Here is a 56,922-nt window from a genome sequence, read left to right as displayed (position 1 = left end):
CTGCTGGCCCGGCTGCGCGAGCTGCTGCCCGACGAGCCGGCCGAGCGACCGAACGGAGCAATGGCGTGATCGGTATCCATGGGGTCGACCGACCGAACGGAGTTCTGGCGTGAAGCGGCCTCGTCTCGATCCCCGGCTGGGCGCCGGATTGCTCCTCCTCGTCGCCCTGTGGCTGGCCGCGGCGGTGCCGGCGGTGCTCGACGCGGCCGGCCGGGTGCGCGAGCGCAACACCGCCGACCGGCTCGGGCGCGCGGTCGACACGGCGGTCGTGGCGTTGCAGGACGAGCGCCGGGCGTCACTGGTCCGTCTGGCGGGCGGCGACGCGACCGCGCTGACCGCGGCCCGGGAGCGCACCGACCGCGCCCGCGACGAGCTGCGATCGCTCGACGGCCGGTGGGCCTACACCGAGTCGGCCGGCGCGCTGGTGTCGAGTTTGGACGCGCTCGACGTCGTCCGCTCGCAGCTGGACCACGGCGAGATGGAAAGCGCCGCCGTGTTCGGCGCGTACGGCTCGGTCATCCGGGACGGCCTCGGCCTGTCCTGGCTGCCGGCCGGACCGCTCGGCCGCGCCCGGGAGGCACTGTCCCAAGAGGACGCGATGCTGCGGACGGCACTGGGCACGACGGCCGGGGCCGGCGAGGCCGACCGGCTCCGCGTCGGCGAGCTGGCCGGCGAGCGCCGCGCCTGGCTGGCCGCCGCGGGTGCCAGTGCCGAGGCCGGGTCCGCCGCCGACCCCGGGTCCTCCGCCGGTCCCGGGGCCGTGGCCAGTGCCGACGGTCAACGGCTGGCCGCGATCGAGGACCGGCTGATCCTGGACAAGGGGCAGCGGGTCACGCCGGCCGAGTGGGCGGCGGCGGCCGACCCGGTCAACGCCGCCCTGCGCGCGGCCGAGACGAGCGCGGCCCGCGCCGCCGTCGAGGACGCCACCCCGGCGGCGATCGGCGCGACCGTCTACGCCGCCCTGGTCGCCGGGGTCGGCCTGGTGGCCCTGCTCGGCGTCGTCGCCCTGGTCCGCCGGTTCCGGCCGACGTACCCGCCGGTCGCCGCGGCCCCCGCCGAGGCGGACGGCGCCGGTCTCCAGGATCTCCTGCTCGACCTGCACCGGCGCAGCCAGCGACTCGTGCATCGCCTGCTGCGCCTGCTCGACGGCCTCGAACGCCGCCAGTCCGACGAGGAGATGCTCGGCCAGCTGTACCGCGCCGACCACCTCGCCACCCGGGTGCGCCGCAACACCGAGAAGGCGATCACGCTGGCCGGCGGGGCGCCCGGCCGGCAGTGGCGCCGGCCGATGCCGCTGGGCGAGGTGGTGCGCGGCGCCGCCGCCGAGGTGGACGGGTACGTACGCGTCTCCACCTCGCAGATCGAGCCGGCCGCCCTGGCCGGCGACGCGGTCCTCGAGATCACCCACCTGCTGGCCGAGCTGATCGACAACGCGGTCAGCTACTCGCCGGCCGAGACCCGGGTGCGCACCGGCGGCCGCTGGGCGGACGGCGGCTACACGGTGACCGTCGCCGACGCCGGACCCGGCATGAGCGACCTCGACCTGGACCGCGCCCGCGAGGTGATGGCCGACCCGCGCCCGCCCACCGGCGGGCTCTGGCAGGGCTTCTACGCGGTGGGCCGGTTCGCCGCCCGGCGCGGCGTCGGGGTACGGCTGCTGCGCGGGCCGGCCGGCGGCCTGGTGGCCGAGGTGGCGTTGCCGGCCGGCCTGGTGTCGCACCCGGAGGCGGCCGAGCACCGGCCGGGCGGCCCGCCGATCAACCGGGTGGACCGGATGCGGGCGCGACTGAGCGAAGTGGACACCACATCCGTAGATCTTTCCAACGTGGGCCATGGCGCGGCGAGCGAGGCGGAGGCGCAGTGAACGACTGGATCATCAGTGCGACGGGTGCGGGTCCGCTCCTCGACCAGTTGCACCATCAGCTGCCCGGCACCGAGGGCGTGGTCCTGCTGTCCGCGGACGGCCTGGAGCTGGCGATGTCCGCCGGCACCCGGCCGGACAAGGCGACCCAGCTGTCCGCGGTCGCGGCCGGCCTGCACGCGATCGCCGACGCCGCCAACCGCAACAACGGCGGCCGCCGGGTCGACCAGTCGGTGGTCGAGATGGACTACCGCATGCTGGTGATCGTTCCGGTGACCGGGGAGTTGCTGCTCGCCGTGGTGTTCGACGCGGTCACCGACCTGTCCGGCACCCGCGAGCGGATCGCCACCTTCGCCGGCCGGCTCGGGCTGCGGCTCTCGTCGGTCGACATGCGGCCCACCGAGCCCGATCTGCTGCCGATCTCATGATCGACGAAGACATCTGGTACGACGAGGACGCCGGCCCCCTCGTCCGCCTCTACGCGATCACCGGGGGCCGGGCCGAGGCGCCGGCCGGCGACTTCACGCTCAGCACCATCGTGCAGCGGGTGCCCGGCGCGGAGCCCGGCCACGACCTGTCGCTCGCCGAGTCGACCATCGTCGAGCTCACCGAGCGGCCGGTGTCGGTCTCCGAGATCGCGGCCCGGCTCGGCCTGCCGCTCGGCCCGGTCCGGGTCATCCTCGGCGACCTGCGCGACGCCGGCCTGGTCGCCGTTCCCCGCACCCGCAACGCCGCCGATCGCCCGTCGATGAGCCTGCTCGAGCAGGTGCTCAGCGGCCTGAACGCCCTGTGACGGCGGAGGTCCGTACGATGAGCCACCCGCACCCGCACCCGCAGCCCCGGCGCTCGCCCTCGGTGGTGCTGCTGGACGCGCTGCTCCGCCTGGTCACCGCCGTGCAGACGGGCAACCTGCCCGGCCGCCGCCGGGCCGGCCTGATCTGGCTGGCCGCCGGCGTGCTCGTGGTGGCCGGCGCCACCACGATCCTGATCGGGGCGCTGGTGCGCGCGCCGGCCGGCCGCACCGGCCTGACCCCGCCCGGTCAGGCCGCGCCCCCGCCGCCGGCCCCGGTCACCAGCATCGCCGCGCCGGCCACCACCACGGCCACGCGGCGGGTGTCGGCCGCCGCGTCGCCGTCGGCCTCCGTCCCGCCGGTGTCGTCCCGCCCGGCGGCGAAGGCCCCGGCCGGCACCGCGACGACCGGCGCGGACAGCCACCTGACCGCCGCCTACACCGCGGCCAACGGCAGCGGCCTGCTCGGCTACCGGGCCACCGTCACGCTGGCCGCCCAGGGTCCGGGCCCGTCCACCGACTGGCGGCTGACCGTCACGCTGCCCCGCCCGACCCTCCAGATCGCCGCCGTCGACGGCGCCACCGTCGAGCGCGACGGCGCGGCCTGGACCTTCACGCCCGACGACACCACCCGGCAGATCGCCGCCGGAGCGTCCGCGGTGATCTCCTTCGAGGTCCGCGGCGCCACGCTGGTCGACGCCCAGCCCACGGACTGCCGGGTCGGCGACGAGGTCTGCACCGGCCTGCCGGGATGAGGCCGCGCCGCGGGATCCGCCACGTGGCCGGGCTCACTCCCGGACCTCACACCGGATTCACAACCACGATCACTACCCTGCCCGGGTGTCCTCTTGGTTCCGCCCGCGCGATCACCATGTCCTCACCAACGCGACCTCGCTGCTGATCTGCGGGTTGCTGGCCGGGGTGGTGGTCGCCGCCGCGGCCTTCCCGGCGCTGGCCATGTCCGGGCTCACCATCGAGGCCGGCGGCAAGGCCTTCGCCGCGCTGCCCAGCCGGCTCAAGGCCTTCAGCTCCCCGCAGATCACCCGGGTCTACGCCGCCGACAACAAGACGCAGATCGCGCTCATGTACGACGAGTTCCGCAGCGACGTGCCGCTGAAGGAGATCTCGGTCAACATGCAGAACGCGATCATCGCGGCCGAGGACCGGGGCTTCTACAAGCACGGCGGCGTCGACCTCAAGGGCACCGTCCGCGCGTTCGTCAACGACACGAACGGCGGCGACCGGCAGGGCGCCTCCACCCTCGCCATGCAGTACGTGCGCATGGCGCTGGCCTACTCGGCGACCAACCCGCAGGACGTCGTGGCTGCGACCGAGGACACCCCGAAGCGCAAGGTCACCGAGATGAAGTACGCGATCCAGCTCGAGAAGGAGCTGAGCAAGCAGCAGGTCCTCGAGCGATACCTGAACATCGCCCCGTTCGGCAACGGCGCCTACGGCATCTACGCCGCCAGCCAGATCTACTTCCAGAAGCTGCCCAAGGACCTCGACATCGCGCAGGCGGCCCTGCTGGCCGGCATGGTCAAGGCCCCGACGACCAACAACCCGTCCACCCCCTCCGGGTATCCGAGGGCGGTCGACCGGCGCCACTACGTGCTCGACGGCATGGTGGCCACCGGCGCGATCACCGCGGCCCAGGAACAGGCCGCGCTCAAGGAGCCGGTCCCGCATCAGGTCAAGCGCGCCGGCAACGGCTGCGTCTCGGTGCACAAGAACGAGTGGGGCTTCTTCTGCGACTACTTCACCCGCTGGTGGAACAGTCAGCAGGCGTTCGGGGCCAGCACGTTCGACCGTGAGCAGCGCCTCGAGGACGGCGGGTACCGGATCGTCACGTCGATGGATCTCAAGGCCACCGAGGCGGCGTACCAGCGGATCCACCAGCAGATCAAGAACAACAACAAGGACGCCCTGATGCTGGCGGCGGTGCAGCCCGGCACCGGCCAGGTGCTCGCGCTCGCCGCGAACCGCACGTTCAAGCTGGACGACTCGAAGAACCACATCTCGTCGAACCCGGCCAAGGCGGCCCGGAAGCTCAAGGGCACGTACCCGAACACCACCAACCCGATCATCAGCGGGGGCGGCGACGTCGACGGCTATCAGGCGGGCTCGACGTTCAAGCTGTTCACCATGGTGGCCGCGCTCAAGGCCGGCATCCCGCTGACCCGGACGATGAACGCCGGGGTGGTGGCCAAGACGCACTACATCGTGGAACCGGGCAGCAAGGCCGCCTGCCCCGGCACGCACTTCTACTGCCCGGGCAACGCGGGCGAGAGCGAGGCCGGCGTCTACAACATGTGGTCGGCGTTCGGGCATTCGGTGAACACCTTCTTCGTGCCGCTCGAGGAGGAGGTCGGCGCCGAGAACGTCGTCCAGACGGCGAAGGACTTCGGCATCCAGTTCCGCGCCTCGAACGACGCCAGGCTGGCCGCGCCCGGCAACGCCGAGCAGTGGGGCGCGTTCACGCTGGGCGTCTCGGCGTCGACGCCGCTGGACCTGGCCAACGCGTACGCGACGCTGGCGGCCGACGGCCGGTACTGCGCGCCGACCCCGGTCAAGGAGATCGTCGACCGGAACAACGAGAAGATCGACGTCGGCAGCCCGGACTGCAAGCGGGTCGTCAGCGCCGACGTGGCCCGCGCCGCCCTCGACGCGGCCCGCTGCCCGGTCGGCGACTCGGCCCAGCTCGGCAGCTGCGGCGGCGCGGGCACGGCCCCGCACACCCACGACGCAGTCGGCCACCCGGTGTTCGGCAAGACCGGCACCACCGACAGCTCCAAGACCGCCGCGCTGATCGTCGGCACCACGTCGATCGTGGTGGCCGGTTACCTCGCCGACCCGGACTGGCCGCAGACCTCCCAGCACATGGACCACGGCACGGTGAACCCGGCGGTGTGGAACACGGTCGCCGACTACATGAAGGGCAAGCCGAAGGTCCAGTTCCCGAAGCCCGGCGACACCAAGGTGGCGATCGGCGACCTGGTCCCGGTCCCGTCGGTGAGCTGCACGACCGTCGGCGACGCGACCGCCGAGCTGAAGGGCGCCGGCTTCCTGCCGACGACCGGCGGCCAGGTCACCTCGCCCTGCCCGGCCGGCACGGTGGCCGACACCCGCCCGAGCGGACGGGCGGCGAAGGGCAGCCAGATCGTCCTGGAGATCAGCAAGGGAGCCGGCGGGGCCGCGCCCCCGCCCGGGAACGGAACCGGCCCGGGCCAGAAGGGCAACGGAAAGAAGCGCGGACGCTGACGCCCCTGGGTCCCCGCGCCCGCGGCTGGGCCGGCGCCCGTGGCTGGGTCGGCGCCCGCGGCTCGGGCCGGCGCCCGCGGCTCGGGCTGGCGGCCGCGGCTCGGGTGGCGGCCGGTCAGGCGATCTGCCCCGAGCTGAGGCGGACCACGGTGTCGGCGATGTCGATGACGCGCTGATCGTGGGTCGCCACCACGGCGAGGCTGCCGGCGTCGACCGCGGCGCGCACGGCGGTCAGGACCAGCTCGACATGCTCATCGTCCTGGTGCGCGGTCGGCTCGTCCAGGACGGCGACGGCGGGGGTGAGGACCAGCGCACGGGCCAGGGCCGTGCGCTGCTGCTCGCCGAGCGACGTGTCCCGGGCCGGGCGGGCGGCGATGCCGGCGAGACCGAGCCGCTCGAGCAGGCCCCGGTCGGTGGACGCGCCGCGCACGCCCGCCGGGAGCAGGACGTTCTCGGCCACCGACAGCTCCGGCTCGAGCGCGAGGCGCTGCGGTAACAGCGACACGGTGGCCCAGTCGACCGCGCGGTGTGCGGGCTTGCCGCCCACCAGCACCTCACCGGAGGACGGGCGCATGACGCCGGCGATCAGGTGGCACAGCGTCGACTTGCCGGAACCGGAACGGCCCGCCAGCACGGCCAGCGTCGCGGGCGGCAACGAGAGCGAGACGTCACGGAGGACGCCGTTCGCATGGCCGACCGACCGCACCTCCACCAGCGACCCGGTCATTCGGCCCGCCTCAGCTCGACGTGCCCGTCGACGACGGTGACCGCCACCCGGCGGCCCGGGAAAAGTGGCAGCGCCTCCGGCGGGAGCTGCAGGCGCCCCTGGCCGTCGATGGTGACGGTGTGGTCGCGGCCGGCCTCCTGCGAGCCGGACAGGACGCCGTGCCGGAAGCGCAGCACGGTGTCGGCGGCGGCGATCGCCCGCGCGTCGTGCGTGGCCAGGACGACCGCGCTGCCCCGCCCGGCCCGGTCGCGCAGCAGGCGCAGGACCAGTGCCGCCGAGTCGTCGTCGAGCTCGGCGGTGGGCTCGTCGGCCACCAGCAGCGCGGGCGGGCCTACCGCGGCCGCGGCCACCGCGAGGCGCTGCTGCTCGCCGCCCGACAGCACCTCGGGCCGCTTGCGGGCCAGCGGGGTCAGCGCGACCTCGTCGAGGGCGGCGAGCGGGTCGCAGTCCACGCCGCGCAGCCGGGCCATCTGCTCGATCTGGCCGAGCGCGTCCAGCTGAGGGAACAGGCTGTGGGTGGGCCGCTGGGCGACCCAGCCGACCTCGCGCCGGCGCAGGCGCCGCAGCTGGCGGCGGGACAGGCCGGCGACCAGCCGGCCCCGATGCCGCAGCTCGCCGCCGGCCGGGCGCTCCCGCAACGCGAGCAGGGCCAGCAGCGTCGACTTGCCGCTGCCGGAGGGGCCGGTGACCGCGCTGATCCGGCCGCCGCGCACGGTGACATCGACCCCGCGCAGCGCCTGGGTGGGCCCGGTCGGCGCGGCGTACAGCTGAAGCAGATCGTGCCCCTCGAGCACGGGCGCGAAGTCAGTCGTCACGGTAGGCGACCTCCTCGACGGCCGGGCGGGTCGCGGTCAGCGCCACGGCCAGCGCCGTGGCCACCGCGGCGGCGCCGGCGGTGACCGCCACGCCGAGCGGGGAGAGGTGGAAGACGTAGCGGGGCAGCAGGGCGGGCTGGTCGTCGAGCAGCCGGCCGCCGAGCGGGGACAGCGCGGCCACGCCGGCCGCCGCGGCGGCGAGGGCGACCGCGGCCAGCAACACGAACTCCAGCGCGCCGGCCCGGACGACGCGGCCGCGGCCGAGGCCCACCCGGGCCAGCATGAGGTCGGCCGGGCGGCGCAGGGCGGCGGTGCGCTGGGCGTAGATGCCCAGGGTCAGCACGGCCAGCAGCGCCAGGTAGCCGGCGATCGCGACCTGGTAGCCGCGGGCGCGGGCGGTTCCGACGTACGTGGCGCTGGACCGCAACGCGTCGGCGGTGTCGACGCGCTCGGGACGCGCGCCTTTCGCGGTGGTGACGGCCTCGACGCCGGCCGCGCCGCCGGAGCTCCACAGCGCGGCCTGCGCAACCTGGACGCCGACCGGCATCGCGGTCGCCGGGGCGAGGCGCGGGTCGTCGACGCCGAGGTTGCCGAGCACCGGGTCGGCGGCGGCCACGTACATCGGGCGGCCGCGCATGCCGGGGAACGCGGCCACCCGGGCGGCGACGGTGAAATCCTGGAAGTCGAAGCCGACCTTCAGCGGGAACGAGTCCACCTTCGCCGACGCGGGATCGGCGACGGCGATGATGCGTACGGAACGGTCGGCCGCCTCCGGCCGGGCCGCGAGCTCCGCGACCGCCGCCCGCGCCGCGGCCAGATCGGGGCCGCGGCCCCACAGGGCGACCTCCCGGAACCGGGCCGGGTCGATGATCAACAGGTCCTTCTGCTCGGCGTCGACCGGGCTGAGCACGTCGGTGTGCCAGACCACCGTGTGGCCCGGCGGCAGCGGCGGCACCCGCACGCCGGGCACCGGGCCGGTGGGCCGCGGGGCGAACGGATCCTTCTGCGGCGGCGGCGACGGGGCGTCCTTGTCGAGCAGGTACGACCCCTCGAGCGGCGCGACGGCCTCGGCCCCGGCCGCCACCGCGATCCGGTCCTCGACCGAGTCGGCGGTCGACTCCACCGCGGACAGCGCGAACAGCAGCATGCCCAGGCCGGCCGTGACCACCACGACGGCCAGCCGGCGCTCGGCGCCGCCCGCGCCCAGCCGCCGGCGCGCCAGCCACCCGACCGCGCGTCGTGGCGAGGCCGGGAGCGCGGTGCGGCGGCGGGCCGCGAGCCGGCTCGGCAGCCAGCCGGCCACCACCCCGGCGGCCGCCAGGACCAGCAGCGTGCCGCGCAGGTCGATGTCGCCGGCCGGGCCACCGGCGCCGGCCAGACCGGCGGCGGCGACGAGGGCGGCTACCACGACGAGGGCCGGCCAGGGGAGCTGCTTTCGCGTGGTGGTGGGCGCCATCGGCCGTACGCGTCGGGCTGTCGCCGCAGTGGCCACCCCCGCGACCGTGACCAAACCGGCCGCCGTGACCGATGCGGCCATCCAGGCCGCCGGGATCTTCGACTCCTCGATGGCGCCGGGCGGACCCAGCCGGGCCACGAGTTGCCACGCGACCAACCAGCCCAGCGCCGCGCCGAGGACGGCCGGGAGCAGGCTCTCGAGGAGCCACAGCCCGCCCACCCGCGCCGGAGCGAGGCCAACCCCGACGGCGTGCCGCAGTTCGCGCTCGCGACGCCGGGCCGACAGCAGCGCCACGGCGAGCACCGACGCGAGGCCCACGCCGACTGCCGCCCACTCCACCGGCCGGGTGCGCTGCCGGACCGTCTCGGTCGTCTCTCGCGCGGTGGCGACGATCCGCCCGATGCCGCTCGCGAACCGGAACGCCAGCGGGCTGTCGGCGCCCTCCGGCGGCTGGCGGGTCGCATACTCGCGACGCAGATTCTCGACGGCGGCAGCGGTCCGGCTGGCCTCGGCCAGCGTCGTGCCCGGCGCCAGCGCGGCCTCCACCGACCAGAAGATCTTGTCGTGCAGCGCCTTCGCCAGCGGCTCGATCGTCGCGGCGTCGCCCACCAGCAGGTATGCCGGGAGGGTCTCGTACTCCGTATCGCCCGGCGTGTCCCCGCGCCGCAACGCCCACGTCGGACCGGCCGGCAGGCGCCCCTCGCCGTCGACGGCGTAGACCCCGGCGACCGTGCTGGTGGCCTGGTGCCGCTCGCCCCGGGTGCCCACGACGACGGTGAGGGTGAGGCGGTCGCCGGGGCGCGCGCCGAGCGTGTCGGCCATCGGCCGCGGCAGCCAGAGACCCTCCTGCCCAGTGCCGGTGCCGGTGTCGGTGCCGGTGTCGGTGCCCTCCAGCTCCGCGGCGGGATCGGCGACGGCGAACAGGCGGCCGCGCTCCTTCCGGGCGCCGTTGTTGACCGTCAGCTCCCAGAAGCGCGGCGCGATCAGCTCGGCGCCGATCGAGCCACCGGTCAGGTCGGGCTCGGTGAGGTGCGGGATCGCCCGCATGTCGTCGATGACGGCCTGCTGGTCGGCGCTCGTCGACCCGACGGCCGCCGAGAGGCGCACCACAGCCGCGTCGCTCTGCCGGGCGGTCGCCGGGATCTGATCGCGGCGCAGCTGGAAGGTGGCGTTGTCGGAGGCCTCGGCGAACATGGGCGCGGCGGCGCCGGCGGCGGCCAGGACGAGGAACGCCGAGAGCGTCAGCAGCGACCAGGCCCGCCGGCGGAGACCGCCGAGGACCGCGGTCGTGGTGAGCCGGTCGCGCACGTCGGCGGCCTCCTTCGTCCCCGGGCCCCGAAGTTACAACAGTTTTTTACCCGTCGTGGTCCCGCGCCAGGTGGGTGTGCGGCGACAGATAGAGCTGGGCGGCGCGTCCCGGTTGGTGGCGCCTGCGGCGATGACGCGTACGACGTCGAGCTCCGCCCCGGTGAGGCTCGCCCAGCCGCTGCGGGCCCGGCGCAAGCAATCCCTGATCGCGGTGGCGCCGTACGCGTCATGGCCCAGGCAGTGCAGCAGCGCGGCCGTCTGCAGGTCGCCGCGGGCATACGAGTCTTGGTGCTCCCCGCGGAGCAGAGCCTCCGATCGGCCGAAGCGATGTCGCCGGCACCCCGGGCGATGTGGGTGGCGGTCAGCGGCGCGTCGTCGTCGCCGAGCGGGACGCCGGTCTCGGCCATCGAGGCGATCCCCACCGCGTCCGGCGGCGCGGATCCGTCCAGGACGCGTCCGAGCAGGGCGTGCAGGGTGGCGCGGAGGTCGCCGGGCTCCGGGGTCGGCGCGCTCGCCGCCGCGCGCACCCGAGGCGCCGCCTCGCCCAGCTCCGCCAGGACGACCTTGGTGTTGGTGGTCCCGAGGTCGATGCCAAGGCCGAGCGGCATGGCCCCACCCTAGCGAGGTGCCGGGATCGAGGCCCTGTTCCGCGGTCTGAGCTGGGTGTTCGCCACGCTTTGCTCTGCTCACCCACAGGAAGCGCCCAGGCCAGGCGACCCGGCCGCGCGCCGACGTCCGCGAAGGCCGCTACGTCCAGATCGACCCGAAGCGACCGAAGCTGTGCTTACTACCGGTGGGCAGAGCAAAGGCGGCGCTTACCGCAGGTGAGCAGAGCAAAGGCGGCGCGGACAAGCGGGGCGAAGCTGCGGCCGGGCAACGCGTGGCGGAGCGGAACCACCACCGCGAAAGATGCCTGGATTGCCGGGCCCGGCCGCCGCTCGATGCGCGCCGTCGGCGAGCTGCGCCCGGGTGTGCAGCAGCTGGACGTCGAGAACGGCGACCGGGCCAGGCGCGCGGCCGGCTCGCAGTCCCGCCGCAGGGAGGCCTCCGACTCGGGTGGTGCCCGAACGCCTCGGGGTGGTGCCCGAAGGCGGCCTCGACGGCCTGGCGCTGCGGCGCCGGTAGGGCCGGCGCCCGGGGCAGCAGATCGCGGACGAGCCGGTGCAGGCCCGCCAACGGGGCGTCAGGCGGGGCGCAGGCCGGCGAGGGTCGTCTCGATGACCCGATTCGCGTACTCCGGGGTGGGCGGCGACTGCATGAGCAGCAACCGGAACCACAGCGGGCCGAAGAGCAGGTCCGCCACCAGGTCGGGGTCGATGTCGCGCAACTCGCCGGCCCGCTGCGCCCGGTGGATGCGGTCGAGGGTGCCCTCCCGGTTGGGGCGATACACCTTCTCGTGGAAGTCCTTGGCCAGGGCCGGGTCGTGCTGCGCCGCGGCCACCAGGTCGGCGAGCATGCGGCCGTAGCGGGGGTCGCTCAGCAGCGCCGCCGTCCGCTGCAGGAGCTCGGGCAGCCCGGCCAGCGGTAGGTCGGCCGCCGGGGGAGTGGCTAGGCGGGGGTCGAGGTGGTCGCGGAAGGCATCCAGCACCAGCAGGCCCTTCGACGGCCACCACCGGTAGATGCTCTGCTTGCCCACGCCGGCCCGGGCGGCCACGCCCTCGATCGTCACCGCGGCGTACCCGCGCTCGTGGCACAGCTCGAACGCCGCCGCCAGGATGGCGTCCCGGGTCTGCGGATTCCGGCGCTGCGGAGCGGTCATGATCCGACGCTAGCACGAGACGAGACGGACCGTCTTGACCGTGGCCGCACCGGCGCCTACGCTCGTGCAAGACGGTCCGTCTCGTCTCGTCTCATCCGGAGGTGCATCGTGATCGACCATCCGAACACCGGCGCCGCGCCGGCCGACGTCTCCTGGATGTCGTGGACCGCGGCCGGCCTGGCCGGCATTGTGGGCGCGGCCATTCTGATCTCGGTCTTCGCGCCCGACATGATCACCGGAAGTCAGCAGGAGCATCTCGCGGTCGCGGCCTTCGGCACGTGGCTGTGGGGGCTGATCGGGAGCGCGGCGTTCCTGACCGGCATGGGCCGGCTGCGCGGCTCGGCGGCCCGGCAGTTCATCTGGACCGGGCTGGCGGCGGCGACGCTGGCGATCTGGCTGCTCGCCGCGGTGGTCGCCATCGCCGCGCCGCGGGCCGTCACGGGCACCGACCCGACCCAGATCCCGGTCGCGGCGATGGTGGCTCCGGTCGCCGCCACCGTGCTCACCTGGCTGGCGGGCACCGCGGCCAAGGTGTTCGCCACGCCGCCGGGCTGAGATCGCTGCCGGACAGGCGGTGGAAGCACTCAGCCGGCCGACGGGGGCGGCTGAGCGCTCACCGGACACCACGACGAAGGCGAACAGCGTGCCCAGGACGTCCTCGATGGGTTTGGTCCGCATCACCGTCATGCGTCGCCGGATACCCCTCAGTTCTGCGGCGGAACATCCTTCGGCCCGCTGCCCCAGGTGCGGCTCGGGGCCGTGCCGAGGGCGTACCGGAGATGGCCGCCCTCGGTCACCGCGCGGGCCGGCAGCCACGCCTTCGTGGTCGGGCGGCCGTCGACCGTCAGCCCCTGGACGTAGTGGGCCGTCTCGGTGCCGGGCGCGTCGATGGTCAGCTTCTTGCCGCTGCCCAGCCGCACCTCGGCGTGCGGGAACAGCGGGGTGGTCAGGGCCAGCTCGGCGCGGGTGGGGACGGTGGGGTAGAGACCGAGCGCGGACAGGACGTACCAGGCGCTCATCGTGCCGGCGTCGTCGTTGCCCGGGATGCCGCCGGTGCCGGCACCCCACTTGGTGTCGATGATCGCTTTGACGGTCTCCTGCGTCTTGTACGCGGCGCCGAAGTAGTTGTAGAGGTACGGCGTCTGGATATCGGGCTCGTTGGTCGCGTCGAAGCGGGTCAGCTTCTTCGCGCTCAGGTCGAAGGTGCCGTCCGGGTTGCGGAAGAACGCGTCCAGCCGCTCGATCGCGGCTTCGTTGCCGCCCATGCTCTGCGCCAGCGTGACCACGTCGGAATAGACCATCCACGTGTACTGGGCGCTGCTGCCCTCGACGAAACCGGTCTGGGTGGACGGGCTGAAGCCCTCGGCCCAGGTGCCGTCGCGGTATCGATCGCGCATCCAGCCGACGTACGGGCTGTCGATCGGCGCCGGGGTCGGCACGGCCGGGTCGGCGAGTTCCAGCTCACCCAGCTGCACGATGTCGGCCCCGCCGTTCTTGGTCACGTCGAGGCGGTAGTACGAGTACGGCGCGGGGCTCGCGATCGCGTACCCCCGGGTCTGTCCGCGTTTTTCGAAAGTCTGCCCGGTCTGCCGGTCGATGGTGATCCACGTGCTGCCGTCGGCCGAGCCTTGCAGCTGCCAGTCGGCGGGATCGCGCTCGCGGACGTCGTTGCCGGAGGTCAGAGCGTAGTTGGTGACGGTCAGCGGGGTGTCGAGTCGCGCGGCGACCCAGCCGGTGGTCGCGAAGGTCAGCCACTTGGTGCCCTTGTCGCCGTCGAAGGCCTGCGCCTTCCCCTCGCCCGGCGCATTCTCGCCACTGGCGGTGATGGCGGTGATGTGCTCGCGGATGTTGTGCTCGAGGCCGGGATCGGCCTTCGCGCCGGGGTCGTAGACGTTGCGCCAGTTGTGCGAGCGGGCCAGGAAAGTTTTGTACGTCTTTCGCTCGCCGAGCGCGAGAGCCAGCCGCGCGATGCCGTAGTCGGCGGCGGCGTCCTCGAGGGTCTCCGCGGCGCCGCCCCAGCAGTGGCAGTCGTCGGCCGGGACCCAGCCGTTCCGGACGTACTCGTTGAGCGACGGCCGCTGGCCGACACATTCGACGTTGCAACCACGGTCGCTGTAGTCGTTCTCGGTGGCGGCCGTCGCGGCGTGCACCAGGGAGTCGAGCGCGCCGCGGGCGTCGAAGTCGCGGGCGCCGAACGCGTACATGGCGGCGATCGCGGCCGCCGCCGGGTCGCCGGACATCACCGCGGTCTTGCCGTGCTGCAACAGCCACCGGTCCCATTCGCCGCCGCGCTGGGTGGCGTAGTTGAGCAGCGACTGCGCATAGTCACTGGCCTGCCGCCAGTCGAGCATCGCGAGCAGCTGCACCTGGGCGCGATAGACGTCCCACCCGGAGAAAGTTCCGTACTGCGCTTTCTGCGGCTTGCGGACGTGATGGATCCGGTCGTCGGCGCCGTAGTAGCGGCCGTCCACGTCGCTGGTCAGCGTCGGCTCCAGCGACGAGTGGTAGAGCGCCGTGTAGAACGTGGTGAGCTGGCCGGCGGCGCCGCCGCCGACGCGAATTTTCCGCAGCCGGTCGGTCCACGACGCCCGGGCATTCGCCCGGATTTTCGCGAAACTTTCCCGGGCGGGCGATTCGGCCGCGAGGTTGCGCTCGGCGCCGGCCAGATCCACGTACGAGATGGCCACGCGCATCGTCACGGCGGTCGTCCCCGGCGCGAAAGTCACGTAACCGCCCGAGCCCTTGCCCGCGTTGGGCCGCCCGCTGCTGCTGTAGCCGCTGCCGCCCCGCGCGTCGGTGCTGCCCGGGGTGAGCACGGAATCTTTCCAAGTGCCCACGGTCGCGAACGGCTGGTCGAGCTTCGCGACGAAGTGCAGCGTGTAGTACGCGTGCGAGTTGTCGGTGCTCTGCGGCCCGCAGAAGTTTCCGGCGCTGACCGAACCGGTGACGGTTCGGGTTTCCGGGTCGAGGTGCACGGTCGCGTCCTCGCTGCCGGTCTCCGACATCGACGTACGGAAAAGCAGGCTCGCGCTCTTGCCGGCCGGGAACGAGAACTTTCCGATGCCGGTGCGGTCGGTCACGGTGAGCTCGGCGCCGGCGCCGCTGTCCAGGCCCACCCGGTAGTAGCCCGGCTCGGCCGCCTCGTTCGCGTGCGAGAACGTGCTGGCGTAGACGTTGTCGGTGGTGTCGGCGGTCGGCGACGTGGTGACGTCCCCGGCCTGCGGCATGATCGGGATGTCGCCGTTGGCGCCCGAGCAGCCCACGCCGCTGAGGTGGGTGAGGCTCAGGCCGCGGATCCGGGTGGCCGTGTACTGGTAGCCGCCCGGCGCGGGGGTGGAGATCTGGGCGCCGCGCGAGGTCTGCGGGCTCCAGGCGAGCATCCCGAACGGCCGGACCGCGCCCGGGTAGGTGTTGCCGAGGTTGGTGGTGCCGATGAACGGGTTGACGTACGCGGCCGGGTCGATCGCCGGCGCGGCCGCCTGTGCCACCGCGGCGAGCGGGACGGTGACGGCCACGCCGGCGAGAGCGGCGAGGACACGGGTTCGGAGCATGTGGCGGACTCCCTCCGATGACAACGATGTCAGCGACAGGCTTAATCCGCGCACTGAAATATGTCAATGACCTGCGATCCTGGGTCGGCGCGCCGCTGAACCGATTCAGGCGACACGGGCGCCGCGGCCGGGCGAGTGCCGGCCGGGATGCCCGTCGAACAGGGTGCAGTCCTGCTCGGCGCGGTCCGGGGCGTCCGGGTCCTGATGCGCCGGGCACCAGGGGTACGGGTTGATCTCGGACGCGCTCAGCGTCCATTGCAGCCACCACATCGTGGTGTCCACCTGCTGAGCCAGGGCGGCATGCGAGCCCTCGTGGCCGCACTCGAGCTCGCAACCCAGCTCCGCCTGCAGGCCCGGCGCCTCGGCCGGGAGCCCGTTGAGGAACGCCAGTTGGGCCGCGTCGAGCGTGATGCGGGCCGGACAGATCGCCAGATCCTCGGTTCCAATCGACATGCGTCCATTGATTCCCGGGTCGGGCGCCCGATACACCCGCGAACTTAACCGGTTCTGGCTACTGCAGTCCGCCGCGGACCGCGGTGATCCGCTGGGTGTTGAAGCCGAGCCAGTGCATCCGGCCGACGTAGCGGGCGTGCTCGACCTTGAGGCAGCGGTCCATGATCACCGTGAGGCCGCCCTCCTCGGCGATCCGTGCGCCCTCTTCGTTGATCACGCCGAACTGGCACCACAGCGTGCCGGCCCCGATCGCCACCGCGTCCCGGGCGATGTCGGGGAGCGCGCTCGGGGCGCGGAAGACGTTCACGACGTCGACGTGCTCGGGCACGTCGCGCAGACTGGCGTAGCTCTTCTCGCCGAGGATCTCGGTCTCGCGCGGGTTGACCGGGATCACCCGATAACCGTGCCGTTGTGCGTAGTAGCCGACGAAGTAGCTGGCCCGCAGCGCGTTGTTGGACAGGCCGACGATCGCGATCGTCTTGGCGTTGTGCAGGACCCGCTGGATCGCCGTGACGTCCTGGTATCGCGCGAGATCGAGCTCGGTCATACCGCTTCCACTTTCTCCAACGCCTGCGAAAGGTCCCAGATCAGATCGTCCACCGATTCGGTGCCTACCGACAGCCGTACGGTGCCCGGCCCGGCCCCGGCCGCCAGCAGCTCCTCGTCGCTCAGCTGGCGATGGGTGGTGCTGGCCGGATGGATGATCAGGCTCTTGGCGTCGCCGACGTTGGCCAGATGCGACCACAGCGTCACGTTGCGGATCAGATCCTGGCCGGCCTCGCGGCCCCCGGCGCAGTCGAACGAGAACACCGCGCCCGCGCCCAGCGGCAGGTATTTCTCGACCAGCGGCCGGTAGGCGCTCGACGGCAGGCCCGGATAGGCCACCCGGGAGACCCGCGGGTGCGACTCGAGGAACTCCGCCACCTTGAGCGCGTTGACCACGTGGCGTTCCATCCGCAACGACAGCGTCTCGAGGCCCTGCAGGAACAGGAACGCGTTGAACGGCGAGAGCGCGCCGCCGAGGTCCCGCAGCGTCTCGGCGCGAAGCTTCATCAGGTAGCCGTACGTGCCGAACGTCTCGTGGAACTGCAGGCCGTGGTACGCCGGCGAGGGGTCGGCGACCACCGGGAAACGGCCGTTGGACCAGTTGAACAGGCCGGACTCGACCACCACGCCGCCGATGCTGGTGCCGTGGCCGCCGATGAACTTCGTCGCCGAGTGGATGACGATGTCGGCGCCGAACTCGATCGGCCGGCACAGATAGGGCGTCGCGAACGTGTTGTCGACGATCAGCGGCAGCTCGTGCTCGTGGGCGATCGTGGCGATGGTCTCGATGTCGAGGACGTTGCCGCCGGGGTTGCCGATGGTTTCGCCGAAGAACGCCTTGGTGTTCGGCGCGACCGCCTTGCGCCACGCGTCCGGGTCGTCCGGGTCGACCCAGGTCAGCTCGACGTTCATCTTGCGCAACATGTGCTTGAGCTGGTTGACCGTGCCGCCGTAGAGCGCCGACGAGGCGACCACGTGGTCGCCCGGCTCGAGCAGCGTGAACAGCGCGCCGGCCTGGGCCGCGATCCCGCTCGAGAACGCCACCGCGCCCGAGCCGCCCTCCAGGTTGGCCACCCGCTCCTCGAACACCGCCACCGTCGGGTTCATGATGCGCGAGTACGTGTTGCCGTACTCCTGAAGGTTGAAGTAGGCGGCCGCCGACTCCGGGTCCTCGAACACGTAGCTCGTGGTCTGGAAGATCGGCACGGCGCGGGCGCCCGTGTTCGGATCCGGCCGTTGACCGGCGTGCAGCTGCCGGGTCTCGAACCCGAACTCATGGGCCTGCTCGATCACTGTTCTTCCTCTCTCAAGAATCGCCGGACAATTGGCGTCTGCCGGGCTTCCTCGAGAAGGAAGCAGTCGTGCCCATAGGGCGCCTCGATCAGGTGGTACTCGACCGGCTTGCCGGCCTCGGTCAACGCCGCCTCGATCTCCATCGAGGCGATCGGCGGGTAAAGCCAATCAGAACTGAAAGCAATCAATAACGTACGGGCGGAGACGTTCGCGAGCGCCCGGGCGAGCGATCCGTCCCCGTGCTGCCGTGCAAGATCAAAATACGTCAAAGCCCGGGACATCCGGACGTACGTGCCGGCGTCGAACCGCTTGATGAACGACTCGGCCTGGTGGTCGAGGTAGCTCTCGATCTCGAATTCCGGCCGGTCGATCGTGTAGCGGATGTCGTCGGCGAACTGCAGCCGCCGGCCGAACTTGCCGTCCAGCGCTGGCGCCGACAGGTACGTCATGTGGCCGACCATCCGCGCCACGCTCATCCCGTCGTCCGGCCGCCGCCCGGTGCCGTAGTAGTCGCCGCCCTGCCACGCGGGATCGCGGGTGATCGCCTCGCGGGCGATCGCGTTCCAGGCCACCCCCTGCGGGTGCAGCGCGTGGGTGGAGGCGATCACCACGATCGAGTCGACCTGATCGGGGTACGTGACGGCCCACTGCAACGCCTGCATCCCGCCGAGCGAGCCACCGGCCACGGCGGCGAGCCGCTCGATACCGAGCTCGTCGAGGAACGCCCGCTCGCACCGGACCATGTCGGCCACCGTGATGACGGGGAAGTCCGACCCGTACGCCCGGCCGGTCCCGGGGTTGATCGAGGACGGGCCCGTGGTGCCCCGGCAGCCGCCGAGGAGGTTGGTGGAAACCACGAAGAAATGGTCGGTGTCGAAGGCCTTGCCCGGCCCGATCATGCCGTCCCACCAGCCCAGCGCCTTGCCGGCCGCGCCGTCGCGGCTCTCCGCCGCGAAGCCGTCGCGGGTGCCGGTCCCGGATGCGACGGTCGAGTATCCGGCCGCGTGCGCATCCCCGCTCAAGGCGTGACACACCAGGATGACGTTGTCCCGGGTGGGCGCGAGCGTGCCGTACGTTTCGTAGGCGACGCGGACCGGGCTGAGCTCGCGCCCGCAGTCGAGCGGCAACGGCGCCGGGAGGTCGAGGTACCGGGTTTCGACGCTGCCGACCGAGCCGGCCGGAAGGGTCGAGGGTGCCACCATGTGGGCGACTATAGCTATGCGTCGTCTGGGCAGGCCAGTATGGTTGTCGCGATTCCCGATGGATTTAGTAGGACAGCCGGTCGAAAGGGAGATACGGGATGACGACGGTGGATAACGGGGTCAACGTGCAGGCGTTGCTGGAGGCCCGCGAGGTGCTCAAGGGCGCCCCCGAGGCGGCCCAGTTCACCTGGCGGGCCAACTCCAAGTGGGAGAACGGCGTGCACAGCACGACCAGCGTGCAGAAGTTCTTCGGGCTCGGGCAGGAGCAGGCGCACAAGAGCGAGGCGGTGTTCTCGGCCGACCACCCGGAGGTGTTCGCGGCCGCGGACCAGGGCATCACCCCGATCGAGTACCTGCTGGTCGGGCTGGCCGGCTGCCTGACGGCCGGGGTGGCCTCGGTGGCGCAGAACCGGGGCATCCAGCTGCGCTCGGTCGAGGCGACGGTCGAGGGCAACCACGACATCCGGGGCATCCTCGGCGCCGACAGCGACGTCCGCAACGGCTTCAACGACGTCAAAGTGATCTTCAACATCGACGCGGACGCGACCAAGGAGGAGATCGAGGCGCTGGTGGCCCAGTCCCAGAAGCGCTCGGCGGTCTTCGACGCGCTCACCAACCCGACCGACGTCACGGTCGAAGTCAGGTAGGGCGGAACCATCGAAAGCGTCACCACGGTTGTCGTCGGGGCCGGTCACGCCGGCCTGGCCGCCAGCCATTTCCTCGGCGACCGGTCGGTCGAGCACGTGGTCCTCGAGCGGGGCGAGGTGGCCAACTCCTGGCGGCGCGAGCGCTGGGACTCCCTGCGGCTGCTCACGCCCAACTGGCTGAGCCGGTTGCCGGGCCACGCGTACGACGGGCCGGACCCCGACGGGTACATGACGAGCGGCGAGGTGGCCGAGTTCATCGAGCGCTTCGCCGCCGTCACCCGGGCGCCGGTGCGCACCGGCACCGACGTGCTCTCAGTGCGGGCCGCCGGCGACGGCTACCTCGTGTCGACGAGCCGGGGCGAGCTCCGGTGCCGGACGGTCGTGATCGCCAGCGGCGCCTGCAACGTGCCGACCGTGCCCGCCGTCAGCGCCGGGGTGCCGTCGCGGATCGCGCAGCTGACCCCGTTCGACTACCGCGGTCCGGCCGGCCTGCCCGGCGGCGGCGTGCTGGTCGTCGGCGCCTCGGCGACCGGCGTGCAGCTCGCGGCCGAGCTGCAGCGCTCGGGGCGGCAGGTCACGCTGGCGGTCGGCGAGCACGTACGGCTGCCGCGCTTGTACCGCGGCCGCGACGTGCTCTGGTGGATGCACCACAGCGGGGTGTGGGATCAGCGCTACGACGAGGTGGACGACCTCACCCGGGCCCGCCGGCTGCCCTCGCCGCAGCTCGTCGGCGGCGCCGAGCGCGCCACCCTCGACCTCAACACGCTGACCGGGCTCGGCGTCGAGCTGGTCGGGCGCCTCGCGTCCGTGCGGGACGGCAGCGCGCTGTTCTCGGGCGGGCTGCGCAACGTCTGCGCGCTGGCCGATCTCAAGATGCGACGCCTGCTCACCACGTTCGACGAGTGGGCCAAGGCGAGCGGCCGGGACACCGAGGTCGGCCCGCCCGAGGAGTTCCCGGCGACGGTCGTGCCGGCGCGGGCCCGGCTGAGGCTGGACCTGCGCGGTGGCGAGATCGGCTCGATCCTCTGGGCGACCGGCTTCCGCCCCGACTACGGCTGGCTGGACGTGCCGGTGGTGGACGCCAAGGGCCACCTGCGCCACGAGGGCGGGATCCTGGACGCTCCCGGCCTGTACGCGCTGGGCCTGCCCATGCTGCGCCGCCGCCGCTCGTCGTTCATCAACGGCATCGAGGACGACGCCCGCGCCGTGGTCGGCCACCTGGCCGCCGCCCTGCGCGCGTGACGCCGCCCCGGCGTCGGGCCGGTCAGTGGCGGCGGGCGCGGGTGAAGCGGCGGGCCACCAGGTACGCGACGCCGGCGCCGAGCAGCCACGGGGCCGCCACCACCACCGGGTCGAGCGGGTGGTGCGCCCGGTCGGCGCGGTGCGGGTCGGCGCGGGACGCCCGGCCGTGGCCGGTCAGCTCGCCGCGGATGCCGGTCTCGGCGATCAGCCGGTCGGGGTGACCGGTCGCGAGCGAGCGCAGCCGGCTCTCCAGCACGTCCACCCGGTCGCCGGCCAGCAGCAGGAGCCAATGCGCGGCGCGGCCCTCGCTGTACCGCTCGTACGCGAGTCGGCGGATCCGCCCGGACAGCCCGCGCGGCGGGCACGACGTGCCGAAGACCGGGGTGAGGAAGGCGTGCTCGATCGACCGCTCGCGCGGCCACCGCTCCGGCTGCCGCTCGGGGAACTCCCAGTGCGCGCCGGCGAACCCGGGGTCGAACCGCTCCTGCGGCACGGCCGGCCGGTCCTTCGGGTCCAGGTCGGCGCCCCAGCCGGGGATCCGGGCGCGCAGGTCGTCGCTGGACTCGGCGAGCTTCGGCTTGTCCGGTGTGTAGGCCATGGCGTCTTCCTCACCTGCCGTCCGGGACGATGATGGGCTTGATGCAGCCGTCGAGCTTCGCCGAGAAGATGTGGTACGCCTCGGCGATGTGCTCGAGCGGGATCCGGTGGGTCACGATGTCGCTCGGCTTGAGATAACCCGCGCGCACGTGCTCGAACAGCCGCGGCCACTGGCGCTTGACCGGGCACTGGTTCATGCGCAGGGTGAGGCCCTTGTTCATGGCGTCGCCGAACTTGACCGCGCTGAACATCGGGCCGTAAGCGCCCATCACCGAGATCGTGCCGCCCTTGCGCACCGAGTCGATGGCCCAGTTCAGCGCGACCGGCGAGCCGCCCTGCAGCTTCAGCTTGGCCGCGGTGACGTGCTGGATCAGGTTGCCGTCGGCCTCGGCGCCGACCGCGTCGATGGCCACGTCGGCGCCCAGGTGCTCGGTGATCTTCTTCAGGTGCACGACGATGTCGTCGTACTCGGTGAAGTTGCAGGTCTCGGCGTGCGCGAACTCGGCCGCCTTGGCGAGGCGGTAATCCAGGTGATCGATGACGATGACCCGGCCGGCGCCCATGAGCCAGGACGACTTCGCCGCGTACAGGCCGACCGGCCCGGCGCCGAACACCACCACCACGTCGCCCTCGCGGATCTCGCCGAGCTGTGCGCCGAAGTATCCGGTGGCCAGCGCGTCGGTGAGCAGGACGGCGTCGTCCTCGTCGAGCCAGTCCGGCAGCGGCGCCGGGCCGACGTCGGCGAACGGCACCCGGACGTACTCGGCCTGCCCGCCGTCGTAGCCGCCGGTGGTGTGCGAGTAGCCGTAGATGCCGCCGACCGCGGTGGCGTTCGGGTTGACGTTGTGGCAGTTCGAGTACAGGCCGCGCGCGCAGTAGAAACATGTGCCGCAGAAGATGTTGAACGGCACCATCACCCGGTCGCCGGGCCGCAGGCGCTCGACCGACGGCCCGACCTCGTCGACCACGCCGACGAACTCGTGCCCGAACGTCGTGCCGACCCGGGTGTCGGGCATCAGGCCGTGGTAGAGGTGCAGGTCCGAGCCGCAAATGGCGGCGCGGGTGACACGTACGATCGCATCGTTCGGATGTTCGACGGACGGCCGGTCCTTTTCCTCGACGCGTACGCGATAGGGACCGCGGTAGACCATTGCCTGCATGCGGCGTTGGCTACCCGCTGGCGCGCCGGGCAAACGGTGGTCCGGGCGCGGGACTCGGCCGGGCAGCTGTAGCTGAAGTGAGGTTTAGGTTCTACGGTTGAGGCATGGAACGTCAGCTCAGGGTCGCGGTCATCGGCGCCGGACCGGCCGGGATCTACGCCGCGGACACGCTGGTCAAAGCGGCCCCGGCGGCCACCGTCGACATCTTCGACCGGCTCCCCACGCCGTACGGCCTGATCCGGTACGGCGTCGCGCCGGACCACCCGCGGATCAAGGAGATCGTCGTCGCGCTGCACCAGGTGCTCGACGACCCGCGGGTCCGCTTCCTGGGCAACATCGACTACGGGATCGACGTGAAGCCCGCCGAGCTGGACGCGTTCTACGACGCCACCGTCATCGCCACCGGGGCCGACCGCGGCCGGGAGCTCGACATCCCGGGCATCGACTTGCCGGGCAGCTTCGGCGCGGCCGACTTCGTGTCCTGGTATGACGGCCACCCCGACGTACCCGGTGAATGGCCCTTGACCGCGGACCGGGTGGCCGTCATCGGCGCGGGGAACGTCGCGATCGACGTCGCCCGGATCCTGGCCAAGACGGCGGCGGAGCTGCTCGAGACGGAAATTCCCGACAACGTCCACCGGGCGCTGCTCGCCAGCCCGCTTACCGACGTGCACATCTTCGCGCGGCGCGGGCCGGCCCACGTCAAGTTCACCCCGATGGAGCTGCGGGAGCTCGACGAGTCGCCGAACGTCGAGGTGATCGTCGACCCGGACGGCTTCGAGGTCGACGAGGACGCGCTCCGCGGGCGCCGGACGGCCAAGATGTGCGTCGAGATCCTCCGCGGGTGGGCCGGGCGCCCGCCGGCCGGCAAGCCGCGCCGTGTCCACCTGCATTTCGGTCAGGCCCCGGTGGCGATTCTCGGCGACGACCGGGTCACCGGGCTGCGCACCACCAAGGGCGACTGGGCGGTGGGGGCGGTGTACCGCGCGATCGGATACCGCAGCCGCCCGGTCGCGGACCTGCCGTTCGATCCCGTGACCGGGACGATCCCGCACGAGGCCGGCCGCGTGCTCGGCCTCGACGGCGCGCCGGTACCCGGCCGGTACGCGACCGGCTGGATCAAGCGCGGGCCGGTCGGCCTGATCGGCCACACCCGCAAGGACGCCAAGGAAACGGTCACCAGCCTGCTGGCCGACCTGCCGGGCCTGCCGCCGGCGGCCCGGCCCGATCCGGCCGAGGTTCTCGCCCACCTGGCCCGCCGCGGTCTCGACCACACGACCTGGGCCGGCTGGCAGCGACTCGACCGGCACGAGATCGCCCTCGGCGAGCCACACGGGCGCCGGCGGATCAAGGTGGTGCCCCGGGCCGAGATGATCGCCATCGGCCGCCGTTCCGGCCCGCTCGCGCCGTAGCGCCGCCCGCCCGCGCGGTAGCGCGCCGCCCGGCCGCCGGGCGCGAGTCGCGTGCGCGGGCGTGGCTCTCTGCGCGCGCGACCGAATCGCGGCGCGGGGGCCTGAGGCGCGTGTGACCGGTGGTGGTTGCGGGTACGCCGGTGCCGTGGCGCAGGAGAAGAACGAGAGCGGCGACAGCACCCGGACCGTCGTCGTGGCGGTGATCGCGAACGCGGCGATCGCGGTGGCCAAGACGGTGGCCGCCCTGATGACCGGATCGGCGTCGATGTGGGCCGAGGCGGCGCACTCCGTCGCCGACACCGGCAACGAAGTGCTGCTGTTCGTGGGCTTGCGTCGCTCGGTCAAGGAGCCGGACGCGCGGCACCCCTTCGGGTACGGGCAGGAGCGGTACTTCTGGACGTTCCTGGCCGCGCTCGGCATTTTCCTGGTCGGCGGAACGCTCTCGATCGGCGAGGGGGTGCGCAGCCTGCTCCTGCCCGAGCCGCTCGAGTCGATCTGGGTCGGCATCGGCGTGCTCGTGGTCGCCTTCGCCTTCGAGAGCTACTCGTGGCACACCGCCCGCAAGCAGCTGCGCGCCGAGTCGCGCGAGCGGGACCGGTCGATGGTGGAGCACCTGCGCCGGGCGTCCGACCCGAGCGCCACCACGGTCTTCCTGGAGGACACCGCCGCGCTGATCGGACTCGTCGTGGCGCTGATCGCGCTGCTGCTGCACGCGGGGACCGGATGGGCGGGCTGGGACGCGGTCGGCAGCATCGCGATCGGCGTCCTGCTGATCGTGGTGGCGTACCTGCTGGCCCGCCGCTCCAAGACCCTGCTGCTGGACGAGTCCGCCCCGCCGGACGTGCTGGAGCCGATCCGCGCGCGGGTGGCCGGACTCGACTGGGTCGGCGAGATCCGCGACCTGCACGCCGTCTACGTCGGACCGTCGAGCCTGCTGGTGAACGTCCTGGTGACGCCGACGCCGGCGGCCGCCGGGGCGCCGGCGTCCGACCTGGTGAGCCGGATCGCCCGGCTGCGCCGCAGCCTCCTGGAGGACCCGGCCATCACCCAGGTGGCCGTCACCGTGCACTGAGCCGCCGGCGACGCACATCGATCGGGTCTCGTGCCGGCCGTCCGGATCGGCCAGGATGGGATCACCACCGCGCCACGTTCGACGATCGACGACCGGGGAGGACCGATGGATCACGACACCCGCGCCGCCGCCCCCGTGCGGCCCCGCCGGCTCTGGTTGCGAGTCTTCCTCACCGGGCTGGTCCTGTGGCTGCTCACGGTCGTGGTGACGATGCTGACCGAGAACCCCAACCTGATTCCCACGCTGGTGCTGCTGGGCAGCTTCCTGGTTCCGGTCAGCTTCGTGGTGTGGGCGTTCGGCCGGCGGCACAGCGGCGAGGTCACCGCCGAGCTGCTGTTCACCACCTTCGTCACCGGCGGCGTCCTCGGCGTGCTCGCGGCCTCGCTGCTCGAGACGTACCTGCTGCACCCGTCGCCGCTGCTCTTCCTGGGCGTCGGGCTCATCGAGGAGGCGGCGAAGCTGGTCGTCCTCGCCTTCCTCAGCCGTCACCTGCAGCACAAGTACGCCCGCGACGGCCTCATCCTCGGCGCCTCGGTCGGCTTCGGGTTCGCCGCGTTCGAGTCGGCCGGGTACGCCTTCACCGCGCTCTTCACCGAGCAGGGGCTGTCGCTGATGCAGCTGGTGCAGACCGAGCTGCTGCGCGGCCTGCTCGCCCCGGTCGGGCACGGCCTGTGGACCGCGATCCTGGGCGGCGTGCTCTTCTCGGCCAGCGGCCGACGGCATTTCGCGTTCACCGGCCGGCTGGTGGTGACGTACCTGGGCGTCTCGGTGCTGCACGCGCTCTGGGACAGCATGCACAGCATCGCGCTGCTGCTCACCCTCGTGCTGACCGGCACGCCGTACCAGTTCCAGCTGCTGGAGCGGGGCTACGAGCCGGAGCCGACCGCGGCGCAGGCCAATCTCTTCACCGTGCTGTCCTGGAGCGGGCTGATCCTGGTGGCCCTGGCCGGCATCGCCTGGCTGCTGGCGGTGCGCCGGACCGCCGACCAGGAGGCGCGGATGGTGCTCTGGCGCATGCCGATCGGCGGCGCCCGGGTTTAGCGGTGCCCGGCGCCGGCCTCCTTGGCGATCTTGACAGGAGCGTTGCAGGATTTCGGCATGACATCTGGTGACGAGGCGAAAGCCGCCATCTACGCCGACGGCATCACCGCGCTGCGCGGCGCGTTCGGCGTTGCGTGGGCCGACGCCATGCGCGAGGACATCGAGGCCGCGTTCGCCGAGGCCATCGACCGTCCGGGCGGCGCGGTGGGCCGCGGCCCCAAGCGGTACTACGTGGAGATCCATCCGGAGCAGATGCGCGGCTTCACCGACCTGGTCACGCATCCGTGGGTGGTCGCGGTCTGCACCGCGGTGCTCGGCCCGGCGTACGAGATCGTCGAGCTCGGCTTCGACATCCCTTTCGCGGGCGCGGTCAACCAGCCGTGGCACCGGGATTTCCCGATGCCCGAGGCGACGCGTACGCAGCGGCGGCTGAACTCGCTGGCGTTCAACCTGACCGGGGTGGACACCACCGACGAGATGGGCCCGTTCGAGATCGCCCCCGGCACCCAGTTCGACGACAGCCCCGAGTTCGGGCACGGCATGTTCCCGCCCAAGTCCCACTACGGCCGTTACAACGAGCGGGCGGTGCGCAAGTATCCGCAGCGTGGCGACATCTCGGCCCGTTCGGCGCTGACCATCCACCGGGGCACCGCCAACAAGTCCCCGTGGTCGCGGCCGGTGCTGGTGCTCGGCGTCGACGCCCCGGACGCGACCAACGGCGACAAGCACGACATGGCCGTGACCCGGCCGTACTGGGAGTCGCTGCCGCCGGCCGTGCGGGATCACCTGCACTGCCCGGTGGTGGAGCGGCTCACCCCGATCACCCAGAAGCACACCATCGAGGGCCTGGTGATGGGGGAGGCGTGACGGGCTGTCCGCCGGTCACCCCGGGGCGCCGAGCCGGGCCCAGACCAGCTTTCCGGTCTCGGTCGGGCGGCTGCCCCACATCTCGGTGAGCGCGGCGACCAGCAGCAGCCCCCGCCCGCCCGGCCGCCGCGGGTCACGACGCTGCAGTCGCGGGAAGACCCGGCTGCGGTCGTAGACCTCGACCCAGACCATGCCGTCGTCGCGCCAGACCCGCAGCTCCCCGCCGCCGTCGGTGTGCTGGACGACGTTGTCGACCAGCTCGGTGATCACGAGCAGCACGTCCTCGACCAGGTCAGGGGGCTGGCCGGTCAGCAGCTGGGCGGCGCTGCGCCGGATCCTCGCGCTCTCCCCGGCGTCGGAGAAAGGCAGTCGCAGCGCATCCATGGCGCATGCCTTTACCCGGAAGCCGGGGCCCTACGCCACTCGATCGGGGGTATGTTCGTCCTCGCGCGGGCTGATCAGGTCCTGCATGCGGCGGCGGGCCAGCTCCATCCGGATGTTGCGATCGCTGCGCGGATCCGTGGTGGTGGGCACGATCGGGTCTCCCAGCACGATGACCATGGTGGGTTTCTTGCTGATCAGGCGGCGCAGCCCGGTCGGCGGCGTGAAGCGGATGGTGAGCGGCACGACGGGGACGCGGGCCATCGCCGCGAGGTGGAAGGCACCCCGTTTGAAATCGCGCAGGCTGGTGTCGTACGGAATCAATTCGCCCTCGGGAAAGAAGTGAACGATCCGTCCCTTCGCCAGGACGAGCTCCATCTCGGAGAAGAACAACGGCAAACCCGATGGGGTACGCGGCACCGCGACCCCGCCGAGCAGCCGCACCAGGGCGCCGTACAGGCGGTTGGTGAGGTTCATCGGCGCGGAGGTGAACACGACCCGGCGGGGGAACAGGGCCAATCCGACCAGGGCGCTGTCGAGCATGTGTACGTGATTGCAAACGGTCAGCGCGCCGCCGCGGGGCAGCCGGTTGCGGCCCTCGCTGCGCACGCCGAGGATCACCCGGGTGAACACGAAGAGCAGCGGAATGGCGATGCCGTAATAGAACGCGGTGGACAGCGCCCGGTAGATCCGGCCGGCGTACCCGGCGGGCAGCTCCGGCTCGCTGCCGGCCCGCGCGTAGACCCGCTCGATCGCCTTGACGCTCCGGTCGACGGAGTAGAGCCGGCCGTACCGCGCGTACGTCTCGGACGCCGACTCGAGGCCGGCCGGATCCTCGAGCCACTCGTCGATCCGCTCGGCCAGCGACGACGGGTCGCCGGCCCGGAACAGGTTGCGCGGCTCCAGCGCGAACTGCCCGGTCGCGCTGCGCCGGCTGTCCGAGATGACCGGGACCAGCCCGCAGGAGAACGCCTCCATGCAGGAGAGGCCCTCGATCTCGACGTCGGAGGCGTGCACATAGAGATCGCAGCCGCGGATCAGCTCGATCAGCTCGGCCTGCGAGTAGTAGCCGAAGTGCGCGGGGTTCGGCAGTTTCGACGCCATCCGGCGAAGTTTTCGCTCGGCCGGCCCGTGCCCGGCGAAATGCAGCTGGATGTCGGCGGCGTGGCGGGACCGGCGGACGGCCCGGATGAGAACGTCCTGCCGTTTCTCCGGCGACAGGCGGCCCACCATCAGAATGCGAAACTTTTCGCCGGGCTTCCGGGTCCGCGGCGCCGGCGTGAAGCTGTCGTCCACGCCGTTCGAGATCACGTGCAGCCGAGCCCGATATCCGTGCGCCCGCAACTGAGCCGCGATGAACGTCGACGGGCAGTGGATGTCCGCGAAACGGCCGTAGAAGAGCAGCCGGAACAGCACGTACACCAGATGCGCGGCCGGCGGGAACCAGCCCAGCCCGATGTTGTAGGTGACGTTCTCGGGCTGGACGTGGAACGCCGCGATCGCCGGCACCCCCAGCCGCCGCGCGATGCGCTCGGCCGCGTGCCCCAGCGCCCACGGCTGGTATATGTGCACCACGTCGGCGCCGTCGATCGCCGCGGTGAGCACCTCGCGCACGGGTTTCGCGAACAGCGTGCCCTGGTGATGGGCGAGCCGGGTCGCGAGCGGCACCACGAGTTCCGGCACCCAGAACATTTCCGGGCCGCCCGGCGAGGTTGCCACACCCGGCTCGCCGCAGGCCACGACGCGTACGGTGTGGCCGCGCGCGATCAGCGCGGCGGCGAACCGCGTGGCCGACATCGTGGTGCCGTTGTTGTTGACGTTGAACGTGTCGGTGACGAGCGTGACGATCACTGCGGCGCCGCCGTTCCCGGGGCCCTTCCGCATCGGCCCGCCCGCGTCACGAACATGCGATCATCCCCGACCTGACGAATGATCAGCACGCTAGCCCCGCCTTACCGGCCGGTCAATCACTGAAGTGACGTAATAGACGCGCGCCACATCCGCCGGGGCTGATAGCGTGGCCGGGACCGTGACTTCGGCCGAGGAGGTGAGACCCGTGAACGCTGTACGCACGTGGGTGCTCCCCCTTGTCGCCACGGTCGGGCGATTGGCATAAGGGTCGCCGGGAGCGCCCGATCACCACGGCACTCCCGAAAGGCATCACCCATGCATTCTTTGCGATTCACCGCGGAAACATCGTCGAACGGCGTCCGCGAACGCGACTTCCTCGTCGGCGACGTTCCCGGCGTGCTCTGGTCGCCCGAGACCGCTTCCGATCACGCTCCCGTGGTGCTGATGGGCCACGGCGGCGGCCTGCACAAGAAGACGCCGGCCCAGGCGGCCCGCGCCGCCGACACCGTCACCACCTGGGGTTTCCACGTGGTCGCCATCGACGCGCCCGGCCACGGCGACCGCCCGCGCACCGCGGCGGACGACCGCGCCCGCGACCAGATGCGGCAGGCCGTGACCGCCGGTGACAAGGCGCGCTTCGAGGCGGTCAGCGTCGGCTACACCACGGCGCTGGCCGAGCGGGCCGTCCCCGAGTGGCAGGCGACCCTCGACGCCCTCCAGCAGTTGCCGGAGATCGGCCCGGAGGCCCCGATCGGCTACGGCGGCGGCGTCTCGATGGGCACGGCGATCGGCATCCCGCTGACGGCGGCCGATCCGCGGATCGTCGCGGCCGTCTTCGGCGGCGGCTTTTTCGTGTACGAGTCGCTGCTCGCGGCCGCGCGGCGCATCACCGTCCCGGTCCAGTTCCTGCTCCCCTGGGACGACGAGTACGTCGACCGCCAGTCCTCGCTGACGCTGTTCGACGCGTTCGCCTCGGCCGAGAAGACGTTGCACGCCAACCCGGGCGACCATCGCCGGATCCGCTGGATCGGCCTGGACCAGGGTTTCCTCGCCGGCCATCTGAGCCGGGCCGGCGCGCCGGTGTCCTGACCGCCGCCGGCAGGTGAGCCGGCGTTCGCGGCGGCCGCGAAACGCCGGGCGACCCGGGACCTCGCGGTCCCGGGTCGCGTCGGGCGCCGCTATGTGCGGTCGTGATCCAGCGATGTGCGGGCGGTCTCCCGCGCCACCAGGACGGCGATCACGCTCAGCGCCGAGGCGATGGCCATGTAGCCGGCGACCGCGCCCAGGTGCGGATCGTCGGCGTCGCCGAGCAGGGCCAGCGCGATCAGCGGGGCCGGCGCGCCGGCGACGATCGAGGCCAGCTGGTAGCCGACCGAGGCGCCGGTGTAGCGGACCGACGTGCCGAAGAGCTCGGCGAAGAAGGCGGCCTGCGGCGCGTACATCAGGGCGTGCAGCAGCAGGCCGACGACCACGGCGAGGGTGATCGGGACGGCGTCGCGGGTGCCGATCAGGCGCAGGAACGGATAGATCCAGACCGCCACGCCGATCGCCCCGGCCAGGTACAGCGGGCGGCGGCCGACCCGGTCGGAGACAGCGCCGACCGCGGGGATGACCACGAACTGCACGGCCGAGCCGACCACCAGCGCGGTGAGGATGGTGCTCTTGTCGGCCGAGGTGCCCGCGTACGTCGTCAGGAAAGTTATCGAGACGACAGTGAACAGGTAGTAGGAAATGTTCTCCGCCATGCGCATGCCCATCGCCAGCAGCACCTCGCGCGGATAGCGGCGGATCACCTCCAGCAGCGGACTCTTGCGTACCGGTGCCCGCTCGAACAGCGGCGACTCCTCGATCGACAGCCGCACCCACAGCCCGGTCAGCACGAGCACGGCGCTGAGCAGGAATGGGATCCGCCAGCCCCACGAGTTGAAGGCCTCGTCGGATTGCACCAGCGCCAGAATCCACAGGACGCCGGTGGCGAGCAGGTTCCCGAGCGCGACACCCGCCTGCGGCCACGACGACCAGAAGCCGCGGCGTGCGGCGTCGCCGTGCTCGGCCGCCATCAGCACCGCGCCGCCCCACTCGCCGCCGACGGCGAAGCCCTGGACCAGACGGCAGGCGAGCAACAGCACCGGGGCGGCGAGGCCGATGGACGCGTACGTCGGGAGCAGACCGATGGCGATCGTCGCGAGTCCCATGGTCAGCAGCGAGACGACCAGCATCTTCTTGCGCCCGGCCCGGTCGCCGAAGTGGCCGAAGACGATTCCGCCGAGCGGGCGGGCGACAAAGCCGAGCGCGTAGGTGCCGAACGCGAGCAGCGTGCCGGTGACCGGGTCGGACTTGGGAAAGAACAGCGAGCCGAAGACGAGGGCGGCGGCCGAGCCGTAGAGGAAGAAGTCGTACCACTCGATGGCCGTGCCGACGAGCGAGGCGGCGACGACCTTGACGATGTTCGTGCGTTTCGCCGCGGTGAGTGCGGTCATTGTCAGCAGCCTCCGTCGGCGAGCACGTAGTAGTTGTCGGCGGTGCGGCGCAGGGTGTGGACGATGGCGACGTTCCACAGGCCCATGGCCTGGTTCGAGCCGTTCGCGTACGTGTAGCCGCCGGACTGATGGGCGCGGCCGGCCACGGTGTGGGCGTAGTTGCTGGCGGTGAAGCACGGGCCGGTCGTCGGCGGCGGGGAAGTGGGCGGGGTCGTCGTGGGCGGGGTGGTCGTCGGCGGGGTCGTGGGCGGGGTGGTCGTCGGTGGCGTGGTTGTCCCGGTCAGGCCCCAGAACTGGGCGAGGTAGTACGACGAGCAGATCGAATCCAGGTAGTAGGTGCCCGTCGTGCCGCACTGGTTCGCCGCGCTGCCCGGGTCCACCGGCGTGCCGTGCGCGATGCCCTGCACCCGGTAGAGCTGCACCGCGCCGCCGTAGGTCTCCCGGGTCGTTCCGCCGGGAAGTGAATCGGTGTTCGTGGGGGTCTGGGCGACGCCGAGCACGTTCGTCCACTGGTCGCGCAGCTCGGTCGCGTTGGCCGGCACGACTGTGGTGTCCGCGGTGCCGTACCAGATGGCCACCCGCGGCCAGGGCCCGGCATAACCCGGATAGGCCGCCCGCACGAGGTTCCCCCACTGGGCCGGGGTCTTGCTCTGCGCCTGGTACTGGCAGATGGTTCCGCAGTTGTAGGGCAGGCCGGCCACGACGCCGCCACCCGCGAAGACGTCCGGGTAGGTGGCGAGCATGACCGCGGCCATCGCGCCGCCCGCCGACAGCCCGGTCACGTAGACCTTCGACGGATCCGAGCCGTAGTGGGCGACCGCGTGGTCGACCATCTGCTTGATGGACAGCGCCTCGCCGCCGCCGCGCGCGATGTCGCCGGCGGTGAACCAGTTGAAGCAGGTCAGCGCGTTGTTGGCGGACGCTTGCTCGGGGAGGACCAGCGCCGCCTGGTAGAGGTCGGCGTACTTGGGCCAGCCCGAGTGCCCGTAGTAGTCGGAGGCGCTCTGCGTGCAGCCGTGCAGGGCCACCACCAGCGGCCTGCCCTGGGCGAGCCCCGCGGGGCGATAGCTGTACATGCGCAGCGCGCCGGGGTTGCTGCCGAAGCCGGTCACCTCGGTGAGCGTGGCCGCGGCGCGGGCCGGCGCCACGACGGCGGCGGTCAGGAGCACCGCCGCGACCAGAGACCACCACATCCGTCGATACATGAGCCGAAGGTATGACCGCGATCACATCGGAACCCATGGATTGGCGGGCCACATTACGGACCGCCGCTGTGTAGGAGACCGCCTTCTATGTGCCGCACGACCATGCCGGCGGCCCGTCCCGTGGCGGTGCAGCACGTAGTTCGCCCCATCGATGCGACCTAGCGTGAGCCAACGCGAAACGTCGATGCAACGAAAGGCGTCCGATGAGTGGATCGGCGACATCCCGGCGAGCGGCCGCACTGGCGGCCATCCTTGTCGTCGCGGGCTGTGGCAGCCCGCAACAGGCGGCCGGCGGCGACGGCGACGGCCCGCTGCGGGTGGGCATCGTCTACTCGCAGACGGGTCCGCTCGCCAGTTACGGCCAGCAGTACGCGGAGGGCTTCAAGGCCGGTCTCGCGTACGCCACCCACGACACCGGCAAGATCGGCGACCGGACCGTCGAGGTCACCTACGCCGACGACGCGGGTGACCCGGCCAAGGCGGTGGCGGCCGCGAAGGATCTGATCGGCAAGGGATACAAGGTGCTGGGCGGCTCGACCGCCTCCGGCGTGGCGACGCAGGTGGCGCCGCTGGCCGCGACCAACAAGGTGCTCTTCGTCTCGGGCCCGGCCGCGACCGACGCGCTCACCGGGCTCAACAAATACACGTTCCGGTCGGGCCGGCAGTCCTATCAGGACGTGCAGACGGCCAAGGCGTACCTCGGCGACGGCAAGAAGGTGCTGGTCTTCGCGCCCGACTCGGCGTTCGGCAAGTCCAACGTGGAGGCGGTGAAGGCGGTCATCGGCACCGCCGCCACCGTCGACAGCATCGCGGTGCCGGCCACCGCCACCGACTTCACCCCGTTCGCGAGCCAGGCCAAGGCGGCCGCGGCCGATCTGCTCTTCGTGGCGTGGGCGGGAACCACCGCCAGCGCCATGTGGCAGGCGCTCGACCAGCAGGGCGTGCTCGCCTCCACCACGGTCGTCACCGGGCTGGACATTCGCGCCACCTGGCCGACCTTCGGCGCCGGCGCCACGCGGCTGCATCTGCTGGCCCACTACTTCGACGGCGCCACCGACAACCCGGCCGAGCAGGCCCTGGCCAAGGCGGTGCCGGGCGGTAAGACGGACCTGTTCCATCCCGACGGATTCGCGGCGGCCCAGATGATGGTGCACGCCCTGGAGGCGAGCGGCGACGACGTGGACAAGATGGTCGGCGCGCTCGAGGGCTACAGCTTCGACTCGGTGAAGGGCAAGCTCACCGTCCGCGCGGAGGACCACGCCCTGCTCCAGCCGATGTTCCAGGCCAAGCTCACCAGCGCCGACACGGCCACCCTCACCAAGACGGTCAGCCCCGACGACGCCGCGCCGCCCGCCGCCGCCATGAAGGGCTGACCGGGTGGACGCCCTCGCCGTCGAGCACGTCTCCTGGCACGCCGGCGCCGTACCGATCATCGGCGACGTCACGCTGCGCGTCGCCCCCGGCGAGCTCGTCGCGCTGATCGGTCCCAACGGCGCCGGCAAGACCTCGCTGTTCAACGTGGTCAGCGGCCTCTGCCGGCCGAGCGGAGGCCGGGTGCTGCTCGGCGGCGCGGACGTGACCCGGCTCGCCCCGTACCGCCGGGCGCGGCTCGGCCTCGGCCGGACCTTCCAGACCTCGGCCGTCTTCGCCTCGCTCAGCGTGACCGAGAACGTCGCGCTCGCCGTCCAGGCGGCGCGCGGCGGCAGCATGCGGCCGTGGCGGCGGCGGTCCGACCGCGCCGTCGAGGCCGCGGCCGGCGAAATCCTCGAGCGAGTTTCGCTGGCGCCCGCGAAACAAGCGGGGGAACTTTCGCATGGCGAGAAGCGAAAGCTGGAGATCGCCCTGCTGCTCGCCTCCGCGCCGAAGATGCTGCTGCTCGACGAGCCGATGGCCGGGGTCAGTGCCGAGGACGTGCCGGCCCTCGCCGAGGTGATCCGCGGGCTGACCGGCGAGGACCGCGGTGTGCTGATGGTCGAGCACCACATGGACGTCGTGCTCGACCTGGCCGACCGGGTCGCCGTGATGCACCACGGCACCCTGCTGGCCTGCGACTCGCCCGCCGCCATCATGGCCGACGCGACGGTGCAAGAGGCGTACGTCGGGGAGGCCCTGTGATGCTGGAGGTCAACGAGCTCTCCGTGCGGCTCGGCGGTTCACACATCCTGCAGGGCGTCAGCTTCACCGTGCCGCCCACCGGGGTCACCGCCCTGCTCGGCCGCAACGGCGTCGGCAAGACCACGACGTTGCGCGCGATTCTCGGCGAGGTGCCGGCCACCGGATCGATCGAGTTCGACGGCGCCCCCGCACTGGGCCGACCGACCCACCGCCTGGTGCGCGCCGGGCTCGGCTACGTGCCCGAGGACCGCTGCGTCTTCGCGGGACTCACGGTCGCGGAAAACTTGCGCTTGGCGGTCCGCGACAAGAACCCCGATTTCCGTACGGTTCACGAACTGTTCCCGGAGCTGCGGCAACGAGCCGCGCAACGCGCCGGCACGCTCTCCGGCGGCCAGCAGCAGATGCTCGCGCTGGCCCGCGTGCTGCTCAACCCGCAGCGCCTGCTGCTGATCGACGAGCCCACCAAGGGCCTTGCTCCCGCCGTCGTCACCGCGGTGACCCAGGCACTGGCCCGGATGGCCGACCGGGTGCCGATGCTGCTGGTCGAGCAGAACCTCGCCGTCGTCCGCCGGCTCGCCCGGGACGCGGTGGTGCTCGCCGCCGGCCGGGTCGCCTGGCACGGACCGGCCGCCGAACTGCTCGGCGACCCTGCCCTGACCCGCGACCTGCTCGGCGTCGGATCGACCGCCTCGCGTCATCCGGCCCGCCCGGCGAACGCGGCTTCCTCTGGAGAAACGGTTGGCTCGGGAGACGCGGGGTCCTCGACCGATGCGGCCGGGAGGCGGGCCTGATGTCGACCGTCGTCCTCTTGACGCTCACCGGGCTCGGCCTGGCCGCGCTCTACTTCCTCATCGCCTCCGGCCTGTCGCTGGTGTTCGGGCTGGCCGGGGTGCTCAACTTCGCGCACGGCCTGTTCCTGTCCGTCGGCGCCTACGCCGCGTGGCAGGCCGCGCAGCAGTGGGGCCTGGCCGTCGCCGTACCCGTCGGCATCGCCGCCGGCGCCGTCACCGGCGCGCTCGTCGAGCTGATCGTGATTCGCCCGCTCTACCGCCGGCCCACCGAGCAGGTGCTGGCCACCGTCGGCCTGTCCCTCGCCGGCGTCGCCCTGCTGCAGTCGGTCTGGGGCGCCGACCCGCGCACCTACCCACGCCCCGCCTGGACCACCGACACCACCTCGCTGCTCGGCGCCGAGGTCCCCAACGACCGTTTCCTGCTGATCGCCGCCGCGGCGCTCGTGCTCGCCGGCCTGCTCGCGTTCCTCCGCTGGACCCGGTACGGCCTGATCATCCGGGCCGGCGTGGAGAACCGGGCGATGGTCAGCGCGCTCGGCATCGACGTGCGGGCCGCGTTCACTTTGGTCTTCACGCTCGGCGGCGCGCTCGCCGGCACGGCCGGCGTGCTCGGCGGCATGTACTTCGGCTCGGTCTCCCCGTCGCAGGGCGCCGGACTGCTCATCTTCGCCTTCATCGTGGTGGTGATCGGCGGCCTCGGCTCGATCACCGGCTCGGCGGTCGCGGCCGTGGTCGTCGGCGTGCTCCAGCAGTTCGTCAACTACTACGGCACGTCCGGCGCCGGCGACGTGAGCGTGGTCGCGCTGCTCGCCATCGTCCTGCTGCTCCGCCCGGGCGGCCTGGCCGGAAAGGTCACCACCGCATGAGGCTCACCCGGCTGTTTCCGCTCGTCGCGCTGGTCGTGGCGATCGCCGTGCCGTGGTCGACACTGGACGTGCCGGTCCTCTTCGACGGGCCGTTGAACTCGCCCGGGACGCTGCAGCTGCTCGGCGTCTGCCTGGTCTTCGGCGGGCTGGCGCTCGGCTATGACCTGCTGTTCGGACACGCCGGGCTGCTCTCGTTCGGGCATGCGCTGTTCATCGCGCTCGGCGCCTACGGGACCGGCATCCTGCTCGAACACGTGCCGCTGTGGACCGCGATGCTGCTCGCGGTTCTCCTGGCCGCGGTGGCCGCCGCCCTGCTCGGCGCGGTGGCGCTGCGGGTCGGCGGGATCGCGCTGGCCATGGTGACGCTGGCCTTCGCCCAGGTGGGCTGGATCGTCGTGAACCGGGACCCGGGCGGCCGCACCGGGGGAGAGGAGGGGCTGCCGCTCGACTCGGCCGCCCTGCCGCCGGGGCTCGTCGGGGTGGTCAATACGGTGAACCTGTATTGGCTGGCGCTGGCGTTCCTGGTCCTGGTGATCGTGGTGGTGCACGGCATCCGCCGGGCGCCGCTCGGGCGGGTGCTGACCGGCCTGCGCGACGACGAGCGCCGGATCGCGGTGCTGGGCCTGTCGCCGTACCGGATAAAGCTGGCGACGTTCGTCCTGGCCGCCGCCCTGGCGGCGCTGGGTGGGGCCGTCTACGTGCTGGTGGTCGGCGGCGCGACACCGCACCTGGCGTCGACCGACCTGACCCTGTCGCTGATCGTGATGGCCGTCCTCGGCGGCGCCGGCACCCGGTGGGGCGCGGTGCTCGGCGGCATCCTCTACGCCTACCTGGACCAGCGGCTGACCCACGTGGGCGGCTCGCTGCCCGGCCCGCTGGGTCAGCCGCTGTTCGTGCTGGGGGCGCTGTTCGTGCTCGCGGTCGCCTTCCTCCCGGGCGGCCTGACCGGCTATTCGTTGCGGTCCCTCAAGGCGGCGGCGTCGAAGTGAACGGACGTCGGTCAGCGGGCGGTCGCGCGCCCGTGCAGGAACGTGACGCCCCAGAGCACGATGCCGATCAGCAGGAGGATGCCGCCCACCCGGTAGTCGTCGACGGATCGGCCGGAGAGCGGGCTCGCCAGGTAGGCGCAGACGACGGCGCCCAGCACCGGAATCGCGGTCGGCGCGTGGAAATGCCGGTGTTCGACCCGGTCGCGCCGCAGCACCAGGACGGCGATGTTGACGACCGTGAAGACGCAGAGCAGCAGCAGCGAGGTGGTGCCGCCGAGCGCGGTCAGGTCGGCGAACCAGATCAGGCCGAAAGCGATCACCGTGGTGAAGACGATGCCCACCCACGGGGTACGCCGGGCGCGATGCACCCGGCCGAGGACCTTCGGCAGCACCCGCTCGTTCGCCATCCCGTAGAGCAGGCGGCTGGCCATCAGCATGTTGATCAGGGCCGAGTTGGCGACCGCGAACATCGTGATGAACGCGAAAATCCACAACGGAAAGCTTGCCGCGCCCGCCTCCACCACCTTGAGCAGCGGCGCGTCGCCCTCGCCCAGTTCCTCGGGCGCGACCAGGGCGACCGAGGAGATGGACACGAGAACGTAGATGAGCCCGGTGATGCACAGGCCGGTCAGCATCACCTTCGGGAAGATGCGCACCGGGTCCTTCGTCTCCTCGGCCATGTTCACCGAGTCCTCGAAGCCCACCATCGCGAAGAACGCCAGCGCGGTCGCGGCGGTCACCGCGAAGAACGGGCTCCCGCCCTCGGCCCCCTTGAAGTCGGCGAGCCGGGAGAGGTCCCCGTGGCCGCCGCCCAGCGCCCACGCGCCGATGCAGATCACGATGAGCAAGCCGGACAACTCGACCAGGGTGAGCACCACGTTGAGCTTCACGCTTTCGCCGACGCCGCGAAAGTTGACGAGGGCGACGAGGGTCATGAAGCCGATCGCCACGGCGGTCAGCCCGACGCCCTCGCTGAGCGAAAGGTCGAACGCCTCGGCGAAGTTCTGCGCGAAAGCCTTCGACGCGCTGGACGCCGACGTGAGGCCCGAGCACATCACCGCGAAAGTCACCAGGAAAGTCAGGAAGTGCAGGCCGAAAGCCTTGTGCGTGTACAGCGCCGCGCCGGCCGCGCGCGGATATTTCGTGACCAGCTCCAGATAGCTGCACGCGGTCAGCAGCGCGACGACGAACGCGATGAGGAACGGCAGCCACACCGCGCCGCCGACCTCGTTGGCCACCCGGCCGGTCAGCGCGTAGACGCCGGTGCCGAGGATGTCGCCGACGACGAACAGCAACAACAGGCCCGGGCCCATGACCCGCTTGAGGGAGGGCTCCGACTGGGTCACCGAGTCTGCCATGGTCGTGAGCCTATCGACGGAACGCAGCCGTACGGTAATACTGCGTGACATGCGCATCGTCGTCGCCGCGAAACCCGATGCCGATCAGCCGTGGCTCGTCGCCGCCGTGACCAGCCTCGTCCGGCAGACCGGCGGCGACGTCACGGTCGTCGCGGCGGACGAGGTCGAGTTGGAGCGGCTGGCCGCCGTTCCCCGTTCGGTGTTCGACGACAAGGCGCGCGGCGCGATCGAGCGGATGGCCCGGCAACTCCTGGACGCCGGTGTCGAGGCCGGGACGGCGGTCCTGCCGGGGCGCCCGGTGCCGGCCATTCTGGAGTTTGCCGAGCGCCATCAGGCCGACCTGATCGTCGTCGGGTCGAGCAACCGGCCGGCGGTCGCGGCGCGGCTGCTCGGCAGCGTCCCGCTCACCTTGATCAAACGGTCCGCGCGCCCGGTCCTGGTGATCACGCATCCGCACCACCCGGGCGGCGCGTCGTAGCGGGTGATCGCGCGCCGGTCACCGGACGCCGCCCATCAGGCGCTCGAGAGGCTTGCGGATCAGCCACAGCAGAACCCCCAGCACGATGGCGATCGCCCCGAGGATGCCGAAGTACGCGACCTCGTGATCCTCGCTGTAGTAGGTCGCCAGGGTGCCCGACAGCGCCGTGCCGAGCGCCACCGACAGGAAGAACAGCGCCACCATCTGGGTACGGAAGGCGTCCGGCGCCAGCTTGGTCGACAGGGACAGCCCGACCGGCGAGAGCAGCAACTCGGCGATCGTGAAGACCAGGATGATGCCGGCCAGGCCGATCAGCGGCACGCCGTTCGGGCCGGTGCCGGCGAACGGCAGGAACAGCAGGAACGCCACGCCCATGGTGGCCGTGCCGAGGGCGAACTTGACCGGGGTGGACGGCTGGCGGTCGCCGAGGCGCAGCCAGATCGCGGCGAAGACCCCGGACAGGATGATGATCATGATGGGGTTGATGGACTGGACCCAGGACACCGGCATGGTCCAGCCGAGGAAGGTGCGGTCGAGGCGCTGGTCGGAGTAGATCGTCACGACCGTGAACTGCTGCTGGTAGAGGGACCAGAAGGCGGCGCTGGCGATGAACATGGGGATGAAGGCGATCACCCGGCGGCGCTCGGTGGTGTTCACGCGGTGGCTGCTCAGGATCACGGCGAAGTAGGCGACGGCCACCGCGATGCTGAGGACGACCACGATGGTGGACAGGTGCTCGGCCGGGAGCAGGCCGGCGAAGGCCAGGATGGCGATCAGCACGATCGCGGCGGCCGCGATGACGGCGACCAGCGGACGCCGGCGCGCCGGGAGCGGGTTGCCGACCTCGCGGGCCAGCGCGGGCAGGGAACGCCGGCTCATGGCGTACTGAATGAGACCCACCGCCATGCCGGCCGCCGCCGCGCCGAAGCCGTAGTGAAATCCCAGATCTTTCTGCAGCAGACCGGTGAGCAACGGGCCGAGGAAGGCGCCCACGTTGATGCCGAGGTAGAACAGCGAGAAGCCGGCGTCGCGCCGCGGATCCCCCTCGGCATAGAGCGTGCCGACGATGGTGGTCGCGGTGGCCTTGACGCCGCCGCTGCCGAGCGCGATGAGGATCAGCCCGATCGTCACGCCGGCCAGGCCCGGGATCAGCGCCAGGCCGAGGTGACCGCACATGACCAGAATCGCGCTGTAGAACAGGACGCGTTCCGGCCCGAGCAGGCGGTCGGCCAGCCAGGCTCCGATCACGGTGGCGAGGTAGACCGAGCCGCCGTACGCGCCGACGATGCTGGCCGCGGTGTCCTGGCTGATGCCGAGGCCGCCCCGGGAGGTCTCGTAGTAGAGATAGATCAGCAGGATGCCCTGCATGCCGTAGAACGAGAACCGTTCCCACAGCTCGACGCCGAACAGGTTGGCCAGCGCCCGCGGCTGCCCGAAGAATGTCTTCTCCCGCGCTTTCCCCTCGACCGACATGGATGTCGGCATACCCCGGTTACCCGGGATACGAACAGGGTTTGCCGGCGACGACCGTGAGTGGTCGGCGTGGCCATGCGGCCGGGTCGCCGTCCGAGCTGTCAGTCCTCGGCCAGCAGCGCCCGCAGCCCGGCGATCTCGGCGATCCGCCGTACGATCGGCTGCAGCCCGGCCGCCCGGACCCGCACGCCGCGCACCCGGGCCGCCTCGTGCACGGCCAGCAGGGCGGCGACCCCCGCCGCGTCGAGCATCGGCATGCGGGAGAGGTCCAGCACGATCGAGGTGCCCGGACTCAGGTGGGCGATCACCGCCAGGACCGCCGTACGCAGCCGGTCCGCGTTGTCCCGGTCCACCTCGCCGAACACCCGGATCGACAACCGGCCGCCGGGCCGGCGGCGGGTGACCACGGTCAGCGGGCTGGTCTCCGGGTCGGCCTCGCCGGGCCACGGCGGGGTCGAGTCGCTCAGCAGCCCCTCGCGCAGCCAGCCGAGCGCGCGGCTGATCAGCCGGGACACGTGCATCTGCGAGATGCCCAGCTCGTCGGCGATCGCCGACTGGGTCCGGTCGCCGTGGAAGCGCATGGCGAGGATCCGCCGATCCCGCGCCGGCAGCCGCTCCAGCAGGCCGGCCAGCGTGACCTGGTCGGCGACGAGCTCGGCGCCCGGGTCCACGCCGCCGTAGAGGTCGCCCAGTTCCTCGGACCCATCACCGACCGGCCGGTTGAGCGACGCTGCCTGGTGGCCGGCGCCGCACACCCGGGCGGCCCGGACGTCCGCGACGTCGATCCCGCATCGATCGGCGAGCTCGGCGTCCGTCGGCCGACGGTGCAGCTCGTGGACGAGCTCCTCCTGGGCCCGGCCCACGACGAGCGCGAGCTCCTGCAGGCGGCGGGGCACGTGCACGCTCCAGCCGTGGTCGCGGAAGTGCCGCTTGATCTCGCCGAGGATGATGCTGACCGCGTACGCGGTGAACGAACCCCGCGCCGGGTCGAACCGCTCGACCGCCTTGACCAGGCCGAGGCGGGCCACCTGACGGACATCCTCGGCGGACTGCGGGCTGTACCGGTAGCGGCGGGCCAGGCGGTCGGCCATCGGCAGCATCGCCCGGATCGTCTCGTCGCGCAGGCGGCGGGCACGCGGTCCCTCGCACCGGCGCAGCTCGGCGGCGTACCGCTCGGCGAGCTCGTCCAGATCTTGCCAGCGGCTGGTGTCGGTGTGCGCGGACATGGTGAATCCTCCGGTTGTCCGCGGACACAGGGCGGAGGGTTTGGCCGGCCCCGTATGTTGCCGGAAACCGGACGGTCAAACGTCGAACGAGCCGAATTTCCGGTTTCGCGGCCGGCGGCTCCGGGAAGTGGGCCGGTATGCCACCGGATCAGGACACCGGTTCTCGACTGCCGCCGGGCGGGTGGGGGTAGGCGACGTGGCCAACATCGACCCGGAGGTTCTGGCCGGCACCCTGCGCCGGCTCGAGAACGCCGGCCGCGGGGACGTCGCCGAGGCGGTCGGCGAGGTGGTGCACGCGGCCGTCGACATGTTCGGGGTGACCGGCAGCGGGCTGATGGTCGCGGACGAGCAGCACATCCTGCACTACGTCGCGGCCAGCAACGCGCCCAGCAAGATCATGGAGGAGGCGCAGAGCACCGCGGGCGAGGGACCGTGCGTGGCGGCGTTCGTGCACAACCGGGTGGTCCGCGCTGACGACCTGCGGGCCGAGACGCGGTGGCCGCGCATCCGGGACACGTTCCTGCGGCACCGGGTGGTCTCGGTGCTGGGCGTGCCGGTGCGCCTGGGCGGGGTGCCGGTCGGCACGCTGGACGTCTTCCTCGACCGGCCGCACGAATGGGACGACACCGAGGCGTCGGCGCTGCAGCGGTACGCCGACCTGGCCGAGACCATCCTCGCCGCCGCCCTGGCCGCGCGCCGGGCCGGCGAGCTGGCCGGCCAGCTGCAGTACGCGCTCGACTACCGGATCGTGATCGAGCGCGCGGTGGGCTACCTGATGGCCCAACGGGGCACGGACGCCGAGCAGGCCTTCACCGTGCTGCGCGCCGCGGCCCGCAGCCGCCGCCGCAAGGTCGCCGAGGTGGCGCAGTACCTGCTCGACACCGGCAACCTGCCCGAATCCTCGCCCTGAACGGGCGGTTCATCGAGCCGCCTCGGCGCCGCGCCACCGGCGGCCGGCCCGGTAGGCGAACGCCCGGACGCCATGCACCAGCCCGGTCGGGTGCAACTCGGGGCGCGAGTTGCCCACCGGGTCGAAGGCCAGCGCCGCGTCGGCGTCCGGCGGCAGCGCGCGGTTCAGCGACACCTCCCCGGCGGGCCGCTCGTCGTCGCCGTGGCGGGCGAGAAGCGTGAAGCGCGCGCCCTCGCCGATCTCGCCGAGCGCCCGGCCGACCGCCGCGGCGGGCCCGGCAATCCAGGCATCTTTCGCGGTGGTGGTTCCGCTCCGCCACGCGTTGCCCGGCCGCAGCTTCGCCCCGCTTGTCCGCGTCGCCTTTGCTCTGCTCACCGGTAGTAAGCACAGCTTCGGTCGCTTCGGGTCGATCTGGGCGTAGCGGCCGTCGCGGACGTCGGCGCGGGGCCGGGTCGCCTGGCCTGGGCGCTTCCTGTGGGTGAGCAGAGCAAAGCGTGGCGAACACCCAGCTCAGACCGCGGAACAGGGCCTCGATCCCGGCACCTCGCTAGGGTGGGGCCATGCCGCTCGGCGTTGGCATCGACCTCGGGACCACCAACACCAAGGTCGTCCTGGCGGAGCTGGGCGAGGCGGCGCCTCGGGTGCGCGCGGCGGCGAGCGCGCCGACCCCGGAGCCCGGCGATCTTCGCGCCACCCTGCACGCCCTGCTCGGACGCGTCCTGGACGGATCCGCGCCGCCGGACGCGGTGGGGATCGCCTCGATGGCCGAGACCGGCGTCCCGCTCGGCGACGACGACGCGCCGCTGACCGGATGGCTGCGCTGGACCGACCGGCGCGCCGCCGGCGAGGCCGACGCCCTGGCCCGCCGCCTCGGCCGGGACCAGTTGGTCGCCGCGACCGGGGTGCGGCCCAGTGCCAAGGCTCCGCTCGCGAAGTGGTCCTGGCTGCGGGCCCAGGAGGTGGCCATGACCCGCTGGGCGGGCGCGGCCGACCTGGCCGGCCTCCTGCTCACCGGCCGGCTGGCCACCGATCACACCCTGGCCGGGCGCACGATGGCCTATCGGCTGCCGGGCCCGGGCGAGCCGTTGCCGGCCGGCTTCGACGCCGGGCTGCTCGCCGAGGCCGGCCTGGGCCCCGCGCAGCTGCCGGCGGTCATGGCGCCGGGCGAGATCGCCGGACGCGTACGGGGTCGGGGCTGGGGGCTGCGGGCCGGGACGCCCGTGGTGATCGCCGGGCACGACCACCCCGTCGGCGCCTTCGCCTGCGGGGTGCGCCGGCCGGGCGAGGTGGCCGACTCGCTGGGCACCGCGGAGGCCGTCATGACGGTGGTCGCCGGGGCGCCGGATCCCGTCGAGGTCGGCCGGGCCGGCATGAGCGCAGTGATCACGGTGGGTGGCCGGCACCGGGCCGTCGTCGCCGGTTCACCGAGCGCGGGCGCGGCGATCGACTGGTGGCTCACCCACGAGAAGGTGGACGCCACGATCTTCGATCAGGCCGGCTTCGATCAGGCCGGCCCGGAGCCGACGGGCATCCTGGTCCTGCCCTATCCGGCCGGCCGGCAGGCGCCCGATCCCGACCCCGAGGCCCGGCTGCGGGTGATCGGGCGACGCCCCGAGCACACGCCGGCCGAGCTGGCCCGGGCGCTGCTCGAGGGTTTGTGCCTGCACACCCGGTGGATGCTCGCCGAGCAGGTCCGGCTGTCCGGGACGGCGCCGGCGGTGGTGCACCTGCTCGGCGGTCCGGTCGCGGCCAACCCGGTGTGGACGCGGATCCGGGCGGCGGTGCTACCGGCGCCGGTACGGGTGATCGCCGAGCCCGAGGCGGTCGCGGTCGGTGCCGCAATGCGGGCCTGCGGCGTGGAGACACCGCTGCCGGGCCGGCCGGAGAAGCCCGCGGAGGCCGATTACGACGCGATGTTCGAGCAATTTGTCGCCGCGGCCCGGAAGGAGTGATCGGCCAGCGCTACTTCATCGAGGGGGTGGCCACCCAGGGCCGCAAGGGGTAGGCCGGCGGCAGGCGGCTCAGCCGGCCGAGCTTTCCCGCACCAGGAGCTCGAAGCCCGCGTACGCCTCCTGCGGCGGCGTCTCGGCGCCCGTGGTGATCCGGTTGTCGAGCAGGGACAGCGCGAGCCGGGCGATCTCGCCCCGGTCCGGCCGGATCGTGCTCAGCGACGGCGTGTGGAAGTCGCCCTCCTCGATGCCGTCGAAGCCGATCACCGCGACGCCGGCCGGCACCGGGACGCCGCGCTCGTGCAGCGCCCGCAGCGCGCCGATCGCCATCAGGTCGTTGAAGCAGAACACCGCGTCAGGCGGCTGCGGCAGGTCGAGCAGCGCGGTCATCGCGGCATAGCCGTCGGCCCGGTGGTACCGAGGCGCCGGCCTGATCAGATCGGCGGAGGACGGGATGCCGGCCGCGCGCAGGGCGGCCCGGTAGCCCTTGAGGCGCAGCGCCGCGGTGCCGCCGGAGACGTGCGGCTGGCTGCCGATCGCGGCGATCCGGCGGCGGCCGAGCTCGAGCAGGTGGGCGGTCGCGGCCCGGGCGCCGTCGACGTTGTCGATGCTGACGTGGTCGACCGGCGCGTGCGCGAGCCGCTCGCCGAGCAGCACCAGCGGGGTGCGGTCGCGGCGGGCGTTGATGTCGTGCGCGGTCAGCGCCAGCGGGCTCACGATCAGGCCGTCGACCAGGTGCGACTTGATGCCGTCGAGGACGATCCGCTCGCTGTCGCGGGCGCCCTGGGTCTCGTCGATGAGCACGGTCCAGGCGTGGCTCTTGGCGTGCTGGACGAACTGGGCGGCGAGCTCGGCGAAGTACGGCGAGCTGATCTCGGGGACCGCGAGGGCCACCACGCCGGTGCGGCCGCCGCGCAGCAGCCGGGCCGACAGGTTGGGCCGGTAGTCCAGCTCGGCCAGCGACTGCTGGACCTTGGCCCGGGTGGCCGCCGAGACGAACGGGAAATCGTTGATCACGTTGGAGACGGTCTTGACCGAGACGCCCGCGTGCCGGGCGACGTCCTTGATGCTCGCGCCCACCCGTGGCCTCCTCGCGACAAGTATCAGAACGAGCAGCATCATAGTCCGGCTCTTTACAACGATGTAAACAACGTTGTAAAACTCCAACGTGAATGTCGCACAGCTCACCCTGGATCCGGCCTTCCGGATCGGGGCCATCGACCGCCGGCTCTTCGGCTCGCTCGTCGAGCACATGGGCCGCTGCGTCTACACCGGCATCTTCGAGCCCGGCCACCCCGCGGCCGACGAGCTCGGCCTGCGCACGGACGTGCTCGACCTGGCCCGTGAGCTGGGCGTGACCGTGGTGCGCTACCCGGGCGGCAACTTCGTCTCCAACTACCGATGGGAGGACGGCGTCGGGCCGCGCGAGACCCGGCCCACCCGGCTCGACCTGGCCTGGCGCTCGATCGAGACCAACCAGTTCGGCCTGGGGGAGTACATGGCCTGGGTCCGCCGGCTGGGCGCCGAGCCGATGATGGCGGTCAACCTCGGCACCCGCGGCCTCACCGAGGCGGTCGAGCTGCTGGAGTACGCGAACTTCCCGGGCGGCACCCGGCTCTCCGACCAGCGGATCAAGAACGGCGACACCGAGCCGTACGGGATCGGGCTCTGGTGCCTCGGCAACGAGGCGGACGGCCCGTGGCAGATGGGCCACAAGACCGCGTACGAGTACGGCCGGCTCGCCGCCGAGACCGGCCGGGCCATGCGCCGCCTCGACCCCGGCATCGAGCTGGTCGCGTGCGGCAGCTCCGGCCGGCACATGCCCACCTTCGGCTCGTGGGAGGCGACCGTCCTCGAGCAATGCTACGACCAGGTCGACTTCATCTCGATGCACGCCTACTACGAGGAGCACCACGGCGACACCGACAGCTTCCTCGCGTCCGCGGTGGACATGGACGCCTTCATCGACGAGGTGGTCGCCACCGCCGACCACGTCAAGGCCAAGCTGCGCAGCCCCAAGCGCCTGCGGGTCTCGTTCGACGAGTGGAACGTCTGGTACCAGCGCGACTGGCACGGCGAGGCCGCGCTCGAGTGGCGGCAGGCGCCGCGCCTGATCGAGGACGACTACTCCGAGATCGACGCGGTGGTGGTCGGCACCTACCTGATCTCCCTGCTCGGGCACGCCGACCGGGTCGGCATCGCGTGCCAGGCGCAGCTCGCCAACGTGATCGCGCCGATCCGCACCGAGCCCGGCGGCCCGGCCCGCAAGCAGACCACCTTCCATCCGTTCGCGCACATGGCCGGCCTCGCGCGGGGCGACGCGCTGCGGGTGGAACCGGTCACCCATCAGATCAACACCGACGCGTACGGGCCGGTGCCCGCGCTCACGGCGGCGGCCAGCCACGACCCCGCGACCGGCGCGGTCGTCCTGTTCGCCGTGAACCGCGACCGCACCGCACCGATCGCCCTCGACCTCGACCTCCGCGGTTTCAACGGCGCGCAACTGCGCACCCATCGTCTGCTGCACGGCGAGCGGGCGACCCGGCCCGGCCAGGTCACCGTCGAGCTTCCCCCCGCTTCCTGGAACGTCCTCGAGTTCTCCACCGACCAATCCGACGCCTAGGAGATTCCCAATGTCCGATTTGAACCGTCGTCGCTTCCTTGCCCTCTCCGGCGGCGCCGGCGCCGCGCTCGCCCTCGCCGCCTGCGGCGGCACCTCCAAGGCCCCGCAGGCCGCGCCGGCCGGCGGCAACGGCGGCGCCAGCTACAGCGGCCCGAACGTCACGATCAGCTTCTGGAACGGCTGGACCGGCAGCGACGGCGAGACCGCCCAGGCGATGGTCGACCAGTTCAACAAGGCCAACCCGAACGTCCAGGTGAAGATGAACGTGTTCCAGTGGGCCGACTTCTTCACCAAGCTGCCCGCGGCGGTGCAGAGCGGGAACGGCCCGGACGTGGGCGCCATGCACATCGACGACATCCCGACCCAGGCCGCCCAGCAGGTGATCGTGTCCATCGAGGACGTCGCCAAGGCGCTCGGGCTCAAGGAGTCGGACTTCGCGCCGGCCGTCTGGAACGGGGGTGTCTACCAGGGCACCCGGTACGGCATTCCCATCGACGTACACAATCTCGGTCTTTATTACAACAAGACGGTCATGGAGAAGGCCGGCCTCGATCCGGAGAAGCCGCCGACCACCAAGGACGAGTACATGTCCCAGCTGGAGACCCTGAAGAGCAAGGGCATCCAGGGCTCGTGGGTCTCGCCGTTCCAGTTCACCGGCGGCTTCCAGTTCGAGTCGCTGCTCTGGCAGTTCGGCGGCGACGTGTTCAGCTCCGACAACACCAGCGCGACCTGGAACTCCGACGCCGGCGTGCAGGCGCTGACCTGGATGGTCGACCTGGTCAAGAACGGCTACAGCCCCAAGAACGTGGGCCAGGACGCCGACTACATCGCGCTCAAGAACGGCAAGAACGTCTTCAACTGGCAGGGCATCTGGCAGGTCAACGACGTCACCACGCTCAAGACGTACGAGATCGGCACCGCGCAGCTGCCCAAGATCGGCTCGACCGGCGGGGTCTGGGGCAACAGCCACCAGTTCGTGTTGCCGCGCAAGAAGGACAACGACGCCAACAAGGCCAACGCCAGCCGGTTCTTCATCAACTGGTTCACCCAGCAGGCGGCGGCCTGGGCCAAGAGCGCCAAGGTGCCGGCCCGCACCGACCTCGCGCAGAGCGCCGAGTTCAAGGCCCTGACCGACCTGCAGTCGTTCGCCGCCGACGTGCAGTTCACCCACTTCCCGCCGTCGGTGGCCGGTATCGGCGACGCGCTCGCCGAGCTCTACACCGGCGTGCAGAGCGCGGTGCTGCTCAAGCAGGCCCCGGCGGACGCGCTCACCACGTCGGCGAACCGGGCCAACAAGATCCTCGCCGACAACAAGAAGAAGTACGGGGCCTGATCATGGCCGTGACCACCGCGCCGGCCCGGCAGTCGCGCCGGGCCGGCCGGGCGAGCGGGAGGACGGGCGTGCGGCGGTACGCGCCGCTGACGCCGTACCTCTTCCTGTTGCCGTTTTTGATCTTGTTTTGTGGTTTCGTGCTGATCCCGGCAATTTTCGGCCTGTGGGTCAGCTTCCACGACTACAACTACCTGCTGCCCGGCAAGCCGTGGGTCGGGCTGCAGAACTACATCGACCTGTTCACCCCGGGTAGCCGCGACAGCGGCGACTTCTGGAAGAGCATGGAGGCCACCGGCATCTTCACGGTGTTCAGCGTGCCGTTCCTGATCATCTGCCCGCTCGGCGTGGCGTTGCTGCTCAACCGGGTCTTCCCCGGCCGGTCGTTCTTCCGCGCCGTGTTCTTCGCGCCCTACGTGCTCGGCGTCGCGGTGGTCGGCATCCTGTTCCGGTTCGTGCTCGACCCCAACATCGGCCTGGTCAACTACTACCTGGGCCACGCCATCCCGTGGACCACCGACCTGCCGTGGGCCTGGATCTCGCTGATCGGCATGACGGTCTGGTGGACGCTCGGCTTCAACGCCATCATCTACATGGCCGGCCTCCAGGAGATCTCCCCGGACCTGTACGAGGCCGCGCGGGTGGACGGCGCCTCGCGCTGGGCCGAGTTCCGGGCGGTGACGCTGCCCGGGCTGCGGCCGGTCATGGCGTTCGTGACCACCGTGACGATCCTGGCCTCGGCCAACATGTTCGGCCAGTCGTTCCTGCTGACCGACGGCGCGCCGGCCAACGAGACCCGCACGGCGATCATGTACATCGCCCAGACCGGCTTCTCCAACAACCGCCAGGGCATCGCCGCGGCCATGAGCTACATCCTCGCGGTCCTCCTGCTGGCGATCAGCGTCCTCAACCTTCGCCTCACCCAGCAGCGGGAGGGCTCGTGACCACCACCCCGGCGACGACCGGCCAGCGCCGTCCGTGGACGGTGGGCCGGATCTTCTTCTGGCTCACGCTGCTGGCGCTCACGATAATTTTCGTGGCGCCGCTGCTGTGGATGCTGATCACGTCGTTCAAGACCAACAACGACGCCACCGCGCTGCCGCTGTCCTGGCTGCCCAACCCGTTCACCACCGAGGCGTACTCGACGGTGCTCACCACCAACTCGGCCACCCCGGTGCTGCGCTGGTTCCTCAACAGCATGATCGCGGCGACGGCCAACGCGGCGCTGATCGTCGCGGTCGACGCGATGGCCGCGTACGCCCTGGCCCGGATGCGTTTCCGCGGCCGCAAGCTGGTTTTCGCGACGGTGGTCGGCACTCTTTTCGTGCCGCCGTTCCTCTTCCTCGTCCCCAACTATCTGATCGTCAGCCAGCTCGGCTGGCTCGACTCGCTCTGGGCGCTGATCGTCCCGTCGGCCGGCGGCGCGTTCGGCGTCTTCTTCCTGCGCCAGTTCTTCACGTCGCTGCCGATGGAGCTGGAGGAGGCGGCGCTGATCGAGGGCGCCAACCAGTGGCAGATCTTCACCCGGATCGTGCTGCCGCTGGCCCGGCCGGCGCTCGCCACCCTCACCGTGCTGTCGTTCCTGACCAACTGGAACGACTTCCTCTGGCCGATCTACGTGCTGTTCAGCGCCGACCGGCTGACCCTGCCGGCCGGCCTGGGCAACCTGCAGAACGCCGCCACCACCAACTACCCGATCGCGATGGCGGGCGCGGTGGTGGCCAGCGTGCCGGTGCTGATCCTGTTCGTGATCGCGCAGCGGCACGTCATCCAGAGCGTCACGCACACCGGGGTGAAGGGATGATCGCATGCTTCGTACCCTGCTGATGTTCCTGAGTCTGCTGGTCAATCCGGTCTCTTCCAGTTTCGCCGACACTTTCGCCGATCCCACCGTGATCAGAGGCCAGGACGGTTTCTGGTACGCCTACGCGACAAGCGATCCGCTGCGCTCCGGTTCGGGGGTGGCCCGGCGGATCCCGATCTCACGCTCGCCCGACCTGACGCACTGGACCTACGTGGGGGAGGCGCTGTCCGGGCCGGCCGCCCCGTACGTGGCCCCGGGCGCGTCCTACTGGGCGCCGGATGTTCGCTATCTCGACGGCCGCTATGTCATGTACTACGCGGTGACCGACACAAACGTTTCCCCGGAAACTTTTGACTTCGCCATCGGGGTGGCCACCGCGTCCGCCCCGGCCGGGCCGTGGACCCAGCAGCCGGCGCCCGTGGTGGCGCCCCGGCCGGGTGGCGGCGGCGGTTACCTGAGCACGATCGACCCGGCCGAGCTCACCGCCGCCGACGGCACCCGCTACCTGTACTTCGGCAGCTACTACGGCGGGATCTCGGTGGTGCGGCTCGCCGCCGACGGGCTGAGCACGGTGGGCGCGCCGGCGATGGTGGCTCTCGACAACAAGTACGAGGGCGCGTACGTCGTCCGCCGCGACGGCTGGTACTACCTGTTCGCCTCGTCGGCGAACTGCTGCGCGGGCCCGGCGACGGGCTATTCGGTGTCGGTCGGCCGGTCGCGGTCGCCGCTCGGGCCGTTCGTGGACGCGCGCGGCGTCTCGCTGCTCGACTCCCGGGTCGGCGGCACCCCGGTGGTGACCCAGAACGGCAACCGGTGGATCGGCGCCGGGCACAACGGCCTGGTCACCGACCTGTCCGGGCAGGACTATCTCGTCTATCACGCGATCGACCGCAACGCGCCCTATCTGGACGAGCCGTTCGGGGTCAACCGCCGGCCGATGCTGCTCGACCGCCTCGACTGGATCAAGGGCTGGCCGCTGGTCCGGGCCGGCGCCGGCCCGTCCGACACGCCGCAGGCGGCACCGGTCGCTACCGGCGCCGAGCGGTTCGACCGGGCGCCGTCCTGGCTGCCCGGCAGATGGCGGGTCGCCGACGGATACGCAACCGGCAGCGGGACCGTGCTGCGGCCGTCGCCCTCGGGTGACGTGCGGGTCGAGGCCGATCTGCGGGTGCCGGCGGGATCCTCGCTCGGGCTCGTCGCCGGCGGCGTCCGAGTCTCGATCGACCGCGCCGCCGGGCAACTGGTGGCCAGCACGGGTGCGTCGGCGCCGCCGGCCACCGCCGGTGCGTCGGCGCCACCGGCCATCGTCGGTGCGTCGGCGTCGGCGTCGGCGTCGGCGTCGGCGTCGGCGGGCGCCGGGGGCAGGGTCCTTGCGTCGGCGCCCTTGCCGCCGGGGCTCGACTTCGGCACGTGGCACAACCTCGCCGTGTCGGTGCGCGGTGACCGCGTGATCGCCGAGCTGACCGAGGCCCGGCAGAGCGGGCCGATCGTGTCGCTGTCGTTCAGGGTTCGCTCTCACCCCGCACAAGTCGGATTTGTCGGGCGGGGCGACGTCGACAACTTCAGCGTGCGGCGGCTCTACCGGCCGGTCACCCACGCGGTGCCGGCCCCGGCCGTCGGGCGTCTCGCCTGGTCGGACGAGTTCAACGGCACCGCGCCCGGGCCGGGATGGAGCTGGATCCGGCCGGACTCCGCGGCCACCGTCTCCGGCGGCAGTCTCCACTGGCCGGTCGAGGCGGGCGACCTGACCGGCACCGGCAACAACGCCTCGGTGCTGCTGCGCGACCCGCCGGCCGGGAACTGGACGGCCGAGACCAAGCTGACCCTCGACCTGGGCGTCGACGAGGTGCGCAACTACCAGCAGGCCGGGCTGATCGCGTACGCCGGGGACGACGACTTCGCGCGGCTCGACGTGGTGGCGATCTGGAACACCCGGCAGATCGAGTACGGGCGGGAGTTGCCGTACGCGGGCTCGCTCGCCTACGGCGGGATCACCCTCGGGACGCCGGCCACCACGACGTGGCTGCGGCTGGTGCACCGGACCGACCCGGCCACCGGGGAGCATCTGCTCCGGTCTTCATCGAGCGTCGACGGGCACACCTGGACCCGGGGCGGAGTATGGACCTTCCCGGCCGGCGCTCCGCTGCGCATCGGCCTGGACGCGCACGGCGGCGCCGCCCCGCCGGTCACCGCCCAGTTCGACTACTTCCGGATTCATCGCCCGTGACTCGTTTACCAGGCATGTCGCTGCGGGCGGCCATCGCGGGGTCCGTCCTCGCCCTGGCCGCCTGCGGCGCCGCCCCCGATCAAGCCAGCTCCGATCAAGCCAGCTCCGATCAAGCCAGCTCCGATCGAGCCAGCCCGGACAACGCCACCGCCGCACCCACCGGAGCCGCCATGACCTTCCAGAATCCGGTCTACGCCAAGAACTTCCCCGATCCCGGCGTGCTGCACGAGGACGGCACCTGGTTCGCGTACGGCACCAACAACGCGTCCCAGAACGTGCCGCTGCTGACCAGCACCGACCTGGGCCACTGGGCCGAGGCCGGCGACGTGCTGCCGTCGGTCGGCTCGTGGGCGGAGCCCGGCAACACCTGGGCGCCCGAGGTGGTGCGCACCGCCGCCGGCAAGTACGTGCTCTACTACACCGCCCGGTGGAACAAGGCCGACCGGCAGTGCATCGGCGCGGCCGTGGCCGACAACCCGCGCGGCCCGTTCGCCGACCCGTCGCCGTCGCCGCTGATCTGCCAGGACGAGGAGGGCGGCTCGATCGACGCCAGCCCGTTCCGCGACGAGGACGGCGCCCTCTACCTGTACTGGAAGAACGACGGCAACCACATCGGCGTGCCGTCGCATCTGTACGCCCAGCGGCTCGCCCCCGACGGGCTGTCGCTCACCGGCGACCGGGTCCGGCTGCTCACCAACGACAAGCCGTGGCAGGGCGCGGTGGTCGAGGCGCCGGAGATGCTCCGCCACGACGGCAAGCTCTACCTGTTCTACTCCGGCGGGGCCTTCGACTCCGACGGGTACGCCGTCGGATACGCCACCTGTGAGGGGCCGATGGGCCCGTGCCACGACGCGCCGGAGAACCCGATCCTGCGCTCGTCGCCGGCCGCGGCCGGTCCGGGGCACTGCTACCCGGTCACGCTGGGCGACGGCACGACCTGGCTGCTCTACCACGCGTGGCCGCCGGACGCCATCGGCAGCACCAGCCCCGGACGCCAGATGTGGCTCGACCGCGTCGACTGGGCCGACGGCCGGCCGGTGGTGCACGGCCCGACCGCCGATCCCCAGCCCCTGCCCGCCTGACGCCCCGCCACCCTCTCCGGATCTTGACTCGCCCGCCCTTTCCGGATCTTGATGAGCTGCGGTTCGAAGCGAGCGCCAACTCATCATCCTTGCCCGCGCGCCCCGGCTGGCGGCGAGATCTTGGTGAGTTGGTGTCGGCGGCGGACGGCAACTCATCAATCTTGCCCGCGCGGGTGGCGGCGTTCGCGGGTCAGGCGCCTGGGCGGGCGCGCTGGTCCGGTGGCGGGGCGTCGCCGGTGGCGATGGCGGCCAACCGGGGGAGCAGCCAGGGTGCGATGATCTTCTTGACCGCGGCCGGGGTGTAGTGCAGGCCGTCGCTGCGCACCTTCATGCCGTCCATCCGCCAGGTGAACTTGCCGTCCGGGCACACCAGCGGGTTGAGGTCGAGGACGGTCACCTGCGCGGGATGCCGCGCCGCGACCTCGTGCAGCAGCGCGTTCCAGGCGTCGACGCGGTCGGGCTCGTCCTCGGGGTAGAGGCCACCGTCGGGCCGTTCCGCGCGGTGCGTGTAGGCGGCGGTCAGCAGCACGACCGCGGCGCCCCGCGACCCGGCGATGCGGATCGCCGTCTCCAGTTGCGTCTGCAGGTAGGCGTCGTACGCGGGATCGCCGACGTGCTGATAGCGGCCCTGATAGCGGCGGTCCATCAGTTCCCAGCGGTTGAGCTCGATCACCGCGACGTCGGGGTTGTCCTGGTCGACGCCGCGTTGCCAGCGCCGCTGCCAGGACGTGCAGCCGGGGTAGTTGGTGTGCGGGGTGCCCAGCTGAAGGATGTCGGGCAGGGTGGCGATGCCGCAGCCCTGGATGGCGCGCACGCTCGTCCACATGCCGGGGTGCTCGGGCAGGTAGCTGCCGATCACCCACGAGACCGAGTCGCCGAAGAACGTCACCCGGGGCTCGTGCGGCGGCGCCGACTTCGGACGCTGGGGCCGGCTGATCGGCGCGGCCGCGTGCGGTTCGGCGTCCGGGACCGAGACGATCACCGGAGCGGCGGCGATCCCGCTCGTCGCGTCGCCTGCGCGGGGAGTGGTGCCGAGCGCGACGACGCCGATCAGCACGGCGAGGGCGCCCGCGGTCACCGCCGCGGGGGCCGGCCGGGGCAGCCGCCGGGCCAGCACGCCGCGGCGGATCGGCTGTTCGACGAGGTGGTAGCTGAGCACGGCGACGCCGAGGGTGCCCGCCAGCCGGACCGCGAGCAGGGGCCAGCGGGACAGGCCGGTGAGGTCGGCGGTGACAAAGGTGAACAGCGGCCAGTGCCACAGGTAGACGCCGTAGGAGATGCGGCCGAGCCACACCAGCGGGGGCAGCGCCAAGGCCCGGGCGAGCGGCGCCGCCGGCTGGACGATCACGTGCGCGATGACGACGGCCGTGGCTAGTGCGGCGAGAGTCAGGCCGCCGTGGTACATCCACGCGGCCTGGTCGCCGGCCGCGTGCCAGAGCCAGAAGGTCACCGCGAGCGCCGCCCCGGCGAGAACGCCGAGGCGCGAGCGGCCGAACGCCCGGCTGAGCCACGCCGGGGCGGGGCCGGTGAGCAGGGCGGCGAGGCCGGCGCCGATGAGCAGGGCCTGAGCCCGGGTGTCGGTGCCGTAATAGGCGCGGCCCAGGGACTCCGGCCGGAACAGCCAGGCGCACAGCGCCTCCGACAGCACCGTGCCGCCGACACAGAGCCACAGCAGCGTCGCGAGCGCCCGGCGGGCCGCCAGCCAGGCCAGCAGCCCGGCCACCAGCAGCGGCCAGAGCAGGTAGAACTGCTCTTCGATGCCGAGCGACCAGGTGTGCTGCAGCGGCGACGGGGTGGCGGTCGCGGCCACGTAGCCGGTGCCTCGGAAGATCATCCGCCAGTTCGCGACGTAGGCCAGCGCCGCGTAGGCGTCGGTGCGCAGCAGGCCGAGGTCGCCCTCGTCCAGCAGGTAGTGCCCGGCGATCACCGTCGCCGCGAGCACGGTCAGCAGCGCCGGCAGGAGGCGGCGGGCCCGCCGTACCCAAAAATGCCGCAACCGGATCCGCCCGGACCGCGCCCTCTCCCGCAGCAGCAGGGAAGTGATCAGAAAGCCGGAGAGGACGAAGAAGGTGTCCACGCCGAGGAAGCCGCCGCTCAGCCCGCCGACGCCGGCGTGGAACAGCACGACGGCGGTGACCGCCAGCGCGCGGATGCCGTCGAGGGCGGGGCTGTAGCCGAAGCTCCTCCGCGGGACGGCCTGGTGCGAATCGGGCATACCCATGTGAACGGCGCTTCCTACGAACGGTTTCGGGGCACGTCCCCGTTCTGCCGGGCCGGAAACATGGAACGCCGTCGCGGTCGCGCATTTCAACTGCGTCCGCCGGTCGGTGCGGGATCGCCCGTTTGCTCCCGCGCCGCGTGGGAATGCTCCCGGCGTCGCGGTCGCGCGCCGCGCCGGACCCGGAGGGAGACGAGGTGTCACGCAGGCTCACGGATCAGCTCCTTCCGGCTACCGGCGCGGCCCGGCACGCCCGCAACATGGTCACCGAGGCCTGCGCGCTGTGGGACCTGCCCGACCTGATCGGCCCGGCCAGCCTGGTCGCCGACGAGTTGGTCACCAACGGTGTCGAGCACGCCGGCACCCTGATGACGCTGCAAATCAGCCGCCGGGGCCGCGGCCTGCATCTCGCGCTCGGCGACGGGTCCCCGGCGCCGCCGCGGCTGCCACCGCCCCCGTCGCCCACCGAGCCCCGCGGCCGCGGCCTGATGCTGGTGGATGCGATC

At 72.1% G+C, this 56,922-nt stretch carries 50 protein-coding genes (2 of these 50 only partly in view); 29 read left to right on the top strand and 21 right to left on the bottom strand.

Going from position 1 to position 56,922, the window contains the following annotated elements; genetic code table 11:
• From ACFQS1_RS03310 to ACFQS1_RS03285, 6 genes are all read left to right on the top strand, one after another.
• On the top strand, positions 1-69 hold the end of the coding sequence (locus tag ACFQS1_RS03310; protein ID WP_378964457.1) for a helix-turn-helix transcriptional regulator. 2,502 nt of this gene lie to the left of the window's left edge; 69 of the gene's 2,571 nt are visible here — the last part of the coding sequence; the start codon falls outside the window, past its left edge; the stop codon is at positions 67-69.
• A gap of 40 nt (positions 70-109) precedes the next feature.
• Entirely contained in the window at positions 110-1,864 is a 1,755-nt protein-coding gene (locus ACFQS1_RS03305; protein WP_378964456.1) for a sensor histidine kinase, read from the top strand.
• On the top strand, positions 1,861-2,289 hold the full coding sequence (locus tag ACFQS1_RS03300) for a roadblock/LC7 domain-containing protein (protein ID WP_378964455.1): 429 nt from the start codon (positions 1,861-1,863) through the stop codon (positions 2,287-2,289). The genes ACFQS1_RS03305 and ACFQS1_RS03300 overlap by 4 nt, the downstream gene beginning before the upstream one ends.
• On the top strand, positions 2,286-2,654 hold the full coding sequence (locus tag ACFQS1_RS03295) for a DUF742 domain-containing protein (RefSeq protein WP_378964454.1): 369 nt from the start codon (positions 2,286-2,288) through the stop codon (positions 2,652-2,654). Before ACFQS1_RS03300 ends, ACFQS1_RS03295 begins: the two co-directional genes overlap by 4 nt.
• Positions 2,655-2,671: 17 nt before the next feature.
• A complete protein-coding gene (locus tag ACFQS1_RS03290) occupies positions 2,672-3,406 on the top strand; it encodes a hypothetical protein (protein WP_378964453.1) in 735 nt (244 codons plus the stop codon).
• An 85-nt stretch (positions 3,407-3,491) separates the two neighbouring features.
• A complete protein-coding gene (locus tag ACFQS1_RS03285; protein WP_378964451.1) occupies positions 3,492-5,912 on the top strand; it encodes a transglycosylase domain-containing protein in 2,421 nt (806 codons plus the stop codon).
• 115 nt (positions 5,913-6,027) lie between these two features.
• Here ACFQS1_RS03285 and ACFQS1_RS03280 read toward each other — a convergent pair whose 3' ends face one another.
• The 4 genes from ACFQS1_RS03280 to ACFQS1_RS03265 form a co-directional block, all read right to left on the bottom strand.
• Entirely contained in the window at positions 6,028-6,639 is a 612-nt protein-coding gene (locus ACFQS1_RS03280; RefSeq protein WP_378964450.1) for an ATP-binding cassette domain-containing protein, read from the bottom strand.
• Entirely contained in the window at positions 6,636-7,454 is an 819-nt protein-coding gene (locus ACFQS1_RS03275) for an ATP-binding cassette domain-containing protein (protein ID WP_378964448.1), read from the bottom strand. The genes ACFQS1_RS03280 and ACFQS1_RS03275 overlap by 4 nt, the downstream gene beginning before the upstream one ends.
• On the bottom strand, positions 7,444-10,218 hold the full coding sequence (locus ACFQS1_RS03270; RefSeq protein WP_378964447.1) for a hypothetical protein: 2,775 nt from the start codon (positions 10,216-10,218) through the stop codon (positions 7,444-7,446). The genes ACFQS1_RS03275 and ACFQS1_RS03270 overlap by 11 nt, the downstream gene beginning before the upstream one ends.
• 1,183 nt (positions 10,219-11,401) lie before the next feature.
• Entirely contained in the window at positions 11,402-11,977 is a 576-nt protein-coding gene (locus ACFQS1_RS03265; RefSeq protein WP_378964445.1) for a TetR/AcrR family transcriptional regulator, read from the bottom strand.
• 108 nt (positions 11,978-12,085) lie between these two features.
• Here ACFQS1_RS03265 and ACFQS1_RS03260 point away from each other — a divergent pair, with 108 nt between their 5' ends.
• Entirely contained in the window at positions 12,086-12,532 is a 447-nt protein-coding gene (locus ACFQS1_RS03260; RefSeq protein WP_378964444.1) for a hypothetical protein, read from the top strand.
• Between the two features lie 149 nt (positions 12,533-12,681).
• Here ACFQS1_RS03260 and ACFQS1_RS03255 read toward each other — a convergent pair whose 3' ends face one another.
• The 5 genes from ACFQS1_RS03255 to metX form a co-directional block, all read right to left on the bottom strand.
• A complete protein-coding gene (locus ACFQS1_RS03255) occupies positions 12,682-15,528 on the bottom strand; it encodes a GH92 family glycosyl hydrolase (RefSeq protein WP_378964443.1) in 2,847 nt (948 codons plus the stop codon).
• 105 nt (positions 15,529-15,633) lie between these two features.
• A complete protein-coding gene (locus ACFQS1_RS03250) occupies positions 15,634-15,981 on the bottom strand; it encodes a hypothetical protein (RefSeq protein ID WP_378964442.1) in 348 nt (115 codons plus the stop codon).
• 58 nt (positions 15,982-16,039) lie between these two features.
• Positions 16,040-16,528 carry a CoA-binding protein gene (locus tag ACFQS1_RS03245; protein ID WP_378964441.1) on the bottom strand — a complete coding sequence of 163 codons (489 nt, stop codon included), beginning with the start codon at positions 16,526-16,528 and terminating at the stop codon, positions 16,040-16,042.
• On the bottom strand, positions 16,525-17,820 hold the full coding sequence (locus tag ACFQS1_RS03240) for an O-acetylhomoserine aminocarboxypropyltransferase/cysteine synthase family protein (protein WP_378964439.1): 1,296 nt from the start codon (positions 17,818-17,820) through the stop codon (positions 16,525-16,527). Before ACFQS1_RS03240 ends, ACFQS1_RS03245 begins: the two co-directional genes overlap by 4 nt.
• Entirely contained in the window at positions 17,817-19,022 is a 1,206-nt protein-coding gene (metX, locus tag ACFQS1_RS03235) for a homoserine O-acetyltransferase MetX (protein ID WP_378964438.1), read from the bottom strand. The genes ACFQS1_RS03240 and metX overlap by 4 nt, the downstream gene beginning before the upstream one ends.
• Positions 19,023-19,120: 98 nt before the next feature.
• Between metX and ACFQS1_RS03230 the strand changes: the two genes are divergently transcribed.
• Entirely contained in the window at positions 19,121-19,669 is a 549-nt protein-coding gene (locus ACFQS1_RS03230; RefSeq protein ID WP_378964436.1) for an OsmC family protein, read from the top strand.
• Positions 19,670-19,678: 9 nt separating this feature from the next.
• The gene (locus ACFQS1_RS03225) at positions 19,679-20,911 is read left to right on the top strand and encodes an NAD(P)-binding domain-containing protein (RefSeq protein WP_378964640.1); all 1,233 of its coding nucleotides are present in this window, start codon (positions 19,679-19,681) and stop codon (positions 20,909-20,911) included.
• Between the two features lie 22 nt (positions 20,912-20,933).
• On the opposite strand, the gene ACFQS1_RS03220 is transcribed toward ACFQS1_RS03225, so the two are convergent.
• Entirely contained in the window at positions 20,934-21,509 is a 576-nt protein-coding gene (locus ACFQS1_RS03220; RefSeq protein ID WP_378964435.1) for a hypothetical protein, read from the bottom strand.
• A 10-nt stretch (positions 21,510-21,519) separates the two neighbouring features.
• Positions 21,520-22,668 (bottom strand): zinc-dependent alcohol dehydrogenase, encoded by a 1,149-nt coding sequence (locus tag ACFQS1_RS03215; RefSeq protein ID WP_378964434.1) that lies wholly within the window; start codon positions 22,666-22,668, stop codon positions 21,520-21,522.
• Positions 22,669-22,772: 104 nt separating this feature from the next.
• On the opposite strand from ACFQS1_RS03215, the gene ACFQS1_RS03210 reads away from it, so the two are divergent.
• The 4 genes from ACFQS1_RS03210 to ACFQS1_RS03195 all read left to right on the top strand — a co-directional run bounded on the left by ACFQS1_RS03210 (position 22,773) and on the right by ACFQS1_RS03195 (position 27,060).
• Positions 22,773-24,080, top strand: coding sequence for an FAD-dependent oxidoreductase (locus ACFQS1_RS03210; protein WP_378964433.1), 1,308 nt, complete (start codon positions 22,773-22,775; stop codon positions 24,078-24,080).
• 145 nt (positions 24,081-24,225) lie between these two features.
• Positions 24,226-25,152 carry a cation diffusion facilitator family transporter gene (locus tag ACFQS1_RS03205; RefSeq protein ID WP_378964431.1) on the top strand — a complete coding sequence of 309 codons (927 nt, stop codon included), beginning with the start codon at positions 24,226-24,228 and terminating at the stop codon, positions 25,150-25,152.
• A 105-nt stretch (positions 25,153-25,257) separates the two neighbouring features.
• Entirely contained in the window at positions 25,258-26,193 is a 936-nt protein-coding gene (locus tag ACFQS1_RS03200; RefSeq protein ID WP_378964430.1) for a PrsW family intramembrane metalloprotease, read from the top strand.
• 57 nt (positions 26,194-26,250) lie between these two features.
• On the top strand, positions 26,251-27,060 hold the full coding sequence (locus tag ACFQS1_RS03195) for a phytanoyl-CoA dioxygenase family protein (protein WP_378964429.1): 810 nt from the start codon (positions 26,251-26,253) through the stop codon (positions 27,058-27,060).
• A 15-nt stretch (positions 27,061-27,075) separates the two neighbouring features.
• Here ACFQS1_RS03195 and ACFQS1_RS03190 read toward each other — a convergent pair whose 3' ends face one another.
• Both ACFQS1_RS03190 and ACFQS1_RS03185 read right to left on the bottom strand, forming a co-directional pair.
• Positions 27,076-27,444, bottom strand: a complete 369-nt coding sequence (locus tag ACFQS1_RS03190) for an ATP-binding protein (protein WP_378964428.1) — start codon at positions 27,442-27,444, stop codon at positions 27,076-27,078.
• 30 nt (positions 27,445-27,474) lie between these two features.
• Positions 27,475-29,325 (bottom strand): glycosyltransferase, encoded by a 1,851-nt coding sequence (locus ACFQS1_RS03185; protein ID WP_378964426.1) that lies wholly within the window; start codon positions 29,323-29,325, stop codon positions 27,475-27,477.
• A 282-nt stretch (positions 29,326-29,607) separates the two neighbouring features.
• Here ACFQS1_RS03185 and ACFQS1_RS03180 point away from each other — a divergent pair, with 282 nt between their 5' ends.
• Positions 29,608-30,381 (top strand): dienelactone hydrolase family protein, encoded by a 774-nt coding sequence (locus tag ACFQS1_RS03180; protein ID WP_378964425.1) that lies wholly within the window; start codon positions 29,608-29,610, stop codon positions 30,379-30,381.
• An 89-nt stretch (positions 30,382-30,470) separates the two neighbouring features.
• Here the strand turns inward: ACFQS1_RS03180 and ACFQS1_RS03175 are convergent, their stop codons facing one another.
• Together ACFQS1_RS03175 and ACFQS1_RS03170 are read right to left on the bottom strand one after the other, a co-directional pair.
• A complete protein-coding gene (locus ACFQS1_RS03175; protein WP_378964424.1) occupies positions 30,471-31,772 on the bottom strand; it encodes an MFS transporter in 1,302 nt (433 codons plus the stop codon).
• A gap of 2 nt (positions 31,773-31,774) precedes the next feature.
• Entirely contained in the window at positions 31,775-32,977 is a 1,203-nt protein-coding gene (locus ACFQS1_RS03170; RefSeq protein ID WP_378964422.1) for an extracellular catalytic domain type 1 short-chain-length polyhydroxyalkanoate depolymerase, read from the bottom strand.
• A gap of 203 nt (positions 32,978-33,180) precedes the next feature.
• On the opposite strand from ACFQS1_RS03170, the gene ACFQS1_RS03165 reads away from it, so the two are divergent.
• The 5 genes from ACFQS1_RS03165 to ACFQS1_RS03145 are packed head-to-tail and all read left to right on the top strand — an operon-like array spanning position 33,181 to position 37,738.
• Positions 33,181-34,350 (top strand): substrate-binding domain-containing protein, encoded by a 1,170-nt coding sequence (locus tag ACFQS1_RS03165; RefSeq protein WP_378964421.1) that lies wholly within the window; start codon positions 33,181-33,183, stop codon positions 34,348-34,350.
• Positions 34,351-34,354: 4 nt separating this feature from the next.
• Entirely contained in the window at positions 34,355-35,092 is a 738-nt protein-coding gene (locus ACFQS1_RS03160) for an ABC transporter ATP-binding protein (protein ID WP_378964420.1), read from the top strand.
• The gene (locus ACFQS1_RS03155; RefSeq protein WP_378964639.1) at positions 35,092-35,883 is read left to right on the top strand and encodes an ABC transporter ATP-binding protein; all 792 of its coding nucleotides are present in this window, start codon (positions 35,092-35,094) and stop codon (positions 35,881-35,883) included. Before ACFQS1_RS03160 ends, ACFQS1_RS03155 begins: the two co-directional genes overlap by 1 nt.
• On the top strand, positions 35,883-36,749 hold the full coding sequence (locus ACFQS1_RS03150) for a branched-chain amino acid ABC transporter permease (RefSeq protein ID WP_378964419.1): 867 nt from the start codon (positions 35,883-35,885) through the stop codon (positions 36,747-36,749). Before ACFQS1_RS03155 ends, ACFQS1_RS03150 begins: the two co-directional genes overlap by 1 nt.
• Entirely contained in the window at positions 36,746-37,738 is a 993-nt protein-coding gene (locus ACFQS1_RS03145; protein WP_378964418.1) for a branched-chain amino acid ABC transporter permease, read from the top strand. The genes ACFQS1_RS03150 and ACFQS1_RS03145 overlap by 4 nt, the downstream gene beginning before the upstream one ends.
• Positions 37,739-37,749: 11 nt before the next feature.
• On the opposite strand, the gene ACFQS1_RS03140 is transcribed toward ACFQS1_RS03145, so the two are convergent.
• Positions 37,750-39,096: an APC family permease gene (locus ACFQS1_RS03140; protein ID WP_378964416.1), complete on the bottom strand. Its 1,347-nt coding sequence runs from the start codon at positions 39,094-39,096 to the stop codon at positions 37,750-37,752.
• Between the two features lie 49 nt (positions 39,097-39,145).
• Here ACFQS1_RS03140 and ACFQS1_RS03135 point away from each other — a divergent pair, with 49 nt between their 5' ends.
• Positions 39,146-39,574, top strand: a complete 429-nt coding sequence (locus ACFQS1_RS03135) for a universal stress protein (RefSeq protein WP_378964415.1) — start codon at positions 39,146-39,148, stop codon at positions 39,572-39,574.
• Between the two features lie 18 nt (positions 39,575-39,592).
• On the opposite strand, the gene ACFQS1_RS03130 is transcribed toward ACFQS1_RS03135, so the two are convergent.
• Together ACFQS1_RS03130 and ACFQS1_RS03125 are read right to left on the bottom strand one after the other, a co-directional pair.
• Entirely contained in the window at positions 39,593-41,047 is a 1,455-nt protein-coding gene (locus ACFQS1_RS03130; protein ID WP_378964414.1) for a peptide MFS transporter, read from the bottom strand.
• 101 nt (positions 41,048-41,148) lie between these two features.
• On the bottom strand, positions 41,149-42,273 hold the full coding sequence (locus tag ACFQS1_RS03125) for a sigma-70 family RNA polymerase sigma factor (RefSeq protein ID WP_378964413.1): 1,125 nt from the start codon (positions 42,271-42,273) through the stop codon (positions 41,149-41,151).
• 196 nt (positions 42,274-42,469) lie between these two features.
• Here ACFQS1_RS03125 and ACFQS1_RS03120 point away from each other — a divergent pair, with 196 nt between their 5' ends.
• On the top strand, positions 42,470-43,183 hold the full coding sequence (locus ACFQS1_RS03120; RefSeq protein ID WP_378964411.1) for a GAF and ANTAR domain-containing protein: 714 nt from the start codon (positions 42,470-42,472) through the stop codon (positions 43,181-43,183).
• A 9-nt stretch (positions 43,184-43,192) separates the two neighbouring features.
• On the opposite strand, the gene ACFQS1_RS03115 is transcribed toward ACFQS1_RS03120, so the two are convergent.
• Positions 43,193-43,558, bottom strand: coding sequence for a hypothetical protein (locus ACFQS1_RS03115; RefSeq protein ID WP_378964410.1), 366 nt, complete (start codon positions 43,556-43,558; stop codon positions 43,193-43,195).
• A 185-nt stretch (positions 43,559-43,743) separates the two neighbouring features.
• On the opposite strand from ACFQS1_RS03115, the gene ACFQS1_RS03110 reads away from it, so the two are divergent.
• Positions 43,744-45,135: an FGGY-family carbohydrate kinase gene (locus ACFQS1_RS03110; protein WP_378964409.1), complete on the top strand. Its 1,392-nt coding sequence runs from the start codon at positions 43,744-43,746 to the stop codon at positions 45,133-45,135.
• A gap of 69 nt (positions 45,136-45,204) precedes the next feature.
• Here ACFQS1_RS03110 and ACFQS1_RS03105 read toward each other — a convergent pair whose 3' ends face one another.
• Positions 45,205-46,212, bottom strand: a complete 1,008-nt coding sequence (locus tag ACFQS1_RS03105; protein WP_378964408.1) for a LacI family DNA-binding transcriptional regulator — start codon at positions 46,210-46,212, stop codon at positions 45,205-45,207.
• An 88-nt stretch (positions 46,213-46,300) separates the two neighbouring features.
• Between ACFQS1_RS03105 and arfA the strand changes: the two genes are divergently transcribed.
• From arfA to ACFQS1_RS03075, 6 genes are read left to right on the top strand one after another with little or no spacing between them, the layout of a single operon-like run.
• Positions 46,301-47,755, top strand: a complete 1,455-nt coding sequence (arfA, locus tag ACFQS1_RS03100) for an arabinosylfuranosidase ArfA (RefSeq protein ID WP_378964407.1) — start codon at positions 46,301-46,303, stop codon at positions 47,753-47,755.
• 10 nt (positions 47,756-47,765) lie between these two features.
• Entirely contained in the window at positions 47,766-49,088 is a 1,323-nt protein-coding gene (locus ACFQS1_RS03095) for an ABC transporter substrate-binding protein (protein WP_378964406.1), read from the top strand.
• Positions 49,089-49,090: 2 nt separating this feature from the next.
• Positions 49,091-50,029 carry a carbohydrate ABC transporter permease gene (locus ACFQS1_RS03090; RefSeq protein WP_378964404.1) on the top strand — a complete coding sequence of 313 codons (939 nt, stop codon included), beginning with the start codon at positions 49,091-49,093 and terminating at the stop codon, positions 50,027-50,029.
• Positions 50,026-50,889: a carbohydrate ABC transporter permease gene (locus ACFQS1_RS03085; RefSeq protein WP_378964403.1), complete on the top strand. Its 864-nt coding sequence runs from the start codon at positions 50,026-50,028 to the stop codon at positions 50,887-50,889. The genes ACFQS1_RS03090 and ACFQS1_RS03085 overlap by 4 nt, the downstream gene beginning before the upstream one ends.
• 4 nt (positions 50,890-50,893) lie before the next feature.
• Complete coding sequence (locus ACFQS1_RS03080; protein ID WP_378964401.1) at positions 50,894-53,116, top strand: glycoside hydrolase family 43 protein; 2,223 nt, start codon at positions 50,894-50,896, stop codon at positions 53,114-53,116.
• On the top strand, positions 53,113-54,198 hold the full coding sequence (locus ACFQS1_RS03075) for a glycoside hydrolase family 43 protein (RefSeq protein ID WP_378964400.1): 1,086 nt from the start codon (positions 53,113-53,115) through the stop codon (positions 54,196-54,198). Before ACFQS1_RS03080 ends, ACFQS1_RS03075 begins: the two co-directional genes overlap by 4 nt.
• Before the next feature lie 190 nt (positions 54,199-54,388).
• On the opposite strand, the gene ACFQS1_RS03070 is transcribed toward ACFQS1_RS03075, so the two are convergent.
• A complete protein-coding gene (locus tag ACFQS1_RS03070; RefSeq protein ID WP_378964399.1) occupies positions 54,389-56,419 on the bottom strand; it encodes an acyltransferase family protein in 2,031 nt (676 codons plus the stop codon).
• A 194-nt stretch (positions 56,420-56,613) separates the two neighbouring features.
• On the opposite strand from ACFQS1_RS03070, the gene ACFQS1_RS03065 reads away from it, so the two are divergent.
• Positions 56,614-56,922, top strand: partial view of an ATP-binding protein gene (locus ACFQS1_RS03065; protein ID WP_378964397.1) — the 5' portion only. Its footprint extends 78 nt past the window's final position; only the first 309 of its 387 coding nucleotides appear in the window; the start codon lies at positions 56,614-56,616; its stop codon lies beyond the right edge, outside the window.

The organism is Paractinoplanes rhizophilus (assembly GCF_042664765.1).
GTDB lineage: Bacteria > Actinomycetota > Actinomycetes > Mycobacteriales > Micromonosporaceae > Actinoplanes > Actinoplanes rhizophilus.
This window is presented reverse-complemented; position numbering and strand designations above follow the sequence as displayed.

What these genes read in the sequence shown, in the direction of transcription:
- ACFQS1_RS03295 (WP_378964454.1), top strand. Translation starts at nt 2,286, where the DNA reads ATGATCGACGAAGACATCTGGTACGACGAGGACGCCGGCCCCCTCGTC.
- ACFQS1_RS03290 (WP_378964453.1), top strand. Translation starts at nt 2,672, where the DNA reads ATGAGCCACCCGCACCCGCACCCGCAGCCCCGGCGCTCGCCCTCGGTG.
- ACFQS1_RS03280 (WP_378964450.1), bottom strand. Translation starts at nt 6,639, where the DNA reads ATGACCGGGTCGCTGGTGGAGGTGCGGTCGGTCGGCCATGCGAACGGC.
- ACFQS1_RS03265 (WP_378964445.1), bottom strand. Translation starts at nt 11,977, where the DNA reads ATGACCGCTCCGCAGCGCCGGAATCCGCAGACCCGGGACGCCATCCTG.
- ACFQS1_RS03255 (WP_378964443.1), bottom strand. Translation starts at nt 15,528, where the DNA reads ATGCTCCGAACCCGTGTCCTCGCCGCTCTCGCCGGCGTGGCCGTCACC.
- ACFQS1_RS03250 (WP_378964442.1), bottom strand. Translation starts at nt 15,981, where the DNA reads ATGTCGATTGGAACCGAGGATCTGGCGATCTGTCCGGCCCGCATCACG.
- ACFQS1_RS03245 (WP_378964441.1), bottom strand. Translation starts at nt 16,528, where the DNA reads ATGACCGAGCTCGATCTCGCGCGATACCAGGACGTCACGGCGATCCAG.
- metX (WP_378964438.1), bottom strand. Translation starts at nt 19,022, where the DNA reads ATGGTGGCACCCTCGACCCTTCCGGCCGGCTCGGTCGGCAGCGTCGAA.
- ACFQS1_RS03230 (WP_378964436.1), top strand. Translation starts at nt 19,121, where the DNA reads ATGACGACGGTGGATAACGGGGTCAACGTGCAGGCGTTGCTGGAGGCC.
- ACFQS1_RS03220 (WP_378964435.1), bottom strand. Translation starts at nt 21,509, where the DNA reads ATGGCCTACACACCGGACAAGCCGAAGCTCGCCGAGTCCAGCGACGAC.
- ACFQS1_RS03215 (WP_378964434.1), bottom strand. Translation starts at nt 22,668, where the DNA reads ATGCAGGCAATGGTCTACCGCGGTCCCTATCGCGTACGCGTCGAGGAA.
- ACFQS1_RS03210 (WP_378964433.1), top strand. Translation starts at nt 22,773, where the DNA reads ATGGAACGTCAGCTCAGGGTCGCGGTCATCGGCGCCGGACCGGCCGGG.
- ACFQS1_RS03200 (WP_378964430.1), top strand. Translation starts at nt 25,258, where the DNA reads ATGGATCACGACACCCGCGCCGCCGCCCCCGTGCGGCCCCGCCGGCTC.
- ACFQS1_RS03195 (WP_378964429.1), top strand. Translation starts at nt 26,251, where the DNA reads ATGACATCTGGTGACGAGGCGAAAGCCGCCATCTACGCCGACGGCATC.
- ACFQS1_RS03190 (WP_378964428.1), bottom strand. Translation starts at nt 27,444, where the DNA reads ATGGATGCGCTGCGACTGCCTTTCTCCGACGCCGGGGAGAGCGCGAGG.
- ACFQS1_RS03185 (WP_378964426.1), bottom strand. Translation starts at nt 29,325, where the DNA reads ATGCGGAAGGGCCCCGGGAACGGCGGCGCCGCAGTGATCGTCACGCTC.
- ACFQS1_RS03180 (WP_378964425.1), top strand. Translation starts at nt 29,608, where the DNA reads ATGCATTCTTTGCGATTCACCGCGGAAACATCGTCGAACGGCGTCCGC.
- ACFQS1_RS03175 (WP_378964424.1), bottom strand. Translation starts at nt 31,772, where the DNA reads ATGACCGCACTCACCGCGGCGAAACGCACGAACATCGTCAAGGTCGTC.
- ACFQS1_RS03170 (WP_378964422.1), bottom strand. Translation starts at nt 32,977, where the DNA reads ATGTATCGACGGATGTGGTGGTCTCTGGTCGCGGCGGTGCTCCTGACC.
- ACFQS1_RS03165 (WP_378964421.1), top strand. Translation starts at nt 33,181, where the DNA reads ATGAGTGGATCGGCGACATCCCGGCGAGCGGCCGCACTGGCGGCCATC.
- ACFQS1_RS03155 (WP_378964639.1), top strand. Translation starts at nt 35,092, where the DNA reads ATGCTGGAGGTCAACGAGCTCTCCGTGCGGCTCGGCGGTTCACACATC.
- ACFQS1_RS03150 (WP_378964419.1), top strand. Translation starts at nt 35,883, where the DNA reads ATGTCGACCGTCGTCCTCTTGACGCTCACCGGGCTCGGCCTGGCCGCG.
- ACFQS1_RS03145 (WP_378964418.1), top strand. Translation starts at nt 36,746, where the DNA reads ATGAGGCTCACCCGGCTGTTTCCGCTCGTCGCGCTGGTCGTGGCGATC.
- ACFQS1_RS03140 (WP_378964416.1), bottom strand. Translation starts at nt 39,096, where the DNA reads ATGGCAGACTCGGTGACCCAGTCGGAGCCCTCCCTCAAGCGGGTCATG.
- ACFQS1_RS03135 (WP_378964415.1), top strand. Translation starts at nt 39,146, where the DNA reads ATGCGCATCGTCGTCGCCGCGAAACCCGATGCCGATCAGCCGTGGCTC.
- ACFQS1_RS03130 (WP_378964414.1), bottom strand. Translation starts at nt 41,047, where the DNA reads ATGTCGGTCGAGGGGAAAGCGCGGGAGAAGACATTCTTCGGGCAGCCG.
- ACFQS1_RS03125 (WP_378964413.1), bottom strand. Translation starts at nt 42,273, where the DNA reads ATGTCCGCGCACACCGACACCAGCCGCTGGCAAGATCTGGACGAGCTC.
- ACFQS1_RS03110 (WP_378964409.1), top strand. Translation starts at nt 43,744, where the DNA reads ATGCCGCTCGGCGTTGGCATCGACCTCGGGACCACCAACACCAAGGTC.
- ACFQS1_RS03095 (WP_378964406.1), top strand. Translation starts at nt 47,766, where the DNA reads ATGTCCGATTTGAACCGTCGTCGCTTCCTTGCCCTCTCCGGCGGCGCC.
- ACFQS1_RS03090 (WP_378964404.1), top strand. Translation starts at nt 49,091, where the DNA reads ATGGCCGTGACCACCGCGCCGGCCCGGCAGTCGCGCCGGGCCGGCCGG.
- ACFQS1_RS03080 (WP_378964401.1), top strand. Translation starts at nt 50,894, where the DNA reads ATGCTTCGTACCCTGCTGATGTTCCTGAGTCTGCTGGTCAATCCGGTC.
- ACFQS1_RS03070 (WP_378964399.1), bottom strand. Translation starts at nt 56,419, where the DNA reads ATGGGTATGCCCGATTCGCACCAGGCCGTCCCGCGGAGGAGCTTCGGC.